A 55,222-nucleotide genomic window follows, 5' to 3' on the forward strand; every position below is an offset into this window, starting at 1 on the left:
CTGCGCAAGGCTTCGGCGTTTTTTGCCCAGGCGGAGCTCGACCGCCACGAGAAGTGATGCTGGCGTTCATCGACGCCCATCGCGAGGCCTACGGGGTCGAGCCGATCGTCCGGGTACTGCCGATCGCCCCGTCGACCTACTACGCGCACAAGGCCCGCGAGCGGGACCCCGCTCGCGGGCCCGTGCGCGCCCGTCAGGACGCCTACCTGGATCGGGTGATCCGCTCGATCTGGGAAGCCAACTTCAAGGCCTACGGCATCCGCAAGGTCTGGCATGCCTTGCGGCGTGAAGGGATGACGGTCGCCCGCTGCACGGTGGCGCGCCGGATGCGGGCACTGGGACTGCGCGGTGCCACGCGGGGCAAGGCCCCGCGCACCACGCGCCCGGCCGCACCCGCGGCCTGTCCACCGGATCAGGTGCACCGCCAGTTCCGGGCCGAGCGCCCCAACGCGCTGTGGGTGGCCGATATCACCTACGTCGCCACCCGCCGAGAAGGCTTCGTCTATGCCGCGTTCATCACCGATGCCTTCAGCCGTCGCATCGTCGGCTGGCGCGTCAGCCGCAGCCTGCGCACCGACCTGACCCTGGAGGCCCTGGAGCAGGCCCTGCACGCCCGGATCGGGCGGGATACCGCCCGCCCGATCCATCACAGCGACCGGGGTGTGCAGTACGTCTCGGTGCGCTACACCGAGCGGCTGGCGCAGGCCGGTCTGCGCCCCTCCGTCGGGCGCGTGGGCGACTCCTACGACAATGCCCTGGCCGAGACGATCAACGGACTGTACAAGACCGAGATGCGGGTCGGCTGGGGCCCGCCCCGGGATCGCCGCGATGCGGAGTGGGCAACCCTCCAGTGGGTGGACTGGTTCAACCAGCGGCGCCTGCTGGAAACCAACGACTACCGACCACCCGCCGAGGTGGAAACGCAGTACCATCAGGCCCTGCAGCGGTCCGCCCAGGTGGCATGACCCAAACCAATCAGTCTCCGGAAAACCCGGGGCGGTTCACGCTGCCGAGACAGCGCAGGCAGGCGGCGGACCGAAGCCACCGTAAACACCCGAGGTCGAACTAGACACAGCCTCGTAAAGGCATGGCGGCAGGAGAGGGGCTAGGCGTCCTCGCCGAAGCGGTTGGCGACGAGTTCGGTGAGGGCGTCGAGGGCCTCTTCGGCGTCCTCGCCGTCGGTGGTGATGGTGACCTCGGAGCCCTGCGCCGCCGCCAGCATCATCACCCCCATGATGCTCTTGCCGTTGACCTCCTGGGCGTTCCGGGAGACGGTCACATCAGACGCGTACTGGCTGGCCAGGCTCACGAACTTGGCTGCCGCACGCGCGTGCATCCCCAGACGATTAACGATGGGGACTTCGCGCTGCGGCATCCGAACACTCCTGGTCACAAAGAAGGATGCCATCGTGGCCGCCCGACAGCGCCTTGTTGACCAGCTCCGTCAGCGGCAGATGGCGGTAGTTCAGCACGCGGATCAGCATCGGCAGGTTGATCCCGGCAATGACACGGGCATTCGCCCCCCGCGCCACGCGGCTGGCCACATTGGAGGGGGTGGAGCCGAACATGTCGGTCAGGATCAGTACGCCGGAACCGGAGTCCAGCTCGCCCAGGCGTGCCCGTGCCCGGGCCAGCACCTCGTCGGGGTCGTCAGTCTGCGACATCGCCATGGACTCGCAATCCTCGGGCAGGTCGCCCAGCATGCTCTGAGCCGTCTGCAGCAGGGTGTCGCCGAGGTTTTGATGCGTGATCAGGATCAGACCAACGCCCATGGACTCACTCCGATTCGAGGGGCAGGGATAGCTCGCGGTGACGGGTGCTAACAGTAACATGTTCGCGCCCCCGCCACGCAGCCGCCAGCCGCTCCACCAGATAAACCGACCGGTGGCGCCCGCCGGTGCACCCGATCGAAACGGTCACATAGCTGCGGTGATCCTGCCGGATACGCGGCACCCACTGTTCCAGGAAGCCCTGGATCCCGTCATACATCTCCTCGACCTCGCCATGGCGCGCGAGAAACTCGCAAACAGCGGCGTCACGCCCGGTCAATGGTGCCAGGTCACGCTCGTAATGCGGGTTGGGCAGGCAGCGCACGTCGAACACGAAGTCGGAGTCCAGCGGGGCCCCGTGCTTGAACCCAAATGACTGGAACAGCAGGGAGAGGCGCTCCTCTCCCAGCAGCCCGACGCGATCCCGAAGGGTGCGCGCGAGGTCGTGCATGGACAGACGGGAGGTATCCACGGTCAGATCGGCCTCGGCCGCGACATGGCCGAGCCAGTCGCGTTCGCGCTCGATCGCGTCAACCAGGGGGACGCCGTCGCGCGCCAGCGGGTGTCGCCGCCGCGTCAGGTGGTAACGCCGCAGCAAGACCTCGCTGGAAGCCTGCAGGAACATCACCTCGACCTGCAGGCCCTTGCCCCGGAGTTCGCGCAGCAGGTCGGCAAAGCCCTCCAGCGCCGCCAGTCCACTGCGGACATCGACCCCGACCGCCAGATGCCGGTCTTCGTCGGCATCGTAGTCACCGCTGCGGACCTGCTCGATCAGCCCGGGCAACAGCGGCAGCGGCAGGTTGTCGACGCAGAAATAGCCGGCGTCCTCCAGGGTGTGCAGGGCAACCGTCTTGCCGGAACCCGACAGGCCACTGACCAGCAGGAGTCGCATTCAGCCCTCCGGGTCCGGGTTGGGGACGGTGGTTGCAGGGATCGCGCGGTGGTACGGCGGCTCCTCGGGCTCGCCGCTCATCTGCCTGCGCTGGCGCGCGCGCAAGTCGTCGCCGGCGACGTAGCCCTGCATGTGCAGCATGTGGTTGCGCACCGCCGCCTCGATCATGACCGCGATGTTGCGCCCCGGCGCGACCGGCAGGCTGATCAGCGGGATGCGCAGTCCGAGGATGTCGATCTCCCCGCGGCGGCCGTTCAGGCGATCGTCCGGCACCGGCGAGGGCTCGCTGTGGTCGCGCAGGTCAATGATCAGCCGCAGGTACTTGCCGCCCTTGATCGCGGAGTCCCCGTACATGGCTCGGACGTTCAGCACCCCCAGCCCGCGCACCTCGAGCAGGTCCTGCAACAGGGCCGGGCAGTGTCCGCGCACGATATCCGGGGCAATGCGGGCGAACTCCGGTGCGTCGTCGGCAATCAGCCGGTGCCCACGCGAAATCAGTTCCAGCGCCACCTCGCTCTTGCCCACGCTGGAGGCCCCGCTGATCAGCACGCCGATCCCCAGGATCTCCATGAACACGCCATGGCGCACCTCGAAATGGGCCAGCCGCTGCTGCAGGAAGTAGCGCAACAGGGAAATGATCTCGTGACTGCTGGTAGAGGAGCACAGGATCAGCGGCAATTGCTCCTCGGGGACATGGGGCATCTCCGAGAACGGGCAGGTATCCTCGGCGAAGATCACCGCGGTCGTGCCCGTACGAGCCATCTCCAGGATCAGCTGCTCGCGTTGTGCATCGCTCAGCCGCGCGATATAGCGCGCCTCGAAATCGCCGATGACCTGGATGCGGTTCGGCCTTATCAGGTTGAGGTGTCCGGCCAGGGGCAGGTCGTCGCCATCACCGCCGACCAGATTGCGGTCGGGAGCGGCCTGCTCGCCGTGCACATAGCGCAGATCCAGACGATTGCCCATCGCCTGGATCAGGGCCTCAACAGTGATATCGCGCGCGATGCCGCCCTCCCCCAGTGCCTCGTTCATCCGTGAACCTCCGGAAGAGGTTGCGTCAGCTGTCGGGACAGAACAGACACGGTGGGGCGCCCCATGTTCAGGCGTCGCCGAAGGCCCGGGTCAGTTCACGCTCCATGACCTCCGCGTCACCGGCTCGCCGCAGGGAAGCGATATTGTCGGGCTGAGAAAGTCCGCGAGCCAGCTGCGCCAGAAGATCCAGGTGCTCGCTGGTCGCCGCCTCGGGCACCAGCAGCGCGATCAGGATGTCCACCGGCTCGTGATCCATGGCGTCGAAATCGACGCCCTGATCCAGTCGCAGGACTGCGACCCGGGGGGCATCGAGCTCGGCCAGACGCCCATGGGGGATGGCCACGCCGTGTCCCAGACCGGTGGAGCCAAGCTTCTCGCGGGCAGACAGGGCCTCGAAGATGGCCCCACTGGCCGGGCCGGCGGATTCCTCGCCGCCGACAGCCAGCAACTCGCCCAGGGTCTCGAGCGCCCGCTTCTGACTGGAACACTCGGGCTCCAGGCGAATACGGTCGCGGGTGATCAGCTCGGCAACGGTCATTACGCTACAGGGCCTGCTCGCGGTTGCGCTGGGCACCCTCGGCACGGTGGTGGTCCTTGACCTTTTCCTTGTGCTTGATCAACTGACGATCCACCTTGTCGATCAGGCCGTCAATCGCGGCGTACATGTCCTCGTGACTGGCTTCGGCATGAATGTGATTGCCGCTGACCTGGAGGTTTGCCTCCGCCTTGTTGTGCAGGTTCTGGTTCTTCTCGTGGGTCAGCACCACGTGCACGTCGATCACCTTGTCGAAGTGACGCTCCAGCTTCGCGAACTTTTCGTTCACGTAGTCGCGCAGGGCGTCGGTGATATCCACATGATGGCCGGTCAGGTTGATCTGCATGGTCAGGCTCCTTTTTGCTTGTTTCCACTCGGCATGCTCGCCATCTGCCGGCGTTCGCTGGAAGACGGGATATGCATGGCCTCGCGGTACTTGGCCACGGTGCGTCGGGCCACATTGATGCCCCGATCCGACAGGATCTGGGCCAGTTTTGCGTCGCTTAGAGGCTTGTTCGGCGTTTCGTCACCGATCAATTCCCGAATCATGGCACGGATTGCGGTCGCCGAGCATTCGCCGCCATCGGCGGTGCCAACATGACTGGAAAAGAAGTACTTGAACTCAAATACCCCGCGCGGGGTATGCATATATTTCTGCGTGGTCACCCGCGAGATGGTCGATTCGTGCATCTCCAGGGCCTCGGCGATGTCGCGCAGGATCAACGGCTGCATCGCGACCTCTCCATGCTCCAGAAAGCCCTGCTGTCGTTCCACGATGGCCTGGGCCACTCGCAGGAGGGTGTCGTTACGACTGTGCAGGCTCTTCAGGAACCAGCGTGCCTCCTGCAACTGATCGCGCATGAACGCGCTGTCACGGGCATCGGAGACCTGCCGCACCATACCCGCATAGAGATCGTTGATGCGAATGCGCGGCGCAATCTCCGGATTCAGGTCCACACGCCAGCCATCGCGGTCATGGCGGACGTAGACATCCGGCACGACGTATTCCGAACTGGGCTCGCTGATCTGGGCACCCGGACGCGGGTTGAGGGTGCGGATCAGGTCCAGCGCCCGCGCCAGCTCGTCCGGGTCGCGCACCCCGGACTGACGCTGCAGGGCCCGGTAGTCCCGCTTGGCCAGGCTCTCCATGCCATTTTCCAGGATGGCTCGAGCCGCGTCGCGCGCCGGGGCATCCGGCGCCAGATGGCCCAACTGGATCTCCAGGCACTCGCGCAGGTCCCGCGCGCCTACGCCCAGGGGATCGCACTGCTGAATCCAGTGCAGTACCGCCTCGACCTCGTCGACCCCCACGGGTTCGTCTTCGCCCTGACTGATCATCTCCGCCAGCGCCTCGAGCTCACCGTCCAGATAACCATCCGGAGTGATCGCGTCGATCAACGCCGCGCCGATCCGCTGGTCGCGCGGGGTCAGGTGGCTCAGATGCAACTGCCAGAGCAAGTGGTCCTGCAGGCCCTCGTCCTCGCCGTCGGAGGTATTCTCCAGCGGATCGCGGTCGTCCAGGCCGCGCGGACTCGGGGCGGGCTCGTAGATGTCGTCCCAGCGGCTGTCGGTACTCAGCTCCTCGGGGATCACGTCATCGCCGGCCGTGTCGGCCTGCATGCGATCCCCCTCGACCAACTCGCCCCCTTCCTCCGGACGCTCGGTCGGGGCTTCCTCGCCCTCGTCTTCCACCTGCTCGAGCATGGGGTTGCTTTCCAGCGCCTGCTGGATCTCCGCCTGCAACTCCAGCGTGGAAAGCTGCAGCAGGCGGATGGCCTGTTGCAGCTGCGGGGTCATCGTCAACGTCTGCCCCAGCTGCAGATTGAGCCCGGGCTTCAGCATCGCGGTTTCAGGTCCAAGGTGACCATCAGAATCATCTTAAAAGGAGTCGTAGGTCCATGTGCACCAAGGCGGTTCACAGCCGAAAGTTATCGCCAAGATACACCCGGCGCACCTGGGGGTCGTCCAGCAGTTCCTGCGGGGTACCCGCGCTCAGCATGCGACCCTCACTGAGAATATAGGCCCTGTCGCAGATTCTCAGGGTCTCGCGCACATTGTGATCGGAAATCAGCACGCCGATTCCACGTTCAGCCAGGTGCCCGATCACGGCCTGGATGTCGCCCACGGAAATCGGGTCCACGCCGGCGAACGGCTCGTCCAGGCAGATAAAGCGCGGATCACCGGCCAGCGCCCGGGCAATCTCCGCACGGCGACGCTCGCCCCCGGACAGGGCAATCCCCGGGCTGTGGCGCACCGTCTCCAGCTGGAACTCCTCGATCAGGGCATCGCCGATGCGACGACGCTCGTGGCGATCGAGCTCGCGCCGCAGCTCCAGTACCGCCTGCAGGTTGTCCCACACACTCAGCCGCCGGAAGATCGAGGCCTCCTGCGGCAGGTAGCCCAACCCGGCCCGGGCCCGCGCGTGAATCGGCGCCCGGGTGATGTCCCGGTCACCCAGCGTAATACGACCACGATTCGGTCGGATCAGGCCCACCAGGCTATAGAAACAGGTCGTCTTGCCCGCCCCGTTCGGGCCCAGCAGCCCCACCACCTCTCCCGGGGCCAGGTCGACATCGACACGATCCAGCACTGTACGCTTGCCATAGCGCTTGGTCAGTTCGCGCCCGGCCAGATACCCGGCCATTGGAGCCGGTTGGCCGCCGGCCGCCGCTGACATGCTGGAGTCCACCTCGGTCATTCGTCGTCTTCGCGGGGCTGAATCCTGATCCGCACACGCTCGTCATCGGTCTCGCCCCGCTCGGCCTCGATGATGTCGGTCTCCAGGTCGTAGACAATGCGCTTGCCACGCGCCTCCTCGGCCGCCGTGACCACATGCGCCTGATCGGTCAGGATCACCCGGTCCTCGTTCAGGAGGTAATCAATCCGCAGTGCGGTGGCGATGCGCATCTCGCCCGTCTCCGGATCCGGCGACTCGAGCCGCGCGGGCTCGCCGTGGGCCTCCATCTCGTAGGGGCGCCGGTCGCGGCTGCGCACATAGACCTTGTCCGCCTCCAGCGTCATGTCCCCACGGACCACCACCACATCGCCGGTATAGGTACTCACCCCCCGGCGGTCGTCCATCTCTGCGTGATCCGCTGTGATCTCCACGGGGAGGGGCTGCTGCTGGGCGATGACCGGCGAGATCAGCATCAGCAAGGCACTTCCCATCAACACGGGCCACGCGAGCCGAGCGAGCGGCGACCCACCACGTTCAGTCATCAGCGGCTTCCTCCTCGCCTGACTCGCTGTAGAGTGTGTACACGTCATGGAACAGCTCTATGGTATCCCCTCGCGAGTCCACGCGCAGACCCGTGCCCCGCTGGAAAAAGCCGGGCTGATCAAGCGTCGAGAACGCATCGGACGTGGCGATCATGATGTCGGTCGCCACCGTCACGTCGGCGGACTCGATCACCGTGCGCACGCGTTCGGCACGCTCGGGCTGCACCCCTCGCGTGGGGCCGATCAGGTCCAGGGTCTCGTCCATGGGCCGGTGCAGCGCCTCGGGCGCGGTCCAGTGCCATTCGATACCGCCGGCGTCAAAGATATCCAGATCGGGGTCGTCGATCAGCTGCGGTCCATCACGGCCAAACTCGCGCAGCCGCGTTCCGCGCAGGCGGTGGCTCAGTTCGCCATCCTCGCCGGTCGCGTGCAGCGTGAAGCCCTCGATCTCCAGCGTCACCTCGCCCTCCGGCTCATGCTCGCTGGCAGCAGCGCCGGTCACCAGCGCCGCCATCGGCACCAGGATCAGCGCCGCCAGTCCGGCCGCCCATTTCATCCGTCAACATACTCCGCGAACAGTGCCTCCAGGCGCCCCTGGGCTGCCAGCAGGCCCTCGCAGACCTCGCGCACCGCGCCGCGCCCGCCAGGGGCCTGCGTGACCCAGTCGGCATGCCGCACTACCAGCGGGTGGGAATCCGCCACCGCGATGCCAAGGCCCACGCGGCGCATCGCCGGCAGATCGACGATGTCGTCGCCCACAAAGGCCGCCGCCTCGGGCGCATGCCCGGTCTGCTCCAGCAACTCGTGCAGTGCAGCCCCCTTGTCGCGCCGTCCCTGCACCAGATGCTGCACGCCGAGATCCCGCATGCGGTGCTCGACCACCCCGGAGGTGCGGCCGGTCAGGATCGCGACCTCCAGCCCCCCGTCCAGTGCCAGGCGGATGCCGTGCCCGTCGCGCGAGTGAAAGGCCTTGTACTGCTCGCCGGCATCCCCCATGAACAGGCTGCCATCGGTCAGCACGCCATCGACATCCAGGATCAGCAGGCGCACGGCCCCCTGGCGGTGGCGCAGCGTCTCGTCGTGACGGTCCATCAGGCCACCCCCGCGCGCAGCAGGTCGTGCATGTTCAAGACGCCAACCAGTCGCTGGTCGTCATCCACCACCGGCAGCGCGTTGATGCGCTTGCTCTCCATGGTCTCCAGCGCCTCCACCGCCAGCCACTGCGGGCGGGCGGCATGCCCACCCCGCGTCATCACTTGGCCGATGGTCAGGGCCTCCAGACTTTCGCCACGATCCAGCGTGCGCCGGAGGTCGCCATCGGTAAACACGCCCAGGATATGCGCCTCGGGATCGGCGACGATCACCAGCCCCAGCCCCTTGCGTGTAATCTCGAACAGGGCGTCCTTCAGCGGGGCCTCCGGCGCCACGCGGGGGATCGCATCACCCGTGTGCATGATGTCCGCGACATGCACCAGCAGGCGCCGCCCCAGTCGGCCACCGGGATGCGAACGGGCAAAATCGTCCGCGGTGAAGCCGCGCGCATCCAGCACCGCAATCGCAAGGGCATCGCTCATCGCCAGTGCGGCCGTGGTGCTGGAGGTCGGGGCCAGGCCCAGCGGGCAGGCCTCGCGCTCGACCGAGACATCCAGGTGCACGGTGGCGTCCTGCCCTAGGCGCGACCCCGAATTGCCAGTCAGCGCGATCAGCGGTACATCCAGCCGCCGGATCAGCGGCAGGATGGTCAGCAGCTCGTCGGTCTCGCCGGAATTGGACAGCGCGATCACCACGTCGTCGCGGGTGATCATGCCGAGATCGCCGTGGCTGGCCTCGCCGGGGTGGACGAAAAACGCCGGCGTCCCAGTGGAGGCCAGGGTCGCCGCCAGCTTGGAGCCGATATGGCCGGACTTGCCCATGCCGGTCACCACGACCCGGCCGCGGCACTCGAGGATGTGGCGACAGGCCTCCAGGAACGCATCGTCCACGCGGTCGGCCAGCCGCCGCACGGCCTCGGCCTCGTTGTTCAGGACCGCCAGGGCCAGCTTGCGGGTGGTATCAGGATTGAAATTCATGCGGTTGCCGTCATTCCGAGATGGACAAGGTAGCCCGCGAACACCGCGAGCAGAAGCCCCCCCTGCCAGCGCCGCAGCTGGCTGCCACGCGCCAGGGCAAATACGAACAGCGCGGCGGTCATGCCGAGCATGACCGGGTAGTCGCGTACCAGCACCTCGGGCTCGATCGCCAGCGGCGCGATCAGCGCGGGAACTGCCAGCACGGCCAGCAGGTTGAACAGATTGGAACCGATCACGTTGCCGATCGCCAATCCCGCCTCGCGGCGGAAGGCCGCCACCAGGGAAGTCGCCAGTTCCGGCAGGCTGGTCCCGATCGCCACGATGGTCAGGCCGATCACCAGGTCACTGATGTCCAGCTGCTCCGCGATTCCCACCGCACCCCAGACCACTAGCTGGCTGCTGGCAATCAGCAGCGCCAGGCCAAGGCTCAGCCAGGCCAGCGCGCGGCCGGTACTGGTGGTCGCCGGTATGGCCTCGACCATGCCGCGAACCTCCTCGGGTGCCTCGGCCGGGTCCAGCGCCTGTGCGCGCCGCGCGATATGGATCACCCAGGCGGTCACCAGCAGCAGCCCCGCAATCAGGATCCCGCCTTCCAGACGGCCGAGCTCGCCATCCAGCAGCAGAAACAGGACCGCCAGACTCACCACCATCAGGATCGGCAGCTCGCGGCGCACCAGGCCGCGCCCAATCGCCAGCGGCGCCACCAGCGCCGCCATCGCCAGCACCAGCCCGATGTTCGCGATATTCGAGCCGATTGCGTTACCCACTGCGAGGCCTGGGTTGCCCTGCAGGGTCGCCAGGACCGACACGACGATCTCCGGCGCCGAGGTCCCGAAGGCGACGATCGTCAGCCCGACCAGCAGCGCGCTCACCCCCACGCTGCGCGCGAACGCCGAGGCACCGAACACGAAGCGGTCGGCACTCCAGGTCAGCAGGACCAGACCGCCAAGGACCGCGACAACGGGGAGGAGCATCAGCGGGTGCCGGGACCGAAGGTGGGTGGCGCGGGGTGTCTTTTCACCCGCCCATTGTAGCCGATCGCTGCAAGCGACCGCCGGAGCCGACCCGCGCGCTATCAGCCCCCCGGAACCAGATACCCGGCGATGGCGAACCACAGCGGGAGGGTCAGCAGCGACAACGCCGTCGTCAGCGTGACCGCGGCCGCATACAGGCCGGTATCGAGCCGGAAGCGGTCACAGAACACGAGCCCCAGCACCATCGCCGGCATCGCCGCCTCGAGCACCGAACCGACCCCGGGCACACCCTCCAGCCCGACCCACCAGACCAGGCCCAGCGCGAACAGGGGTGCGATCAGCAACTGAATGACGGAGACCATCACCAGGGGTCGCAGATCGCGGCCGCGGAAACGATCGAACACCAGCGCCAGTCCCAGCGAGAACAGCATCAGGGGAGCCACCGAATCGGCCAGGAAGCCGAGCCAGGTATCCAGCCAGGTCACCAGCGGCAGACCGGACAGGTTCAGCGCCACGCCCAGGACCGCCGCCCAGATCGAAGGGACCGCGACCAACCCGCGAAGGGCCCCGCTGCCGCCATGCAGCCGGACCGCCTCCGGGTCCCCGTAACGCCTGGCCAGCAGGATCCCCAGCGTCAGCACCAGGGGCAGGCAGGCGAACAGGTCGTACTGGATCGCCACCGCCCGGCCAGCATCGCCGAACAGGCTGTCGAGTACGGGGAGCCCGAGGTAGGTGGCATTCGGCCAGGCCGCGGCCAGCAGCATCGCCCCGACCGCCGCGCGTTCCGCCAGGCAGAGCCGGCAGGCGAGCAGGGTCACGGCCACCATCGCCAGCACGGTCGTGCCGGCCACCAGGGCGATGCGCAGCGAGTCGAGCCCCAGAGGGGCGGTCCACAGCACCTGCAGCACCAGCGCGGGCAGCAGCAGGTAGTAGACCAGGGTGGTGAGCACCCGGCGGGCGGTGTCGGCGTCCAGCCCGCCGGGGCGCAACAGGCGCCAGACGACGCCCGCAACGATGAGCGCCCCCATCTGGGTCATGACCGTCAGCATGGGGGCGCTCGTTTAGGGCGACAGGTTTCGCGTCAGGGTAATCAGGCCTGGCCGGCCTGCTGCTCCTGCTGCTGGCGTTCGATGTCGGCACGCACCTGGTCCATGTCCAGCTCGCGCACCTTGCCCAGCACCTCGTCCAGCTGCCCGGCGGACAGCACGCCCGGCTGGGAGAAGACGATGATCTGCTCGCGGAAGATCATCAGGGTCGGGATGGAACGGATCTGGAACGCCCCGGCGATCCCCTGCTCCTCGTCGGTGTTCACCTTGGCGAAGACGACGTCGGAATGCTGCTCGGAGGCCGCCTCGAAGGTCGGGGCGAACTGCTGACACGGGCCGCACCAGGGGGCCCAGAAGTCCAGAATGACGATGTTGTTGCCGGTGATCGTGGATTCGAAAGTATCCTGCGTGAGTTCCTGAACGGCCATGATGGCGGGCTCCAATTCGAAGTGTGTGCCGAAACCTTAACAGCCCCGCCGCAGGGTTTCAGGATTTCGATGCCGCGAGCATGGCCGCTCGCAGGCGTTCCAGGCGCTCGATCGGGTCGTCCGCCTCCAGCAGCTGCTGCTTGACCTCGAGATCGATCGGCAGCAGCTCCGTCAGCCGCCCGACCACCCAGGAGGAGTCGTCGAAGCGTCGCTCCAGATGCGACCAGGGCGTACCGAGCTGGTCCAGCAGCCGCTCGAGCAGGTCCGCCAGCGAGGCATAGTCCACCGGCAGGCTGACGTCGGGGCGCTCCTGCAGCGGCTCGACCTCCGCCAGCCAGAGGCCGTCATCGGCCCGGCGCGGGTTGTGAAGCTGGTGGCGGCGCTCGCCCTTGACCAGGATCCCGAGCAGGCCGTCCGGCCGCTGGTCCCAGTCCACGATCGCGACCTCGGTCCCGATCGGATGGAAGCCGACCGAAGGATCCGTCTCGGCCTCCGGGCGGGGCGCACCGGACTCGGTATCGGGCTCGATCGCGACGATCACGAAGCGCCCGTCCTCGCGCAGGCAGCGGCGCACCATGTCGAGATAGCGCGTCTCGAAGATCCTCAGCGGCAGCAGCCCCTCCGGAAACAGCACGGTATTCAGCGGGAACAGAGGCAGGGTCGTCATGCCGGATCCTCCGGCGGCAACCACGCCTCGCCCCAACGCGGGCCCAGGGCATGCTCGATGCCCAGATGGTCCAGCACTCGCGCCACCATAAAGTCGACCAGATCGTCGATGGATTGCGGCCGATGATAAAAGGCCGGATTGGCCGGCATCACCACCGCACCCATGCGCGCCAGGCGCAGCATGTTCTCCAGGTGGATCTCGGAAAATGGCGTCTCGCGCACCACCAGCACCAGCCTGCGCCGCTCCTTGAGCACCACATCCGCCGCCCGCTCGATCAGCCCGCGCGAGGCCCCGGTCGCGATCGCCGAGACGGTCGCCGTGGTGCAGGGGCAGACCACCATCGCCTCCGGCACGGCCGAGCCGCTGGCCACCGGAGCAGTCCACTGCTCGGGCCCGTAGCAACGGATCTGTCCTTCGGCCACCCCATGGCGCTCGCCGAAAAATCGCGCGATCTCGGCCGGACGCCCGGGCACATCGAGATCGGTCTCCAGGCCCAGTACCACCTGTGCCGGCTTCGACAGCATCAGATGCACCTGCACCCCCGTCTGGACCAGGCACTCCAGCAGCCGCAGCCCGTAGGGCGCGCCGGAGGCACCAGTCAGGGCCAGGGCGATCGAGCGTGGCTGTCCACTCATGCGGGGGTCCCCGAGGATTCACGTGACTGCAAACCGGCGATCAGACGCTGGTGCAGGCCATCGAAACCACCATTGCTCATGATGACCAGCGTATCGCCCGCACGCACGTTCGACAGAATACCGCCCATCAGGGCCTCGATCTCGCGCGCGACCGACAGGCGCTCGCCGAGGCGGCGCTCGAGGTCCGTGGTGGACCAGTCGATCTCCGGGGCATGATAGAGATGCACCACATCCGCGCGCTCCAGGGCGGCCCCCAGGGCCTCGGCATGCACCCCCATGCGCATGGTGTTGGAACGCGGTTCCAGCACCGCGATCAACCGCCCACCGGCGGCAACGCGGCCCCGCAGGCCTTCCAGGGTCAGTCGGATCGCGGTCGGGTGATGGGCGAAGTCGTCGATCACCCGGATCCCGTCGATGTCGGCGCGCAGCTCCTGACGCCGGCGCACACCGCGGAAACCCGGCAGGGCCGCGATCCCCGCGGCCAGCGGTACCCCGGCATGGCGGGCCGCACCGAGCGCGGCCAGGGCATTGGACAGGTTGTGCTGCCCCGTCATCTCCCAGGCCACCCGCCCCTGAACCACCCCGTTGACCAGCACCTCGAACTCCGAGGCATCGTCATTCAAAGGCCGTGCCCCGAGGGCCTCGGTATCCCCGGTGTCCGGGTCGGTGGTGATGCGCTCCACCGGCGTCCAGCAACCCATCTCCAGCACACGCTCCAGCGCGGCATCGCCTGCGGGCGCCAGGATCAGGCCCTGGCCGGGGATGGTACGCACCAGGTGATGGAACTGACGTTCGATCGCGGCCAGGTCCGGGTAGATGTCCGCGTGGTCGAACTCGAGGTTGTTCAGCACCAGGGTGCGCGGCCGGTAGTGGACGAATTTGGCGCGCTTATCGAAGAACGCGGAGTCGTATTCGTCCGCCTCGATCACGAAGAACGGGGCCTCGCCCATCCGCGCGCTGACGCCGAAGTTGCCGGGCACGCCCCCGATCAGGAACCCCGGGCTCAGCCCGGCATATTCCAGGATCCAGGCCAGCAGGCTCGCGGTCGTGGTCTTGCCGTGGGTTCCGGCCACCGCCAGCACCCAGCGGTCATGCAGCACATGTTCGGCCAGCCACTGCGGACCGGAGGTGTAGGGCAGGCCGCGATCCAGCAGGGTCTCGATGACCGGCATGCCGCGGGTCATCACGTTGCCGACCACGACCGGCCCCGTATCCGGCAGGGTCGACGGGTCATGGCCCTCGTGATAGGGGATGCCGGCCTGCTCCAGCTGCTCGCTCATCGGCGGGTACAGCTTCTGATCGGAACCGGTGACCTGGTAGCCGCGCGCCCGGGCGAGCTGGGCCAGCCCGCCCATAAAGGTCCCGCCGATCCCGAGGATGTGCAGACGGTCCGTGTTCACTACAGTGCCCCCAGGGCCACCTGGGTAATCACGCTGGAGACCACCACATAGCCCAGCGCGATCAGCATGCCGATAAAGCGGCTGCCGAGCTCCAGGGCCTGCTGCAGGATGTGTCCGAACACCAGCAGCAGCCAGCCCACCAACGTCAGCAGGGCCAGCAGGGCCCCGGTGGAGACCTCCTCCGGGTCGGTCGGGGCATCGATCAGCATCAACAGGGCCATCAGCAGGCCCAGCAGGGCCCCGGTTCCGGCCATTGCGGTAAAGGTCTGCAGCCAGCGGTCGGGCACCCCTCCCATGCGCAGCACCACGGCAATGAACATATACAGGACGACCAGATCGAGCACATTCAGGACCAGGGCCTGCCCCGCGCCGTACATCGGGATGCCGACCGCCATGCCCGTGACCAGGGCGACCCCGAGCCAGAAGATCAGCGTACCGATATCAGGCGGAAGGTCCTGGGGCCCACGCCGCAGACGCAGGATGTCCAGCATGGTCCAGAGGCTGTTCAATCCATGTCCTCCTCGGCTTCCATCGCCTCCAGGGCCTCGAGTTCGTCAAGCTCGTCCAGCATCTCGGTGGCGCGCTCGTCCGAGGCCCCGCGCACCAGGAAATCACGGCGCTGCAGGTAGGCCTCGCGGATGGCGATGTAACGGTCGTCGGAGATCTGCTCCAGCATGCGCTCCGTCGGGATCAGCCCGGCGCGCATGTCGACCACGTCCAGGGCAACCACACCCGCCCACCAGCCGGTATGATCGGTGCGCAGGTTCGTGTGATAGAGGGGGCTGGTATAGCCATCGACCAGACGCGCCGGGGCGTCCCGGGCGGTACTGGGCCCCAGGAGCGGCAGTTGCAGATACGGCCCGCGCGCCACGCCCCAGGCCCCCAGGGTCTGACCGAAGTCCTCGTTGTTCTTCTCGAGCCCCATCGGCGAGGCCACGTCGATCAGGCCGAGCAGCCCGAAGGTCGTGTTGAACATGATGCGCCCGGTATCCGAGGCGGCATTCTCCAGGTTGCCCTGCAACAGGTTGTTAAACAGGACCGTGAAGTCATTGAGGTTGGAAAAGAAGTTTCCCACCCCGCTCTGGACCGGCTGCGGAAGGCGCCGGTACTGGACCGCTGCAGGGCGCAGCAGGGCCTGATCAAAGTCGTCGTTGATCTCGAACACCACCCGGTTGTACGACTCCCAGGGATCGTCCGGATGGCGGTCCTCACTGGGCACGCTGGCACAGCCTGAAAGGATCAGCACCACGAGGGCCGCGAACCCCATACGCAAATGGGCAACAACCGACATACGATTCCTTTTCCCGCGCCCGACGCTGGGCGTCAGGAACCGGTGATGGGATGAATATCCGCTTTGCGAGCCACGCCGACCTGGCCGCGACCCTCACTCTTGGCGGCATAGCAGGCCCGATCGGCGGCCACAAAGGCCGCCTCCACGTCCGGCAGGCCCGCCCCTAGCTGGACCACGCCCACCGAGGCCCCAATGGTGACGTCCCTCGCCTCCACCTGCAACGGCCGATCACCCAGGGCGCTGCAAATGCGCCGCCCCAGGACCTGGCCCTGTTCGGCATCCGTGTCGTAGGCGATCACCGCGAACTCGTCCCCACCGATTCGGGCGACGGCATCACGGGAACGCGTCAGTTGGCGCAGGATCGTCGCCACCCGTCGCAGCAGCTCGTCGCCCACCCGGTGGCCATGGCGGTCATTCACCGCCTTGAAATAGTCCAGATCCACCAGCAGCAGGCTCGCCACCGATGAGTATTCCCGCGCATTGTCCATCGCGCGCTGCATCTCGCGCTCGAATGCGCGCCGGTTCAACAAACCGGTTAGCGGATCGTGACTCGCTTCATGTACCAACCGGTCCACCAGCTCGCGTTCCTCGGAGATATCGGTCAGCACCAGCAACGTACGCACCGAGCTCCCCGCGACTGGATCCAGCGATGTACGGTCAATGCGCACGATCCGCTCCTGCCCGTCCGGGGTCACCAGGCGAGCCTCGGTCGAGTCCTCCGAGTCCGCGGCCAAGGGCTCGGACCGGTCCGCACCCAGCGGACGATCCGTACCCATCTCCCGCAGATCCAGTACCTGCTCGAGGCTGCAGCCCAATACCTGCAAGCGGCGCAGTCCCGCCATCTCCTCGGCCGCGGGATTCATGTAGGCGACCCCACCGCGGGCATCCAGGGTAATCACCGCGTTCGGGATCGCGCCCATCGCCCGACGCAAGTTGTGACCCGCGGTACGCATGCGGGAATGCACCCGCAGTACGTACAACAGAATGAGTGCGACACCCGCCACAAGCACGGCCAGCAACACCACCAGGTTGTCACGCGCCCACCGCCCCAGTGCAAACGGCTCCGGCGCATAGAGCCCGACACCCAGTTCGTACATCAGGCCATGCACGTCCTCGTAGGAGCGCGGCGCGGCCCAGCCCGCAATCCCGGCCGCCTGGCTCACCGGGTGCTCGACATCCAGCTCCAGAATGGTACGCAGAACAGCCTGGGCGATTTCGGCGTCGAGGTCCCCGCGCATCGCCAGCGGCCACTCCGGGTACAGGCGCGTGGAGGTCCGATAGGGGAAGCCAGGCACGGCCCGCTCGCCCACCAGGCGCAACTGGTCGACCCGCGGGTCACCCTGTTCGCGCAGGTCCTCAAGGATGCCGGTCCGGAAGGTCGCAGCATCCACATCGCCCGCCAGCACCCGGTCCACGCCCCTGGAAACCGGGAAGCCGGTGAACGCCACGCCCTCCAGATCCCTCTCGATGTCCAGTCCGGACGCCTGCAGTTCGCGCCAGGCCATCCACCAGCCGCCGAAGGCATCCGGGTGCACCGCGGAGATCCGCTGCCCTTCCAGGTCGCCGAGCTCGACCAGGTCCGTGCGATCCTCGTGCGCGACGACCACGGCCCCAAAGCGGTCTTCCTCGCGTCCGACCTCGGCCGGGAGCATGGTCGCGATACGGGAGATGCCGTGCCGTTGCTCCAGCATCACGTAGGAGCCGGAATTGGTCAGCACCAGGTCGAAACGGTCCTCGGCAGCCCCGGCCTGCAGGGAATCGTTATCGACCGGCACCAGGCGCACCTGAATGCCGTCCAGGGCCTGCTCCAGGTACTCGGCGAACGGCGTCCACTGCTCGCGCGCCACGTCCGCGCCGCGATGCGCCAGCACCCCGAACACCAGTTCGCGCTCGGCCGACTGGGGTTCGGCCCCCACCGGGGCCGCCAGCAGCGCACCAGACACCAGGCACCACAATAGAAGCACGCCGCCAAGGCTGGCCCTGCTTGCCTGCAACAGGCCCCCAAGTGACCGGCGGACATCCGCGCGCGGGCTCATCTCATGTGGGCTTCCGGTTGCGGCTGGCGGCAATGCGCAGGCGTAGCGCATTCAGGCGGATGAAGCCCTCGGCGTCCTTCTGGTCGTAGGCACCGGCATCATCCTCGAAGGTGGCGATCGCGTCGTCGAACAGGGTGTCTTCGGAGCGGCGGCCGGCGACGATCACGTTGCCCTTGTACAGGCGCAGGCGCACCTCGCCGTTGACCACGCCCTGGGTATCGTCGATCGCGGCCTGCAGCATGCGCCGCTCGGGGCTCCACCAGTAGCCGTTGTAGATCAGGCTGGCGTAGCGCGGCATCAGCTCGTCCTTCAGGTGCGCGGCCTCGCGATCCAGGGTGATCGACTCCAGCGCCCGGCGCGCCTTGAGCAGGATGGTGCCGCCCGGGGTCTCGTAGCAGCCACGCGACTTCATGCCGACATAGCGGTTCTCGACGATATCCAGACGGCCGACGCCGTGGGCCCCGCCGCGCTCGTTGAGCTTCGCGAGCAACTCCGCGGCGCTCATGCGTTCGCCGTTGATCGAGACCGGATCGCCCTTCTCGAAACCGATGGTCAGCGTCTCGGACTCGTCCGGTGCGGCCTCCGGGGAGACCGACCAGCGCCACATGTCCTCCTCGGCCTCGGTCCACGGGTCTTCCAGCGGGCCGCCCTCGTAGGAAATATGCAGCAGGTTGGCATCCATCGAGTACGGCGACTTCGTGCCCTTCTTGGCATAGTCCACCGGGATGTTGTGCTGCTCGGCGTAGGCCATCAGGCGCTCGCGCGAGTTCAGGTCCCACTCGCGCCAGGGCGCGATGACCTGGATGCCCGGCTTCAACGCATAGGCACCGAGCTCGAAGCGCACCTGGTCGTTGCCCTTGCCGGTCGCCCCGTGGGCAATCGCGTCGGCCCCGGTCTCCTCGGCGATCTCCACCATGCGACGCGCAATCAGCGGCCGTGCGATCGAGGTACCCAGCAGGTACTCGCCCTCGTAGATCGTGTTCGCGCGGAACATCGGGAACACGTAGTCGCGCACGAAGGTCTCGCGCAGATCCTCGATGTAGATCTGCTTGACGCCCAGGGCCTCGGCCTTGGCGCGGGCCGGCTCGACCTCCTCGCCCTGGCCCAGGTCGGCGGTGAAGGTGATCACCTCGCAGCCGTACTGGTCCTCCAGCCACTTGAGGATCACGGAGGTATCCAGGCCACCGGAATAGGCCAGCACGACACGGGAAATCTTCGAACTCATGGGAATGCCAATCCTTGTTTCGTCTTGAGAGTTATAGTCGGTTTTGTGACGGGCTTCACTACCAGCCCGCGGAGTCGGGGACGCCGACGGTCGAGTCGGGCACCGCCAGCGGTTCGGCCGGCGGCAACTCCTCGGGGCCGGTCTCGTCAGCCGTTTCCGCACCGGAGGATGGCTCGGCTGCGGCATCCGTCCCGCCCAGCCACCAGATGTCCACTCGGCGCGACCCCTCGCGCTCGCCGTCCGCCTCCGGGTCAACGCCGCCGGCCTCGACCGTCAATCCATCTTCCGGCACGCCCGCCTTGATCAGCGCCGCGCGCACTGCCTCCGCACGCTGGCGGCTCAGGCGCTCGTTCAGCCCGCGCGGGCCCTCGGCGTCGGTCAGCCCAACCAGGCGCACCCGCGGCCGTTCCACCGTACGCAGGGTATCGGCCGCGCGGGCCACCGTCTCGCGCCCCCTGGAATCCAGCTCGCGGCTGCCAGTTGCGAAATACACCGACCAGCGATCCAGCGCCCCGACATCCGGGCCCTCGGCACCGGTGTAGCAGGCCTCGAAGGCCTCGGCGCGCTGGGCAAAACGAATGCCACGAAAATGCACCGCGTCCTCGGCACCGGGGAAATCGACGCGCACGTCATGCCCCACCAGAAGGCGGGCCTTGAGCGCCTGAACCTGCGCATCCGGCACCCGGAAGCGATCCGGCCGCTCGGCACGCAACTCCAGATCCAGGGGCGACTTCGGACTCGCCCCCAGCCACTCCGGGGCCCCGGTGCGCAGCCGCGCGGAGGCATCCTCGGGCATCGCGTAGGGGGCACGCCAGAAGGCGCGAAGGGCCAGCCCCGGCCGGGTCTCGAAGCGCAGCGTCCCGCCGTGACGAACGCCCTGCTCGATGCGGCAGGCATCGTCCAGCTCGATCACCTGCCAGTCGCTGCGTTCCAGCGACTCGCGGTGAGGCATCACCCCTGCCTGAGCGACTCCGTACGCCAGCCACAGCCCCCCGGCGAACAGGAGAGGAAGGTGGCGCAGTACCGACACGGGAACTAGCGCTTCTTGGGCGGCAGGATATCGGTGATTGAACCGTGCGCGACCTCGGCGGCGAAGGCCACCGTCTCGCTGAGGGTCGGGTGCGGATGCACGGTCAGACCGATGTCTTCCATCTCCGCTCCCATCTCCAGCGCCAGCATCGCCTCGCCGATCAGATCACCGGCGGAGGGCCCGACCAGGCCCGCGCCGATCACCCGGCCATCGGCGTCGAACAGCAGCTTGGTCATGCCGTCCTCGGCGCCCAGCGCGATCGCCCGGCCGGAGGCGGCCCAGGGAAACACGCCCTTGGTGTACTCGATGCCGTCGGCCTTCGCCTGTTCCTCGGTCACGCCCATCCAGGCGACCTCCGGATGGGTGTAGGCCACCGACGGGATCGCGCGGGCGTCGAAGTGCACCTTGTGCCCGGCGATCACCTCGGCCGCGACCTTGCCCTCGTGGGTCGCCTTGTGCGCCAGCATCGGCTGGCCGACCACGTCGCCGATGGCGAAGATGTGCTCGACGTTGGTGCGCTGCTGGCTGTCGACCTCGATGAAGCCGCGCTCGCTGACCTGCACACCCGCCGCCTCCGCGTTGATCTTCGCGCCGTTCGGGCTGCGCCCCACGGCGACCAGCACGCGGTCGAAGGTGTCCTCTTCCGGCAGGCCCTTCGCCTCGCCCTGGAAGCGGCAGACGATCCCGGCCTTGGTGGCCTTGGCTTCGGCGACCTTGCTCTTGAGGAAGATGTTCTCGAAGCGCTTCTTCGCGCGCTTCTCGAACGGGCGGACGATGTCGCGGTCCGCGCCCGGCATCAGGGTATCGGACAGCTCGACCACCGTGACCTTGCTGCCCAGTGACTCGTACACGCAGGCCATTTCCAGGCCGATAATGCCGCCGCCGACCACCAGCATGCGCTCGGGGATCTCGGCGAGATCGAGGGCATCGGTCGAGTCCATCACCCGCTCGTCGTCCCAGGGGAAGCCGGGCAGCTTGATCGCCTGCGAACCGACCGCGATGATCGCGTGCTCGAAGCCGATCACCTCGCGGCCGTCGTCACCTTCCACGGCGATGCTGTTGGCGCCGACGAACTCGCCCGTGCCCTGCACCACGCGCACCTTGCGCTGCTTGCACAGCTGCTTGAGCCCGCCGGTCAGCTTCTTGACCGCGTTGCCCTTGTAGCCGCGCAGGCCGTCGAGATCGATCTCCGGCTCGCCGAACTTGATGCCCAGCGCGGCAAAGCGCTCGGCCTCGTGCAGGACCTCTCCGGCGTGCAGCAGCGCCTTGGACGGGATACATCCGACGTTCAGGCAGACCCCGCCGATCTGCGGGTAGCGCTCGACCATTACCACGTCCAGCCCCAGATCCGCCGCGCGGAAGGCGGCGGTGTAGCCACCGGGGCCGGAGCCCAGCACCAGCACCTGGCACTGGCTGTCGGTATTCGGATCGGCGGCGGCCTTGGGCGCCGCCTGCTTCGACTCGCTCGAGGCGGCCGATTCCGGTTGCGCGGATTCGGCCTTGGCGTCACCGCCGGCTGCCCCCGCATCCTCGCCACCCGCGGCATCGCCACTGGCTTCGAGGTCCAGGAGCTTGCTGCCCTTGGATACCTTGTCCCCGACCTTCACGTGCATCTTCTTGACCGTGCCAGCCTCGGGGGCGGGCACGTCGATAGTCGCCTTGTCGGACTCCAGCGTGATCAGCGGGTCCTCCGGCGCGATCTCGCTGCCCGGCTGTACCAGGACCTCGATGATCTCGACGTCCTTGAAATCCCCGATGTCCGGGACCTCGATGGTCTTCGTCTGGCTCATCCAGTCACTCCGGTTGCGATTACAGAAGCATGCGGCGCATGTCGGACAGCAGCGCGCTCAGCGTGGTGGCGAAGCGGGCACCCAGGGCGCCGTCGATCACCCGGTGATCGTACGACAGCGCCAGCGGCAGGATCAGGCGCGGCTCGAACTCCTGGCCGTTCCAGACCGGCTTCATGCTGGAACGCGACACGCCCAGGATCGCCACCTCGGGGGCATTCACGATCGGGGTGAACTGGGTCCCGCCGATCCCGCCGAGGCTGGAGATGGTCAGGCAGCCGCCCTGCATGTCCGCGGGCTTGAGCTTCTTGTCGCGGGCGCGCTGAGACAGGTCCATCAGTTCGGAGGCGATGTCGACCAGGCTCTTGCGATCCACATCGCGCACCACCGGGACGACCAGGCCGTCCGGCGTGTCCACCGCGATGCCGAGGTTGTAGTACTGCTTCAGGATCAGGTTCTCGCCGGTCGCATCCAGCGAGGCATTGAAGCGCGGGTACTGCTTGAGCGCGGAGACCACCGCCTTCATCAGGAACGGCAGGAAGGTGACCTTCACGCCCTTCTTCTCGTACTCGGCCTTCAGCGACTTGCGGAAGTCCTCGAGCTCGGTGATATCCGCCTCGTCGAACTGGGTCACGTGCGGGACGCTGACCCAGTTGCGATGCAGGTTCTTGCCGGTGAGCTTGTTGATCTTCGACAGCGGCTGGGTCTCGATCGGGCCGAACTCGGAGAAGTCGATCTCCGGCATCGGCTCGATTCCCAGACCACCACCGGCGCCCTGGCTCAGCGCACGCTTGACGAAGCCCTGCACGTCCTCGCGCAGGATACGGCCCTTGCGCCCGGAGCCCTCGACCTTGGTCAAGTCCACGCCCAGTTCGCGCGCGAACTTGCGCACCACCGGCGAGGCATGAGCCTTGCGGAAGGCCGATTCGTCGCGGATGTGTTCGGTGGGCGACGGGCGCGGATCGGCCCGGTCAGCGGCCTTCGGTGCCGGGGACGGCTGCGGCTTCTCGTCCTCGGGGGCCGGCTCGGCCTGCGCGTCCGAGGGAGACGATGTCTCCTCTTTCGACGCGTCTTCCTTGCCAGAGGCCTCCTCGCCGCCACCCTCGTCGGAGGGCTCCAGTTCCAGGATCGGGTCGCCCTCGCTGACGCGGTCGCCGGCCTTCACCTTCAGCGCCTTCACGGTGCCGCCCTGCGGGGCCGGGATCTCGATGGAGGCCTTGTCGGACTCCAGCGTGATCAGCGGGTCCTCGGGGGAAACGGTATCCCCGGGGCTGACGATCACCTCGATGATCTCGACATCCTTGAAATCACCGATGTCCGGCACGTGCACGGTAGTCGTGTTGCTCATGTCTGCTCCTGCCTCGGTACCGGCGGCCTCAGGCCTGCAAGGGGTTGGGCCGTTCGACGTCGATCTTGTACTTCTTGATCGCGTCGGAGACGGTCTTGACCTCGACGGTCCCGTTATCGGCCAGGGCCTTCAGGGCCGTGACCGCGATGTGGTAACGATCGACCTCGAAGTGCCGGCGCAGCGCCGCACGGGTGTCCGAGCGACCAAAGCCGTCGGTCCCCAGCACGCGATACTCGGCCGGCACGAAGGCGCGGATCTGATCGGCGTAGGCCTTGACGTAGTCGGTCGCGGCGACCACCGGGGCATCCGAGCCACCCAGGCATTCCTCCACCCAGGACTTGCGCGGCCTGGCCGCCGGGTGCAGGCGCGCGTGGCGCTCGACATCGCGACCGTCGCGGGCCAGCTCGTTGAAGCTGGTGGCACTCCAGACCTCGGCGGCCACGCCGAAGTCCTTGTCCAGCAGTTCGGCGGCCTCCATGGCCTCGCGCAGGATGGTGCCGGAGCCCAGCAGACGCACCTTCTTTTTCTTGCGCCCGCCGGCCTGCAGCCGGTACAGGCCGCGGCGGATGCCTTCCTCGGCACCCTTCGGCATGGCCGGCTGCGGGTAGTTCTCGTTCATCACGGTGATGTAGTAGAAGACACTCTCCTGCTCCGCATACATGCGGCGCATGCCGTCCTGCACGATCACCGCCAGCTCAAAGGCAAACGTCGGGTCGTAGGCGATGCAGTTGGGCACGTTGGCGGCCATCATCAGGCTGTGGCCGTCGTCGTGCTGCAGGCCCTCGCCGGCCAGCGTGGTGCGCCCGGCGGTCGCCCCCATCAGGAAACCGCGGGCGCGCATGTCGCCGGCGGCCCAGATCAGGTCGCCGACGCGCTGGAAGCCGAACATCGAGTAGAAGATGTAGAACGGCACCATCGCGACGCCATGGGTGGAATAGGACGTGGCGGCGGCGATCCAGGAGGACATGGAACCGGCCTCGTTGATCCCCTCCTCGAGGATCTGGCCCTTCTTGTCCTCCTTGTAATACATCACCTGGTCCTTGTCCTGCGGCTCGTAGAGCTGGCCGACCGAGGAGTAGATCCCCAGCTGGCGGAACAGGCCCTCCATGCCGAAGGTACGCGCCTCGTCGGGCACGATCGGGACGATGTTCTTGCCGATCTTCTTGTCGCGCGCGAGCAGGGTCAGCATGCGCACAAAGGCCATGGTGGTGGACATCTCGCGCTCGCCGGAGGACTCCAGCAGGCCGTTGAAGGCATCCAGCCCCGGGATCTCCAGCGGGGTGGCCAGCGGGCGGCGCACCGGCAGGTAGCCGCCCAGCGCCTTGCGCCGCTCGTGCATGTACTTCATTTCTTCAGAGTCGGGGTCCGGCTTGATGTACTCGGCCTTCTCCACCTGCTCGTCGGACAGCGGGATGTTGAAGCGGTCGCGGAACTGCTTCATGTCGTCCGCGTCCATCTTCTTCTGGCTGTGGGTACGGTTCTGCGCCTCGCCCGCCGCGCCCATGCCGTAGCCCTTCACCGTATGCGCGAGGATCACGGTCGGCTGGCCCTTGTGCTCGGCCGCTGCCTTGTAGGCCGCATAGACCTTGACCGGGTCATGGCCGCCGCGGTTCAGGCGCCAGATGTCCTCGTCGGACATGTTGGCCACCATGCGCTTGAGTTCGGGGTACTTGCCGAAGAAGTGCTCGCGCACATAGGCGCCATCACGCGCCTTGTAGTTCTGATAGTCGCCGTCGACCGCCTCCATCATGCGTTTTTGCAGCAACCCGTCGGTGTCCTTCGCCAGCAGCGGATCCCAGTAGCGCCCCCACAGGACCTTGACCACGTTCCAGCCGGCGCCACGGAAGATCGCCTCCAGCTCCTGCACGATCTTGCCGTTGCCGCGCACCGGGCCGTCCAGGCGCTGCAGGTTGCAGTTCACCACCCAGGTCAGGTTGTCCAGCTTCTCGCGCGAGGCCAGGGTAATCGCCCCCAGGGTCTCCGGCTCGTCCACCTCGCCGTCGCCGACAAAGCTCCAGACGCGGCGATTCTCGGTCTGCGCCAGGCCCCGGTCCTGCAGATAGCGCATGAACCGCGCCTGGTAGATGCTCATGATCGGGCCCAGGCCCATGGACACGGTCGGGAACTGCCAGAAGTCCGGCATCAGCCAGGGGTGCGGGTAGGAGGACAGACCCTTGCCGTCCACCTCGCGGCGGAAGTGATCCAGCTGCTCCTCGGTCAGGCGGCCCTCCATGAACGCGCGGGCGTAGATGCCCGGCGAGGAGTGCCCCTGGGCGAACAGCAGGTCGCCGCCGTGATCGTGCGACGGGGCATGCCAGAAGTGATTAAAGCCGACATCATAGAGCGTAGCGGCAGATGCGAAGGTCGCGATATGCCCGCCCAGCTCGGCCGATACGCGGTTGGCCTTGACCACCATCGCCATCGCGTTCCAGCGGATATAGGAGCGGATGCGGTGCTCCACCGCGCCGTCGCCCGGATACTCCGGCTCCAGGTGCGTGGGGATGGTGTTCACGTAGGCGGTATTGGCCGAATACGGGAGGTAGGCCCCGCTGCGGCGCGCCTTGTCGACCAGGCGCTCCAGCAGGGCGTGTGCCCGTTCGGGGCCGTCGGTCTCCAGCACGGAGGCCAGGGCGTCAATCCACTCCTGGGTCTCCTGCGGGTCGATATCGTGTTCGGTCGCGTTCGGGTCCATGCGTCTACCCCTGAAAACGGGTTGGGAATCAGGATGCCATCACGGCTCCAGGCCACCGGGCGGGCGGGCATTTGCTACCATGCGCCGGTGTTGGGCGGGCATAAAAGGCGCAAGTATCCCGACTGAGCCGCCAACAGGTCAAGCGAAAGCCGCCTATGGCGCCGATCTTCGGGAAAATCTGCGGGAAAAGCCGCAAACATCACGAAAGCCCGCCCTCTTGCCGCCAACACCCTCGAATACCGTCCGCCGCCCCCATTCAGGACCGAGCACACCGATGGCCGAACCCGTCCAGCTGGACCCGCAACACCGCCCCATGGCAAACCGATTTCGCGGCTTTCTACCCGTTGTGGTGGACGTCGAGACCGGAGGCTTCGATTGTCGGCGACATGCCCTTTTGCAGGTCGCGGCCGTGTTCCTGCGTCGCGACCATAACGATCACCTGGTGCGCGACCGCACCGTGAGCCTGCATGTACGCCCCTATGAAGGATCCGAGATGGACCCGAAGTCGCTGGAGGTCAACGGGATCGACCCATACCACCCGCTACGCGCGGCTTATCCTGAAGACCAGGCCATGGGACGGCTTTTCAGCGAAGTCCGGCGGGAGGTAAAGATCAACCACTGCAAGCGTGCGATCCTGGTAGGCCACAATGCCCATTTCGACCTTGGCTTCGTACATACTGCGGCGGAGCGCTGCGGGATCAAGCGCAATCCGTTTCACCCGTTCTCCAGCCTGGACACCGTGTCGCTGTCGGCCCTGGCCTTCGGCCAGACGGTTCTGGCGCGGGCGGCCGATGCCGCGGGATTGGGCTGGGACGCCGAGTCGGCCCACAGCGCAGCGTTCGATGCGGAGAAGACCGCAGATATCTTCTGTCAGATCGCAAACCGCTGGCAGGACGGGGTCGGCGTACCGAAGAGCGCCCTGCGCCTGCCCGAACCGGAAGAGCTGCCGCCGGGGCACTGACCCCGGCCCGGGGTAACACCCGCAGATCGCCACGCCCCTGCGCGGCTCTCGATGACACAACCGCAGCCCCGTCATTGCGAACCCCGCAGGGGTGAAGCAATCTCCCGGCGCGGGCACGAAGCGGGATCAGGTGGTCACATCAGGAGATCGCCACGGCCCCGGGCGGGGCCTCGCGATGGCGGGCGTGGGGTGCGCGGCAGCCCCTCGGGCCGCCGCGCCAAGGGTTCTAACTCGCGGCGCGCTTGGCGTGGGCCTCGTCGACCGCCTTCTTGAGCTCGCCGTTCTCGAACATCTCGAGGGTGATGTCGCAGCCACCGATCAACTCACCATCCACATAGACCTGCGGGAAGGTCGGCCAGTCGGCGAAGCGCGGCAGGTTCTGCATGACCTCCTGGTCGGCGATCACGTTCACGTAGGCGAATTCCTGCTCGCAGCGCTTGAGCGCCTCGACCGCGCGACTGGAGAAGCCGCACATCGGAAACTGCGGCGTGCCCTTCATGAAGATCACCACCGGATTGTCTTCCACCTGCTGGCGGATGCGGTCCATTACGTCCATCGAAAGTACTCCCGAAATTTGATGCCAGATCGGGGCGACGGCTACACGCGCCGCCCCAAGTTCATTTCCCAGTATAGCGCTCAGACATTGAAGCGGAAATGTACCACGTCGCCCTCGTGCATGACGTATTCCTTGCCCTCGAGGCGCCATTTCCCGGCGTCCTTCGCACCCTGCTCGCCATTGTTCGCGACAAAGTCGTCATAGCCCACCACCTCGGCACGAATGAAGCCGCGCTCGAAATCGGTATGGATCACCCCCGCGGCCTGTGGCGCGGTGGAACCCCGACGCACGGTCCAGGCGCGGACTTCTTTTTCACCGGCGGTAAAGAAGGTTTGCAGGTCCAGCAGCCGGTAGGCGGTACGGATCACCCGGTCCAGCCCCGGCTCCTTGAGCCCGAGGTCCGCCAGGAACTCGGCCCGCTCCTCCGGGTCCAGCACGGCAATCTCGGCCTCGATGGCCGCGCAGACGCTGACCACCTCGGCACCCTCCTCGGCGGCCCTGGCCTGCACGGCCTCGACCATCGCGTTGCCGCCAGCCAGCGAGGCCTCGTCGACGTTGGCAATGTACATCAGCGGCTTGATCGTTAGCAGGTGCAGATCGTAGAGCAGCCGACGCTCGTCCTCGTCCAGGTCCTGGGCCCGCGCCGGGATCCCCTGGTCCAGTCCGGCCGCCACCTTCTCGGCCGCCTTCAGTTGCGCAATCGCGGTCTTGTCCTGCGACTTCGCCGCGCGCGTCAGGCGGGTCAGCGCCTTGTTGGTGGTCTCGAGGTCCGCCAGCATCAACTCGGTGCTGATGGTCTCGATATCGTCCAGCGGGTCGACCTTGCCGGCCACGTGCACGATGTCGTCGTCCTCGAAACAGCGCACCACCTGGGCAATCGCATCGGTCTCGCGGATGTGGGCGAGGAACTGATTGCCCAGTCCCTCGCCCTGCGCGGCACCCGCCACCAGGCCCGCGATATCGACGAACTCCACCGTCGTGGCCAGCGTACGCTCGGGCTTCACGATCTCGGTGAGCCGCGCCAGGCGCGGATCCGGCACCTCCACCACGCCCACGTTCGGGTCGATGGTGCAGAACGGGTAGTTCTCCGCGGCGATCTCCGCGCGGGTCAGGGCATTGAACAGGGTGGACTTGCCGACATTCGGCAGACCCACGATCCCGCATTTCAGACTCATCGGGCTTCCTCGTCCTCGGATTTCTGGCGACCGGGCGCCTTTGGCCCGCCGCCATGCAGATTGCGTACAGCCTCGTCCCAGCGTCCCGCGATCAGCGCCGGCACCTGGTCCAGCGCGGCATCGATGGCATCCTCGATGGCGTGCGCATCATCCTTGCCGGGACGGTCCAGCACGAACGGGACGACCTCGTCGCGGTGCCCTGGGTGGCCGATACCGAGACGCAGCCGCGCATAGTTCGGCCCGCCCATGTGGCGATGCAGGTCGCGCAGACCGTTGTGACCGCCGTGCCCGCCACCCATCTTCAGGCGCGCCACACCGGGCTCCAGGTCCAGTTCGTCATGCGCGACCAGGATCTCCTCCGGCGGGATGCGGTAGAAATCCGCACACTTGCGCACCGACAGGCCACTCTTGTTCATGAAGCTCATGGGTTTGAGCAGCCAGCAGTCGGCTTCGGGCAGGGTCAGCCGCGCCGCCTCGCCATCGAAGCGGCTCTCGCTGCGAAACTCGGTGGAGTGACGGCGGGCCAGGGCATCCACAAACCAGAAGCCCGCGTTATGCCGGGTCTCGGCATAACGCGGGCCCGGATTGCCCAGCCCGACGATCAAACGAATCGCCATGGGTCAGAAAGGCACAGGAACGGCCGTGAGGCTTATTCCTTGTCCTCGGACTCGCCTTCGTCGCCGGAGGCGGCTTCTTCGCCACCCTCGTCCGCGGCACCCTCGGCCTCGGCGGCTTCGACTTCCTCGCCCTCTTCCTCTTCGGTCTTCGCGGCACGCGGGAGCAGGACACTGACCACGGCGTAGTCGTAGTCCTCGCCATGCATCAGGGCCACACTCTCCACACCCTTCGGCAGTTTCAGCTCGGAGATGTGGATGGTGTCACCGACGTCCATCTCGACCACATCGATATCGATGGCCTCCGGCAGATCGCCCGGCAGGCACTCGACCTCGATGTCGTTCAGCATGCGGCTGATCATGCCGCCGCCCAGCTTCACGCCCTTGCACTCTTCCTCGTTGTGGAAGTGCAGCGGCACGCTGACGCGGATCGGCTGATTCGCGCTCACGCGCATCAGGTCCACGTGATAGATGGTCGGCTTGAACGGGTGGCGCTGCACATCGCGCAGGATCGCCTTCTCGCTCTTGCCATCCAGCTTGACCGTCAGGATGTGCGAGTAGAACGCATCATGCTTCAGGTTGTGCACCATCGCGTTGTGGTCGAGGGTGATCGGCTGCGCGTCATTCTCGCCCCCGTACAGGATGGCGGGCAGCCTGCCGGCGCGACGCAGGCGGCGGCTCGCACTCGATCCCTGTTCGTCCCGCTTCTCGGCTTCAATGGTAAAACTCATGCTCATCGTTGCTCTCTCCAAATAAACACGCCCCATCCGCGACCAGATGAGGCGTGAGGCTGGGGGACAATCCCCCGAAATCGTGGCGCCAGAACGCCCTGCGCCCGGACCGTCAGTCCACGAACAGCGAGCTGACCGACTCCTCGCGGTTGATCCGGCGAATCGTCTCGGCCAGCATCTCCGCCACCGACAGCTGCCGGATCTTCGCACAGGCCTGGGCATTCGGCTGCAGCGCCAGGGTGTCGGTCACGACCAGCTCGTCCAGCGCCGAACCGTTAATATTATCAATTGCCGCACCAGAAAGCACGGGGTGCGTGGCATACGCACTCACCGAGGCCGCACCGTGCGCCTTCAGGGCCTTGGCCGCCTGACACAGCGTGCCGGCGGTATCCACCAGGTCGTCGATGATGATGCAGGACTTGTCGCGCACGTCGCCGATGATATGCATCACCTCGGATTCATTCGCGCGCGGCCGACGCTTGTCGATAATCGCGAGATCGGCGTCGTCCAGGCGCTTGGCAATCGCGCGGGCGCGCACCACGCCACCGACATCCGGCGACACCACCGTCAAGTCGCCGGAGACATGCCGCCAGACGTCGCCCAGCAGCACCGGCGAGGCATAGATGTTGTCGACCGGGACGTTGAAGAAGCCCTGCACCTGGTCCGCGTGCACATCGATGGTCAGCACACGATCGGCACCGACCGCCTCGATCATGTTCGCGACCACCTTGGCCGAAATCGGCACCCGCGCCGAGCGCACCCGACGATCCTGACGGGCATAGCCGAAATAGGGGATCACGGTGGTGATGCGGCCGGCGGAGGCGCGGCGCAGCGCATCCACCATAATCACCAGCTCCATGATGTTCTCGTTGGTCGGCTGCCCGGTCGGCTGGATCAGAAACACGTCGCGACCGCGTACGTTCTCGAGGATCTCGACCTGCACCTCGCCATCGCTGAAGCGCCCCACAATCGCCTTGCCCATCGGCAGGCCCAGGTGCTCGGCAACGCTCTGTGCCAGGCGGGGATTCGCGTTCCCCGCGAAGACCATCATTCGGCTCTTGTCGACCACGGTTTTTTCCGGTCTGGGTGGTGCGGAGCCGGCGGCCAGGCCGCCTGACTCCAAATATAGACCCCGGCGTGGCGCAGGGGCCTTTGGTGTATGGCGCAGTAGCGATATCCAGCATCACCACCCGCGTTGTATGGCTGGGCCGGCAGGATTACGGCGCTGCGCGCCGCCCTTCGGGCCGCCGCCAGTGGCGGCGTTCTCTCGCGGCCACACCGCTCGAGTCGAACCCGGTTCTCATCCTGCCGGCCCTTTGGCCGGTGCCGCGGCCGCAAGCGCCGCGGGTCTCGTTGTATGGCTGGGCCGGCAGGATTCGAACCTGCGCATGACGGGATCAAAACCCGTTGCCTTACCGCTTGGCTACGGCCCAATTGCTCGTTGTTGCCTGCCCCGACCCTGCCCGGGTTCCACTTCCGGAACCGATGGCGGATCGGCTGCCGCCGATCCGGGCCGGCAGGATGATGGCGCTGCGCGCCACCCTTCGGGCGCCACCTGCGATGGCGTGCTCTCGCGGCTGCGCCGCTCGGGTCGAACCTGGCGCTTAACGGGATCAAAACCCGTTGCCTAACCGCTTGGCTACGGCCCAACTACTCGTTGCTCGGCACCATCATCCTCGGCCGCGCTGCGCGGAAGCCACTGCCGCAGGGGCGAAACATTCGCCAGCGGCGTCACCCAGCTCCGCCAGGGACGGGGCTGTGCGGTCTGCGCCTGGCGCGCGGCCGCCTCGTTCGGGAACATCCCAAAGATGCAGCCCCCGGTGCCACTCAAACGCGCGCGCTCCGTTTGCCCGCCCATCCAGTCCAGTGCCTCGCCAATAGCGGGATACTGCTGGCGAACCAGCGGCTCGAACACATTACGAAAGCGCGCGACATCGATTTCGGGCGAAATTGTCTCGGCGGGACAGTCGCGTGTCAATTCCGCCGCGCCAAACATGGAGCCGGTGGCCACTGAAACGCCGGGGTCCAGCAGCAGCAACCAGGCGATATCCGGCTCCACCGGCACCAGGCGATCCCCGACACCTTCGGCCCAGGCCGCCCGGCCGCGCACAAACACCGGCACATCGGCCCCCAGGCCCAACCCGATCGCAGCCAGCTCATCCTCCGACAGCCCGAGGTCGAATAGATGGTTCAGCGCCACCAGCGTGGTCGCGGCATCGGAACTGCCCCCGCCCAGACCGCCCCCGATCGGGATGCATTTGTCGAGGTGTATCCGCACGCCGAACGGTGAACCGCTGGCATCCGCCAGCGCCCGCGCGGCCCGCAGGCACAGGTTGTTGTCCCCGTCGACGGCCCCGGCCGCCATTTCGATCCGACCGCACTCCAGCGGTTCAAAGCGCAGCGTATCCGCCAGGCCAACAAACTGAAACACGGTTTGCAGCTCGTGATAGCCATCGGCACGGCGGCCCGTGATATGCAAGAACCGGTTGATCTTGGCCGGAGCGAGAAAGGCCGCATCGAAACGGCCGCTCATGGCGTTGCCAAATGCCAGTTCGCGATGCGCACGCGCAGCTCCACGCCCTCGCGCTCGAGGTCCATACGTACGGGAAGCGCCACGCCGTCAACATCCTCGAACTCGCCGAACTCGATCACCCAGCCGGACTGTTCGATACGCAGGGGCAGGCCATCCTCGTCCGTCTCCAGCTCGTACTCGGCATCGGGCGCGAGCAAACCCCGCACCCAGTAGCGCATGCCGGAAACCGGGATCGACTCGTTCGCCAGGTAGGCGACCAGGGCATCGGGGTCCTCGGCCTGGTAATGCTCGCCGGCCCGCGTGATCAGCACCGCGGGTTGGTCCGGGGCCAGCGTCAGGCGCCCACCCCCACGCCCCATCGGGCCGGAAAGGTCGAGGACATGGCGCTCCTGCTGCACGCGCCAGTTCAGCTGCGCGGACCAGTATTCCACCTCGGTAGAAAGCCCCAGACGTGCCGCCAGGCGCCACTCGTCAAATGCCTTCACGACCTCGGCACGCTCGTCGAAGGCCTCCCGCGCGGCGGGATCGTCGGTGCGCGGCATCGGCGCGGCACAGCCCACGAGTATCAGCGCGACGACCGTGGTCGATGCCCAGCGGGTCATGCCCGCCCACGAGGGTGCGCGGGACTCTGGGGATCCAGGCGACATCACTCGAGAAGTTCGTCACGCACCCGCAACAGGCGCTCGTGATCCGGTTCGCGCTCCAGCGCCGCTTCCAGAATGGCGCGCGCCTCGTCCCGCTCGCCGCGCTCCCAGAGCACCACGGCGAGGTTGCTCGCGATCTCGCCATCGTCGGAGAGATCGTAGGCGCGACGCAGGAAGTCCTCGGCCTCGTCGAGACGCCCGAGGCGATAGAGCACCCAGCCATAGCTGTCGATGATCGCCGCGTCGTCGGGCTCCTGCGCGTAGGCCCGCTCGATCAGGTCCAGCGCCTCCTCGTAGCGGTCGGTGCGGTCTGCCAGCGTGTAGCCCAGGGCGTTCAGCGCCGCGACATTATCCGGATCGTTATCCAGGATCGTCCGGAAGTCCGCCTCGGCGGCCTCGATGTCGTCCTCGCGCTCATGCATCAGCCCCCGCATATACAGCAACCGAGCATCCCCCGAGAACTGCACCAGCCCGCGATTGAGGCGCTCGCGCGCAGCGGCGTACTCCCCCTTTTCGCGCAGCAGGTTCGCCTCACCGAGGTAGGCGCGTCGCGCCAGCTCGACATCCGGGCCCTGCTGCATCTGCTCGAAACGCTCGCGCGCGGCCGCATCGCCCTCGATCTCCAGCGTCATGCGCGCCGCGCGCAGACGAGCGTCATCGGCGTGATTGCCACCCTCGACCCGCTCGTAGGCCTGGCGTGCACCCTCCGGGTCCTCTTCCAGTTCATGCAACCGGCCGAGGTAATAGGCGACGTCGCCCTCGCGCTCGCCCAGGGCATCAAGACGCTCCAGATAGGTCCGGGCCGGCCCCAGCTGCTCGGCCTCGAGGTTCATCAGCGCCAGGGCCAGCAACAGCTGCGCATCCTCCGGGTCCTGCTCGACCAGGCGATCCATCTCCTCGCGCGCCATTTCGCGATCATCGTGCTCCGCCAGCATGCGGGCATAGCCAAAACGGGCCTCGCGGCTCTCGGGGTGATCAGCCACCGTCGTGCGCAGCACCTCCAGGGCCTCGTCGGACTCTCCCGCCTCGTCCAGCGCTCGGGCATGCAGCAGCCGCAGCGGCACAGCCTCCGGGAATCGCTCCACGCCATGCGCAGCCGCCTCCAGTGCCGGCTCGCCAGGGGCGAATCGCAGTGCGGCCTCGGCATACACGCGATGTACGCCCACATCGTCCTGACGCTGATCCGTCAACTTCCGCAGGGCCTCGAGCGCGGCCTCGCGGTTGCGGGTCTGCCCCACTACGGCCCCGAGCGCCGCATAAGGATCACCGCCCTGCACGGCCTGCAGGTCGATGACCTCGCCCATCTGCTGGGCGGCCGGATCAGGCTGGCCCAGGTCCAGCCGCAGCACTGTCGACAACTGCAGGGCATCCAGGCTTTCCGGGGCCAGCTGGCGCCAGCGCTCGGAGGACTGCAAGGCCTGGTTGCGGTCCTGGGCAAACAACGCAATGCGGGTCGCCCGTTCGGCGATTGCCGGGTCGTCGCTGAGCAGGGCTGCGGCACCGTAGTAGCGTGCGGCCTCCTCGTACTGCCCGGAGCGCACGGCCATCTCGCCCACCAGCACACCCAGCATCAACGCCGCTTCCGGATCCTGCGCCGGCATAATCGGGAGGATCGCGGGGCGATCGGTCTCTGCGGCGTTGGTCTCCGCTGCGTTGCTCTCCGAAGCACCCAGGGGCATATGGGCGCAGCCCGCCAGCAATACTGCGGCCAGTGCCGCGAACAGGGGACGAATCATTTCGGGTCCGATCGGATTACTCCATTGCATGTCTGGGCAACTCGGATGAGTGCACTTTGAATACGTCACTAGTGGGACGCCCATCCAGCGCCACGGTTCCGAACCGCACTGCGCGCGGCATTCAGAGAACCACTGTAACGGACGGCACAGGTCAGTACACTACGTACTTGACCCTTTGGGGGCACGCCTCTCCCCCGGCGACGAGTATGTCTTGGGGCCTTTTCCGGCCATTTGCGGCACAATAGCGTCAGCATGCTGTTCACTCTTGGCATTAACCACAAGACCGCTCCGGTCGCGATCCGCGAACGGCTGTCGGTGAATGAAAGCCAGCTCGGCGAGGCCCTGCACTCGCTGCGCTCGGGTGTCCTGTTGCCGGAAACCGCGATCCTGTCGACCTGCAACCGCACCGAGGTGTACTTCCGCGAGGGCGGCAAGCAGTCGGAACACCGCGTGCTGGACTGGCTGGGCGGCTACCACGGCATCGACCGTGACGAACTCAGGCCCTACCTCTACCTGCACCACGATGGCTCCGCCGTGCGCCACACCCTGCGCGTGGCGAGCGGCCTGGACTCGCTGGTCCTCGGCGAGCCCCAGATCCTCGGGCAGATGAAGACGGCCTACCAGCATGCCCACGACGCCGGCACGCTGGGCCGCTCGCTGGAGCGCCTGTTCCAGCATGCCTTCGCCACCGCGAAGGACGTGCGCACCCAGACCGCGATCGGGCAGAGCGCCGTCTCGGTGGCCTTTGCCGCGGTCTCGCTGGCGCGCCAGATCTTTGGCGACCTGAAGCCGCTGACCGCGCTGGTGATCGGCGCCGGGGAGACGATCGAACTGGCGCTGCAGCACCTGTCCGGCCACGGGATCGGCCAGGTGATCGTGGCCAACCGAACCGAGGAGCGCGCCCAGGCCGTGGCCGAACGCTTCGATGCCCAGGCGATCAGCCTGAACCAGTTGCCGGATCGTCTGGCCGAGGCCGACATCGTTATCTCGTCGACCGCCGCGCCGCTGCCGATCCTCGGCAAGGGGGCGGTGGAACGCGCCCTGCGCAAGCGCCGGCACAAGCCGATCTTCATGGTCGACATCGCCGTCCCGCGCGACATCGAACCCGAGGTCGGCCAGCTCGAGGACGTCTACCTCTATACGGTGGACGACCTCCAGGAAGTGATCGACGAGAACATGGCCTCGCGCCAGGCCGCCGCCGCCCAGGCCGAGGAGATCATTACCCAGCGCGCCAGCGAATTCATGCGCTGGCTGCGCGCCCGCGACTCCGTCGACAGCATCCGCCAGCTGCGTCAGCGCGCCGAGGCCGTCAAGGCCGAATCCCTGGCCAAGGCCGAGGCGATGCTGCGCGCCGGAAAGTCGCCGGAAGAGGCCATGCAGCTGCTGGCCCACAGCCTGACCAACAAGCTGATGCACGCCCCCTGCAAGTCGCTGAACACCGCCGCCCACGAGGGCGACGCGCGCCTGCTCGATGCCGCCCATCGGCTGTTCCAGCTGCCCAGCCCGGAAGACGACCCCGGCCACGACCCCGAGTCCGGCACCCGTTCGTGAAGGCCTCGTTCCGCACCAAGCTCGAGGGCCTGGCCGAGCGCCATGCCGAGATCGCGCAGCTGCTGGCCACGCCGGACGCCGCCGAGGACGCCGACCAGCTGCGCCGCCTGTCGCAGGAATACAGCCAGCTGGAACCGGTCGCCGAGGCCTGGAAGGCCTGGCACGACAACCAGGGCGCACTGGAAGAGGCCCGCGCGATGCTGGAGGAGGACGACCCCGAGCTGCGCGCAATGGCCGAGGCCGAGATCGAAACCCTGACGGAACAGACCGAGGCACTGGAGGCCGAGCTCCATCGCCATCTGATCCCGAAGGACCCGCACGACAACGCCAACGTGTTCCTCGAGATTCGCGCCGGCACCGGCGGCGACGAGGCCGCGATCTTTGCCGGCGATCTGCTGCGCATGTACACCCGCTATGCCGAACAAAAGGGCTGGAGGCTGGAGATCCTTAGCGCCAGCGAGGGCGAACACGGCGGCTACCGCGAGGTGATCGCCCGCCTGGCCGGCCAGGGCGCCTTCTCGCGACTCAAGTTCGAATCCGGCGCCCACCGCGTGCAGCGCGTCCCGGAGACCGAATCCCAGGGCCGCATCCACACCTCCGCGGCCACCGTCGCCATCCTGCCGGAGCTGGACGAGGTCGAGATGCCGGAGATCAACCCGGCCGACCTGCGCGTGGACACCTTCCGCGCCTCCGGGGCCGGCGGTCAGCACGTCAACAAGACCGACTCCGCGATCCGCCTGACCCACCTGCCCACCGGCATCGTGGTCGAGTGCCAGGAAGAACGCTCGCAGCACAAGAACCGCGCCAAGGCCATGACCTACCTCGCCGCCCGCCTGTTCGAGGCCGAGCGCGAGGCGCAGGCCGCCGCGCAGAGCGCCGAGCGCAAGAGCCTGGTCGGCAGCGGCGACCGCTCCGAGCGCATCCGCACCTACAACTTCCCGCAGGGCCGAGTGACCGACCACCGCATCAACCTGACCCTGTACAAGCTGGAACAGGTGATGGCCGGCGACCTCGACTCGGTGATCGACCCGCTGATCCACGAATACCAGGCCGAACAGCTCGCCACCCTCGCGGAGGCGTAATGGAAACGCCCGCGACGCTGGATGCCCTGCTGCGCGAACTTCGCCGCCGCCTGCAGGCGGCCGGATTGGAAGAGCCGGGGCTCGAGGCCCGCCTGCTGCTTGGCGCGGCGACCGGGCTCGACACCAGCACCCTGATCGCCCGCGGGCTCGACGCCCCCACCGCGTCGCAGCGCGAACGTGCCGACGCCCTGTGCCAGCGCCGCGAGGCGGGCGAGCCGATCGCCCACATCCTCGGCCGGCGTGCCTTCTGGACCCTTGATCTCGAGGTCTCCGCCGCCTGCCTGATCCCGCGCCCGGAGACCGAACTGCTGGTGGAACGGGCAATCGCGGCCATCGACGCCTGCGAGCGCGCGCATCCCCGGGTACTGGACCTGGGCACCGGCAGCGGCGCGATCATCCTCGCGCTGAAGGCGGAACGCCCGGCCATCGAGGCCGTCGCCACCGACCGCAGCCCGGACGCCCTGCGCCAGGCCCGCGCCAACGCCGACGCCCTGGGACTCGACGTGACCTTCCTGCAAGGGACGTGGCTCTCCCCTTTTACGCCCGGCGAAGCCTTCGACGTGATCGTCAGCAACCCGCCCTACATTGCCCCCAACGACCCCCACCTGAACCGCGGCGACCTGCGTTTCGAGCCACGGGAGGCGCTGGCCGCGCCGGAAGGCGGGCTCGGCGACCTGTACACCATCATCGATACCACACCCGCCCACCTGCTCCCGGGTGCCCCGCTGCTACTGGAACACGGGTTCGATCAGGCCCGCGACGTTCGGGCCCGCATGGCCCAGGTGGGTTATCGCGAGGTGCGGAGCCTTTGTGACCCCGCCGGGCACGAGCGCGTCACGATCGGCACCCGCGCGTAAAAAAAGCCCCGGCGCGAACGCCGGGGCCAACAGTGTGGTGCGGATGCTGCCTAGAACGGCAGATGCAGGTGCAAGTTCATCGAGCCGCTGGGCGAGCGATGCCGCGGGCGGCTGTAGTAATGGTGATGATGGTGCTCCTGGTAGCTGTGGTAATGGCGATGCTGGTGGCCCCGCCCACGTTTATACGAGCGCTTGGAGTGCTTGTAGCCGCGATAGCCGGGATGGCTGCGGGCATGCGGCGGGCCGCCATAATGGCCCGGGCGGTGATGCACATGTTGCAGGGCCTCAGGGTCGAATGCGGCGGCGCTGGTGTGCACAAAGCCGGAGACCGGCTGGGCCGCATGCACCGGGGCTGCCAGGGCAAACGCCAGCAACGCCGCCGGCGCCAGGGCGATCATCAAGCCTTTCATCGTGTACCTCCTTGGACTGCGCAACTGGCAGAATTGCCACGGTCCAAATTACGGGGTCTTCCTGAACGGTTCCTAACCGCGGCGCCGGAGGAGCGTGACGCCGGTTACACTTTGCCGTACTACGTCACTAACCCTTGACCTAATTCACACTGGAGAACGCCCCGTGGATGACGCGGAACTGCTGCGCTACAGCCGCCAGATCATGCTGCCCGGTGTCGGGGTCGAGGGACAGCAGCGCCTGCAGGAGGCCCACGCGGTCATCATGGGCCTGGGCGGGCTGGGTTCGCCGGTAGCCGCCTACCTCGCAGCCGCCGGGGTCGGACGACTCACGCTGGTCGACCCGGACCATGTCGAGGTGACGAACCTGCAGCGGCAGATCCTGCATACGGACGCGGATATCGGCCGCGACAAAGTGGAGTCCGCCGCGCGGCGCATCGCGGCGATGAATCCGAACTGCCGGGTCGAGACCCGTGCCGAACGCCTGGACGTGGCTGCGATGACCACCCTGTTCGCGGAGGCCGACGTGGTCCTGGACGGCACCGACAACTTCGCCAGCCGGGGCGCAATCAACCGCGCGGCTGTTGCCAGCGGTACCCCCCTGGTCTCCGGCGCGGTAATCCGCTTCGAAGGGCAGCTCACCACCTTCGACTACCGCGACCCCGAGGCCGCCTGCTACCACTGCCTGTATGGCGAGGGCGGCGGGGACGAGGACACCTGCGCGGCCAATGGCGTGCTGGCCAGTCTCCCGGGGGTGATCGGCAGCCTGCAGGCCACCGAGGCGCTCAAATTGCTAATCGGACTCCCGACGCTGAACGGGCGGCTGCTGATCGTGGATGCGACCCGCATGCAGTTTCGCGAAATTCGTCTGCGCCGCGACCCGGGTTGCCCGGTCTGCGCACAGCGTCCGGCCTGAGTCAGGCGCTGGAGCGGGGCCGGAAGGCGACCACCTGACCACGGGGGATGCGCTGATCCTCCTCGGCCAAGGCAGCGGTCAGGCGATCGGCCATGCAGGCCAGGGCACGATTGGTGACCATGGTTGCCATGGAGTGGTAGAGGCGCAACTCGCAGGCCACCGGGCGATGCAGATTGTGCCGGTGGGCGGCGCGGAACGAGGTCCAGGCCACCACCGGCATGTCGTTGAGCACGCGATCCACCACGACCCAGGCATCCGGCTGCAGGATCAGGTCCAGGTGCTTCAGGATTGGCAGGGGCAGACGGATCTCGGGGCCCAGCCGCCGCAGGGCCAGGGCCACCTGGTTGTAATAGCGGGCCTCGACCTGCCATCCGGGCCGGGTATCCAGAGTGGGAATCTCGGTATGCCGGGAATACATGACCAGCCCCCCGCCAGGAAAACACTGCTGCCTTTGCTATCTCTATAGCAAAGACCGCCGCTCGGCGGGAAGATTCCGCGCCCGATTGTTTCGCGAGCGGTTACTGACGCGTATCGGGGGTCGGTGGCTGGACCGTCCGGGTGGCGCAGAGGGCCTCGGCATCCACCGGGTCGAAGTGGTACTGCGCATTGCAGAACTCGCAGGTCACCTCGATGCGACCCTGCTCCTCGATGATGCTGCGGATCTCGTCCTGCCCGAGGCCGCGCAGGGTCTCGGCCACCCGCTCGCGCGAGCAGGGGCAGTGAAACTGGACCGGGGTCCCGTCGAACAGACGCACACGCTCCTCGGCGAACAGCCGGCCGAGCAGCGTGCCGGCATCCAGCTCCAGCATCTCCTCGGGGGTAGTGGTATCGGCCAGGATGTTCGCGCGGCTCCAGTCCTCGGAGTCACGCGTGACCGCATGACCGCCCTCGCCCGGCACGGCCTGCAGGAGCATCCCGGCGGCCGACCGGTCATTGGCCGCCAGCCACAGCCGGGTAGGCAGCTGCTCGGAACGCTCGAAGTACACGTTCATCGCATCCGCCAGGGTCTCGCCCTCGAGCTCGACCACGCCCTGGTAGCGCTCGCCGCCATCGCCCGGGTCCAGCGTCAGCATCAACCGGGCGTTGTCGCCGGCACACTGGGCCAGCGTCGCATCGTCGGGGGGCGTCTCGCGGAAGCGCGCCAGGCCACGCAGCCGACCCTGGCCATCGGCCTGGGCCACGATCATGTGCACGGGACCGGTGCCGGTCACCTGCAGGATCAGCGAGCCGTCGAACTTGAGCGTGGCGGCCGTCAGTGCAACGGCCGCGTAGGCCTGGCCCAGGAGGTCGCGCACCACCGGCGGATAGTCGTGGCGCTCCAGCAGGGCCTGCCAGGCGGCATCCAGGTGCACCCACTCGCCACGCACCCCGGCCTCCTCCAGCATGAAGCGGTGGAGGGTGTCGGTTTCACGCATGGAGTCCGCAGCCCTGCATCATCCGTCCAGCTTGGCCTTCAGGCGCTCATTCACCTGGGCCGGGTTCGCCTTGCCCTGGGTCGCCTTCATCACTTGGCCGACAAAGAAACCAAACAGCTTGTCCTTGCCACCACGGTACTGCTCCAGCTGCTGCGGATTGTTGGCCATCACCTCGTCGATGATCGCGTCAATCGCGCCGGTATCGGTGATCTGCTTGAGCCCCTTGGCCTCGATCACGGTGTCGGCATCGCCCTCGCCGTTCCACATCGCCTCGAAGACCTCCTTGGCGATCTTGCCGGAGATGGTCTCGTCCTGGATGCGGGCCAGCAGCCCGGCCAGCCCCTCGGCATTCACCGGGGCCTCGGCCAGCTCGACCTCGGAGCGGTTCAGCGCCGCGGAGAACTCGCCCATCACCCAGTTGGCGGCGAGCTTGGGCGCGCCACAGCCGGCGGCCACGGCCTCGTAGAAGTCGCCCATCTCGCGCGCCGCGGTCAGCACACCGGCGTCGTAGTCGGACAGGCCGTACTGCTCGACAAAGCGGGCGCGCTTGGCATCCGGCAGCTCCGGGAGTCGCTCCCGCATCTGGTTCACGAACGCCGTGTCCACCACCACCGGCAGCAGGTCCGGATCGGGGAAATAGCGGTAGTCGTTGGCCTCTTCCTTGGTGCGCATGGAGCGCGTCTCGTCGCGATCCGGGTCGTACAGGCGGGTCTCCTGGACCACGCTGCCGCCACCTTCGATCACGTCGATCTGGCGCTCGATCTCGTGATTGATCGCGCGCTCGACGAAGCGGAAGGAGTTCAGGTTCTTCAGCTCCGCGCGGGTGCCGAACTCGGTCTGTCCCTTCGGCCGGATCGAGACGTTCGCATCACAGCGGAAGCTGCCCTCCTGCATGTTGCCGTCGCAGATATCGAGATAGCGCACCAGCGAGTGCAGCTTCTTCATGTAGGCAACGGCCTCTTTCGCCGAGCGCAGTTCCGGCTCGGAGACGATCTCGATCAGCGGGGTACCGGCACGGTTGAGGTCGATGCCGGTCATCAGCTCGAAGCCCTCGTGCAGGCTCTTGCCGGCGTCTTCCTCGAGGTGTGCGCGGGTCACCCCGATGCGCTTGATCGTGCCGTCCTCCAGCTCGATATCCAGGTGCCCGCGGGCGACGATTGGCAGCTCGTACTGCGAGATCTGGTAGCCCTTGGGGAGATCCGGGTAGAAGTAGTTCTTGCGCGCGAACACCGAACGCGGGGTGATCTCGGCGTCGATCGCCAGCCCCAGCATCACGGCCTTCTCCACCGCACCCTGGTTCAGCACCGGCAGCACGCCGGGCATGCCCAGGTCCACCGCGCAGGCCTGGCGGTTGGGCTCGGCACCGTAGGCGGTCGGCGCCCCGGAGAAGATCTTGGAGACGGTGTTGAGCTGGGCGTGAATCTCCAGCCCGATGACGGTTTCCCATTCCATGCGGCGATCCTCAGGCGAAGGCCGCCGGCACACGGGTGTGCCAGTCGGTTTCTTGCTGGTACTGGTGGGCGACGCCGAGCAGGCGCGCCTCGTCGAAGTAGTTGCCGATCAGCTGCAGCCCCACCGGCAGGCCGTCGATCGCACCGGCCGGCAGCGACATCGCCGGCAGGCCCGCGAGGTTCGCGGCGATGGTGTAGATGTCCGACAGGTACATGCTGACCGGATCGGCCTTGGCGCCCAGTGCGAACGGCAGCTCCGGCGTGGTCGGGGCGAGCAGGACGTCGACATCCTCGAAGACGCTCCGGAAGTCGTCGGCGATGATGCGACGGACCTTCTGCGCCTTCAGGTAGTAGGCGTCGTAGTAGCCGGCGGACAGCACGTAGGTCCCGACCATGATGCGGCGCTTCACCTCGTCGCCGAACCCCTCCCCGCGCGAACGGGTGTAGAGGTCCATCAGGTCCTCGGGGTTGTCGCAGCGATGGCCGTAACGCACGCCGTCGAAACGCGCGAGGTTGGAGGAACACTCGGCCGGGGCGACCACATAGTAGGCCGGCACCGACAGGTGGCTGTTCGGCAGGCTGACCTCGCGGATCTCGGCCCCGCGCCCCTTGAGCACCTCGACGGCCGCGTCGATCACGCCGCGCACTTTCTCGTCCAGGCCCTCGCCGAAGAACTCCTTCGGCAGGCCAATGCGCAGCCCCTTCAGGTCCTGGTCCAGACCGGCGGTGAAATCCTCGGCCGGGCGCTCGACGCTGGTGGAGTCGCGCTGGTCGAAACCGGCCATGGCGTTCAGCATCAGGCCGCAGTCCTCGGCGGTCGCGGCCATCGGGCCGCCCTGGTCGAGGCTGGAGGCGAAGGCGATCATGCCGTAGCGCGACACGCGCCCGTAGGTCGGCTTGAGCCCGGTAATGCCGCAGAACGCGGCCGGCTGGCGGATCGAGCCGCCGGTATCGGTACCGGTCGCCCCAGGCACCAGGCGCGCGCCGACTGCCGCGGCGGAACCGCCGGAGGAACCGCCCGGGACGCGCTCGGTATCCCAGGGGTTGCGCACCGGGCCGTAGAAACTGGTCTCGTTGGACGAGCCCATCGCGAACTCGTCCATGTTGGTCTTGCCCAGCATCACCGCGCCGGCAGCATTCATCCGCTCGACGACGGTGGCGTCGTAGGGCGAGACGAACGGATCGAGCATGCGCGACCCGCAGGAGGTACGTACGCCCTCGGTGCAGAAGATGTCCTTCTGCGCGACCGGCACGCCCAGCAGCGGCGTCTGTTCACCATCGGCCAGGCGCGCATCGGCGGCATCGGCCTGCGCCAGCGCGGACTCGGCGGTCACGGTAATAAAGCTGTTGAGCTGCGGATCGAGGCGCTCGATCCGGTCCAGATACAGCTGGGTCAGCTCGCGCGAGCTGATCTCGCGGGCCCGGAGCTTGCGCGCCCAGCCGGACAGGGTTTCCTGGGACATGGTTTCGGGAACTCTTGTGGAAAAAAGCGTGATGAAATCGGCGAAATCGGCCAGCGGTGCCCGCGGCTTACTCGATCACGCGAGGCACCAGATAAAGTCCGCCCTCGACGGCCGGTGCAATCGCCTGAAAACCCTCGCGATTATCGGGCTCGGTGACCGCGTCCGGGCGCAGGCGCTGCTCGGCATCCAGCGGGTGGGCCATGGGTTCCACGCCCTCGATGGGGGCGCCGTCGAGCTGCTCGACAAAATCGAAGATATCGCTCAGACCGCGGGCAAATTCGCGGGCCTTTTCGTCGTCCATGGCCAGACGAGCGAGGTGCGCGATGCGCTGAACTTCGGAGGCTTCTACAGACATGATCGGCAACGGCCCCTGTATCAGTCGATGATGATGCGGAATGCGGCCGGCAAAGTTACCACAAAGCCGTTATTGCCCAAACCCCGGGCAGTTGCTAGAGTCTCGGGCTTTCCCGCCCGCCCACCAACGCAGGTTTCTTGTTCATGTTCAAACGCCTCCTGGGGTTGTTTTCCAACGACATCTCCATCGACCTCGGCACTGCCAACACGCTTATTTATATGCGCGGCCAGGGCATCGTCCTGAACGAGCCATCCGTGGTCGCGATCCGGCAGGACCGGGGACCGGGAGGCCCGCGCTCCATCGAGGCCGTGGGGATCGAGGCGAAGAAGATGCTCGGGCGCACGCCGGAGCACGTGGTGACCATCCGCCCGATGAAGGACGGCGTGATCGCCGACTTCACCACCACCGAGAAGATGCTGCAGTACTTCATCAAGAAGGTGCACGAGCGGCGCATCTTCCGCCCCAGCCCGCGCGTGCTGGTCTGCGTGCCCTGCGGCGCCACCCAGGTGGAGCGCCGCGCGATCCGCGAATCCGCCTTCGGCGCCGGGGCGCGCAAGGTCTATCTGCTGCAGGAGCCGGTGGCCGCGGCGATCGGCGCCGGCATCCCGCTGGACGAGGCGGTCGGCTCCATGGTGCTGGACATCGGCGGCGGCACCTCCGAGGTGGCCGTGCTGTCGATGAACGGCATCGTCTACTCCGAGTCCGTGCGCATCGGCGGTGACACCTTCGACGAGGCGATCATGTCGTATGTGCGCCGCAACTACGGCGTGCTGATCGGCGAGGCCACCGCCGAGCGCATCAAGCATGCGGTCGGCTCCGCCTATCCGGGCAAGGAGCTGCTGGAGATCGAGGTCAAGGGCCGCAACCTGGCCGAGGGCGTGCCGCGCTCGTTCACCCTGAACTCCAACGAGATCCTCGAGGCCCTGCAGGACCCGCTGTACGGGATCGTCTCCGCCGTGCGCACCGCGCTGGAGCAGACCCCGCCGGAGCTGGGCGCGGACGTGGCCGAACGCGGCATCGTGCTCACCGGCGGCTCCGCCCTGCTGCAGCAGCTGGACCGACTGTTGATGGAAGAGACCGGGATCCCGGTGGTGATCGCCGACGATCCGCTGACCTGTGTGGCCCGTGGCGGCGGCCGCGTGCTGGAGATGCTCGACGAGAAGCAGGTGGACTTCCTGTCCATGGAGTAGACTCCGGGCTGGATCGGGGGAAGGGGGCGCCGCCCCGGATCCTGGGCACTTGGTGGGGTCCATAACCATCTCGCCCACGTAACCGTGGTGCGCCCCAGACCCAATCACGACCCGCAACCGGAGGTTGAGCCATCAGCAAGCCGCTGTTCAGACTGGGTGTATCACCCACTCTGCGCCTGCTCGCGGTGATCCTGCTGGGTGTGGCGCTGATGGCGCTGGATCATCGGCTGAACGAGCTGCAGACGGTGCGCAACGCGCTGTCGACGGTGGCCTACCCCCTGCAGGTCGCGGTCGATGCCCCGATCCGGGCGGGCAGTCGGCTGCTCGAGTCCTTCACCAGCCGCGAAGACCTGATCACCGAAAACCGCATCCTGCGCGATGAGAACGCGGAACTGCGGGCGCGCCAGCTGCGCTTCGACGCACTGCAGATGGAGAACGACCGCCTGCGCGCCCTTCTGAGCACCGCCGAGCGCGCGGAAGAGCGCGTCGAGACCGCCAAGCTCCTGGCCGTGGACCTGGACCCCTTCCGCCAGCAGATCGTGCTGAGCAAGGGCAGCCGACAGGATGTCTACCCGGGGCAGCCCGTGATCCACCCCGACGGCGTAATCGGCCAGGTCCTGTCGACCCAGCTGACCAGCTCCACCGCTCTGCTGATCTCCGACCCCGGTCATGCCCTGCCCGTGCTCAGTGCCCGCACCGGCCTGCGCGGCATTGTCGTCGGCACCGGCAACCCGCGGCGCCTGGAGATGCGGCATGTACCGCCGCAGGAGGACATCGAGGAGGGCGATCTCCTGCTGACCTCCGGCCTGGGCGGACGCTTCCCCCCGGACTACCCGGTCGCTCGGGTGACCTCGGTCGAACGCCAGCCCGGTCAGCCGTTCCTCGACATACAGGCCGAACCGCTGGCCGCCCTCGATCGCTCGCGGGAAGTCCTCCTGCTGTGGACCGACGAGGTCCCGGATGCGGATGCATCGGAACCGGAAGAGGACGACCCGACCGACAGCGGATCCGTGGAGGATGCCGAGAACCACGGCCCGGAGGCGGATGAAGCCTCATGAATCCCGCGCTGGGCATCCCCTGGCTGGTCATCCTGACCCTGGTGGTCGCGCTAGCCCTCTCCATCGTGCCTATACCGGATACGCTGGCCCCGGCCCGGCCCGAATGGCCGCTGCTGGCGCTGGTGTACTGGATCATGGCCTTCCCTCAGCGCATCGGGGTGCTGACCGCCTTTGTCACAGGCCTGCTGCTGGACACCCTGCACGGGCAGCTGCTCGGACAAAACGCCATCGCCCTGGCAGTGATGGCGTACATCGTGATCCAGATCCACCCACGCCTGCGCGTCTACCCCGTATGGCAACAGGCGATCGTGGTGGCCGTCCTTACGGCGCTGTACAAGCTCCTGGCCCTGTGGCCACAGGGCGCGATCGGAGTACCCCCCGGCAGCGCCTGGTACTGGGCCCCGGTGGCGACCAGCGCGCTGGTCTGGCCCCTGATCTTTCTGCTGCTAAGGGACATGCGTCGGCGCTGGCTGCTCCATCTGAGCTGAACACCAGCCGCCCGTTCCGGTCGAACGGCCCCAAAAGCTGTTTCATACTGTGCGCACTGAGGGAAACACTGATCAATGTAAACACTCGCGTTGGTACCCCAGGTTTTCCGAGACAAGGCGCGCCGTGCAGCGGGTAGTGGTTCTACCCACAAGCGGCGCAACGCAGGATCGGGGAACCTGGGGTGCCAACCCCGAAGGGGCTCGGCCGCCCGTTGTTATCAAAAACGGGCGCGGGAACGGCGTTGCGGCTCCCTTGTGCAGAATGACTGCACGGCGGTCACCGCGCCTTGTTCGCACGCAAAAGCGATTCGAGCGCGAGCGTGTACATTGATCAGTATTTCCCTAACCAATGGAGATATCCACCATGGACCCGAAGACCCGCACCGAAATCGAGGCCGCCGTATTCCAGCGCCTGCTGCAGCATCTCGACGAGCGCAAGGATGTGCAGAACATCGACCTGATGAATCTCGCGGGCTTCTGCCGCAACTGCCTGTCCAAATGGTACGTCGCGGCCGCCGAGGAGCGCGGCGAGTCGATCGACTACGAGGGGGCCCGCGAGATCGTCTACGGGATGCCCTACAGCGAATGGAAGGAGCGCTACCAGAAGGAGGCGACCGCCGAGCAGAAGGCGGCTTTCGAGGCGAGCCAGAAATCGAGTCATGCATGACCACGGGCTGATCGAGACGCCCGAAGACCTGCAGGCGTTTCTCGATTCCATCGCCGGGACGGACTGGATCGCGCTGGACACGGAGTTCCTGCGCGAGAAGACCTATTACCCGCAGCTTTGTCTGGTGCAGGCCGCCACGCTGGATCAGCTCGCCTGCATCGACCCGCTGCGTCTCGACATCCAGCAGCTCGCACCCCTGTTCCGGGACCCGGGCATCACCAAGGTATTCCACGCCGCCTCGCAGGACATGGAGCTGCTGTATCGCGAGCTGGGGTTTGTACCCAGCCCGGTGTTCGACACCCAGATCGCGGCCAGCATGCTCGGCTACGGTGAGCAGGTCGGCTACGCCAATCTGGTCAAGAACGTGCTCGACCGCGAGCTCGACAAGAGCCAGACCCGGACCGACTGGTCCCGACGCCCCCTGAGCGCAGACCAGATCCGCTATGCCGCCGACGACGTCCGCCACCTCGCGACACTGTTCAACCGCCTGCTGCACGAGCTGGACAGCCATGACCGCATGCACTGGCTGCGCCCGGAGATGGAGGCCCTGAGCGACCCTGCCCTGTACGAACCGGACCCGGAACAAAGCTGGCAGCGGGTGTCGGGCGTGAAACGGCTGAAACCAAAGGAACGCGCCGTTCTGAAGTGCGTGGCGGCCTGGCGCGAACGTACCGCGCAAAGCAGCAACCGCCCTCGGCGCTGGGTACTGTCCGATGACCTCCTGCTGGACATCGCGCGCCGCACACCGGGTGACGCCAAAGCCTTGCGCAAACTGCGCCAGTTCCCCGCCGGCATGAAGCCGGAACATATCGAATCGCTTCTGGTGGCCATCCGGGAAGGCCAGGCCCTGCCGCGCGAACAATGGCCGCAGTTGCCGGAGAAGCCGCGCCTGGGCGAGCGTGACGAGGTGCTGGTTGATATCGGCATGGCGCTGCTGCGCGAATGTGCACGCGAGCACCAGATCAGCGCCGCGGCGATCGCGCAACGCAAGGATGTGATCGAACTACTGAAGAGCGACGGCAGGCATGGCCGCCTGGCGAGCGGCTGGCGCCGGGAGATTGCGGGTCAGACCATACAGCGCTGGTTCAACGGCGAGAGCCGCCTGGCCTGCAGCCCCAGCGGCGAGCTTGAAATGGAAGCCACCAGCGACGCGATTGCGGCGGAATAACCACCGCAATCGTCGCCAGACGCAACCCGCTCAGGCCGCGGATTTGTACACGCCACGGCGCGGGGACTTCAGACGGCCCTGGCGCTTCAGGTAGGCGAGCGTCTGAGAGATGTTCTTGGTATCCAGGCCTGCCTTCTCGGCACGTTCCTTGATCTCCTTGGTGGCCATCTCGGACTTCTCCGCCACGATCTCAACCAGCTGCTGACTGACCGAGCTGCCGCCCCGGCCACCACGCCGGCCACCACCAGTACGGCCCACACGGCCGCCCAGTTCACGGATCTGGCGCTCAAGTTCGTTGAGTTCCTTGCGATGACGCGCGATCATCTCCTTGCGCTTCTCCATCAACTTTTCGCGCTTCTTGCGACGCTCGGCTTCCTGGCGCTCAGCCTCTTCCTTTTCCCGCTGACGGGCCAGTGCATACAGCTCTTCGGCAGAAAGTTCGGAGGCCTTCTTGCTATCCAGACTCATTACACGACTCCTCGTTCGGAAATTTTCATTGACCAGAACGGCTTCCAACCCTTGGCTCGCCCTGGACGGGACATATGGCACGGCTGAATATGATAAAAACGGAAGTAAATTGCAAGACCACCGAACTAAATTGACGAAAGAACAGAAAGCGGCCATCCAAAAAAAGGTGTGTGACCTTTACATAAAGGCCCGCCCCGGCCAGCCGGGATCGGCACCCGAGGTTCTTTTTAACCTGACGGGAAGAGCCGCCGGGCAATGGCGGTTGCGCAACGGGCATGAGCAGCTTCGATTCAATCCGCAGGCATTCTGTCAGGACTGGGATGCACACTTCCCGGATACCGTTGTCCACGAGGTAGCGCACTCGCTCGTTTACCGAACGTTCGGGGCGCGCCGCGTGCGCCCTCACGGCCCGGAATGGCGGGCCTGGATGGAGACCTTCGGCTGCCAGCCACGAATCACGCACAACACGCCCCTGCAGGGCAGAAGGCTCAAGACCTATGCGTATCGTTGTGCCTGCCAGACTCACGCACTGAGCGCCCGGCGACATTACTTGATTCAGCGGCGTCGATACCGCTATGAGTGCCGGGAGTGCGGACAGCGGCTAAGGCAGGAGAAATAAAGCCCCATACAAAGTCTGGCGGGGCGGTCAATGCGCATCATGCAAGATGGGTTTCCACCTCGGCCAGCACGCGCTCCACCGCGCCACGCTCGTCCTCGATCACAGCGCGAGCTCCATCACCCATCGTTTTCCGACAAGCAGGATCTCCCAGCAAGTCCGCGACGGCGCGGCCCAGCGCCTCGGCATTCTGCACACAACACAACGCACCTCGCCCCTCGAGGCGTTCAACCGCAAATGTAAAGTGCTCGGTACTGGGCCCTACAAGCACCGGTAGTCCGAGTGCGGCGGGCTCGAGTACGTTCTGCCCCCCCAGGGGAACCAGGCTGCCACCTACAAAAGCGGAGTCCGCCGCACCAAGATAGGCTCCGATCTCGCCGATCGTATCGCCCACCAGCACATCCAGCGGCGGCCCCGGGCATTGCGTGCGTCTCCCGACAGAAAACCCGGCTTGCCTGGCCGCCTCGAAAGCCATATCAAAGCGATCGCGGTGGCGCGGCACCCAGAGCAGTACGGCGTCGGGATGGGACTCGCGTACCACGCGATGGGCCTCGAGCACGGCCTCTTCTTCGCCTTCCCGCGTACTGACCGCCACCCAGACCGGCGCCCCCTCGGGCGCAACGGACGCACGCAGCTCGCCCGCCTGTTCATACCCAGGCGGCAATGCGCGATCGAACTTCAGATTCCCCATCACCTGGACGTGCGCGTTCGGCGCCCCCAGCTCGCGAAAGCCCCGGGCGGCCGACTCGTCCTGCGCCAGGACCTTCTCGACACGCGCAAGGGTTTCCCGCACCAGTGGCTGCAGCCGCCGGTACCGCTGCAGCGATCGTGGCGACAGCCGCGCACTGACCACGTAGAGCGGGATTCCGGCCTGTTCGCAGGCACGATAGAGATTGGGCCATAGTTCGGTCTCGACGATCAGCGCGACGGCTGGACGGGTCCGTCGCAAGAAGCGGCGAACCGCCCCGGGCAGGTCCAGGGGCAGATAGGCGTGCTGGACATCCTTCCCGAAAGCCGCTTCCACCCGGGCCGCCCCCTCCGGCGTCGTGGTCGTCATCAGGAGCGCACGTTCCGGATAGCGGCTACGCAAGGCGCGTGCGAGCGGTACCGCCGCCTCCACCTCTCCCACCGACGCGGCATGGAGCCAAATGGCGCCGGGTGCCAGCGACTCCCCGGCCCCCAGCCATTCACGCCAGCGGGCCACCGGCACCGCGTTCGCCCGCGCGCGGCGCACCAGCCGCGCCAGCAAGGCCGGAGAAGCCAGTCGCAGCAAGGTCGAATAAGAGATGTGGCGCATCGCGGCTAGCAGCTCAGTCGAGCCACGCAATGGCCTCGGGCAGGGTGCGAATGCGGACGACCCCGCCTTCAGCGGGCAGGGACTCCGTGCCCGACGGATCAAACAACAACCGGGCTCCGACGCCGGCGCGCCGCGCGGCCTCGAGATCGGACGCGCGATCCCCGACAAGGACCGAACCGGGGAGGTCCAGATCCAGATCATCCCGCGCCCGCAGCAGCATGCCCGGCTCCGGCTTGCGATCCGGACAGGCCCGCCGATAGTCGGGCTGTGCATCATGGGGATGATGCGGGCAGTGGTAGACGCCCTCGATGCGGCCGCCGCGCTCGGCAAAGCGCTCGCGCATCCAGTCCGTCAGCTGCCGGAATTCGCGGTCACCGTAGTAGCCGCGGCCAATCCCGGACTGGTTGGTGACGACCACCACCGGCCAGTGCCGGGCAGTGGCGGCCGCCACCAGCTCGAAGATGCCGGGGACAAACTCGACCTGATCGGGACGATGCACGTAGCCATGGTCGACATTGATCACCCCGTCGCGGTCGAGAAACAGGGCGCGCGCACTCACGCCGACCCCGAACGTTCCTGATCGGCCACCAGCGCATCCTCGACGATCCCGCACAGCAGATGCCCGATCAGCCCGTGGACTTCCTGCACCCGTGCGGTCGCGGCGTCCGGCACCCGCAGTACATGATCCGCGGGATGCGTCTCCGGCAGTCCCTTCTCGCCGGTCAGGGCCACGGTGACCAGCCCGCGCTGACGCGCCATCTCGAAGGCCTCGAGCACGTTGGGCGAATGCCCGGATGTACTGATCCCGACGAACACATCACCCAGCTGCCCCAGCGCCTCCACCTGACGCGAGAACACATGCTCGTATCCAAAATCGTTGCCGATCGCCGTCAGCACCGAAGTATCGGTGGTCAACGCGATCGCCGCCGCGCCCGGACGCACCGCCCGATAACGACAGACAATCTCCGCCGCAATGTGCTGCGCATCCGCCGCACTGCCACCGTTGCCGGCCAGCAGCACCTTGCCGCCCTCGCGGATGCACTGCAGCCAGCGCTGCGCAACCGTCTCGACCTCGGCAACAAACGCCCGGTCCTCCGCCAGCCGCCCGAGCAGCCGACTAGCCGCCGCGAGCTCCTCGATGATTCCTTCCCGCACTTGCGCTCTCCGCCAGGGAAACACTGAACAATATAGATGGTCAGCGGGGCCCACCCGCCGATGCCGGGCAAAGTACACCGCACATCCTCGAGGCCACAAGCAACCGCACGTCGCGGTATCGCAGGGCCATGTACAATTTGGGAATGCTTCTCAGCGCCAGTCCGAGTTTCGTGCCACCTGCAGGCCACATGCCGGGCAGTCTTGCCCCATGTTCCGCGGCCCCTGCCGCCCAGCAAGCCCCGGGCGCGATCGGGTGTGCTCTCGTGCTGCTCGGGAGATCGTGTTGAGTTCAAGCGGCACCCACATCCCGGCTGTCTTGGTCGTCGGCCCTGCCTGGGTGGGTGACATGGTGATGGCCCAAAGCCTGTTCATGACACTCAAGCAACGCAAACCCGCACCCGCTGTGGACGTGATTGCGCCCGAGTGGAGCCTGCCGATTCTGGAGCGCATGCCCGAGGTGCGCCGCCCCATTCCGCTGCCTGTAGGCCACGGGCAGCTCGCACTCGGCCGGCGCTGGCATCTAGGGCGGTCACTACGGGACGCGAACTATCAGCAGGCGATCGTACTGCCGCGTTCAGCAAAGGCCGCGTTACCGGCCTTCGCCAGCCGGATACCCCGACGGACCGGTTACCGCGGCGAGTTCCGCTATGGCCTGATCAACGACATCCGCCCACTGGACCGTCAGCGCCTGTATCGCACGGTCGATCGGTTCGTCGCGCTCGGGCACGCACCGGATGCACCACAACCGCCCCCGATTCCGGAACCCAGGCTGGTGATCTCCGAACATGGACGGGACGAGGCACGCATTGCACTGGGACTGGGCAACCAGGACGCGCCGGTTCTGGCACTCTGCCCCGGCGCGGAGTATGGCCCCTCCAAGCGCTGGCCCGCCGAGCACTATGCAGAAGTTGCTCGGGCCCGCCTGACAGCAGGCTGGCAGGTCTGGCTGTTCGGCTCGCCGAAGGACCGCCCAGTAACCCAGGCGATTGCCGAGGCCGCCCCGGGCTGCACGGACCTGGCCGGGCGCACACAGCTGGGCCAGGCGATTGACCTGCTTGCCTGCGCAGACCTGGTCATCACCAATGACTCGGGGCTCATGCACATTGCGGCCGCCACCGGCCGCCCGGTGATCGCTGTCTACGGGTCCTCCGACCCTGGGTACACGCCGCCGCTAACCTCCCGCCGGCGCATCCTGCATCTAGGTCTGGAATGCAGCCCCTGCTTTCAGCGGGAGTGCCCCCTGGGGCATTTGAACTGCCTGCGCAAGCTGGCGCCCGAGCAGGTACTGGAGGCCGCCGACGCCTTGCATGCGGAGAGGCACTGATGCGTCTGGCATTCGTGTTATTCAAGTACTTCCCGCATGGCGGGCTGCAGCGCAACTTCCGCCGCATCACCGAGCTCGCCCTGGAGCGCGGCCATCAGATCGACGTATTCACACTCGCATGGGAGGGCTGGGCCCCGGAGCACCCGCACCTGAAGCTGCATGTACTGCGGGTGCCTGGCTGGCGCAACCACACCCGCTATCGCCATTTCGCCCGCCGCGTTCAATCGGAGGTCCAGGCACTACAGCCCGATCGCGTCGTCGGGTTCAACAAGCTGCCCGGGCTGGATGTCTACTACAACGCAGACCCCTGCTTCATCGAACGGGCGCAGGCTCGCAACCGATTTTATCGCCTGTCCGGACGCTACCGCGTACATGCGGCCTTTGAACGGGCGGTCTTTCGCACCGAGGCGAACAACCACATCCTGCTGCTTTCCGAGGCCGAGAAACCCCTGTTCCAGCGCTGGTACGCGACTCCCGAGGATCGCTTCCACCTGATGCCACCGTATGTCTCGGCTGACCGCTTCGCCAATGCCGACACCCCGCAACGAAGGCGCGCTCTTCGCAAACAGCTCGGACTTGGGGACGACTCGCTCATGCTTCTGATGGTTGGGTCGGACTTCCGACGCAAGGGTGTGGACCGCAGCATCCGGGCGCTGGCCGCCCTGCCGGGCGGCTTGCGGGAACAGGCATCGCTATACGTACTGGGCAAGGGGCGTGCGGCCCCACTGATGCGACTGGCCCGAAGTCTCGGTGTCTCGAGGCAGGTGCATTTCCTGCAGGGCCGCGACGACGTGGCCGACTTCCTGTTTGCAGCCGACCTGCTTCTGCACCCCGCCTACCAGGAGAACACCGGGACCGCGATCGTCGAGGCGATCGCGGCCGGTCTGCCCGCCCTGGTTACAGCCAATTGCGGATACGCCTTCCACATCGAGCGCGCCGACTGTGGTGAGGTGCTGACCACGCCGTTCGAGCAGCCCATGATGGACGCTGCCCTGGCCCGCATGCTGAGCCAGCCCAAACTGCAGTCCTGGCGTAATGCGGCCCTGCGCTACAGCGAGCGCACCGAACTCGGCGCACGCGCCGAGCACGCGCTGCGGGTCATCGAAGGCCCCCGCTATGGCGAGGTGGCGGCATGAGTGTGCTCCGGCGCAATGAACTGGTGATGGACGATGCCTTCCACGCGGCGTTAACCGCACGCTACGGCCCGGGAGACCCTTTCGAGCAGGCCATGGCGCTGGATGGCGAGGTCGTCCGCAACGTCGACGGGCG

At 67.0% G+C, this 55,222-nt stretch carries 58 protein-coding genes, 2 tRNA genes, 1 other RNA gene, 1 pseudogene and 1 other annotated feature (1 of these 63 cut by a window edge); of the genes and pseudogenes, 15 read left to right on the forward strand and 47 right to left on the reverse strand.

Annotated elements, in window-relative coordinates; genetic code table 11:
- Positions 1-965 (forward strand): annotated as a pseudogene (locus tag C995_RS0100005) (IS3 family transposase); the annotation flags it as partial.
- Positions 15-131, forward strand: a sequence feature (AL1L pseudoknot). Its footprint overlaps the pseudogene before it by 117 nt.
- A gap of 140 nt (positions 966-1,105) precedes the next feature.
- Here C995_RS0100005 and C995_RS0100010 read toward each other — a convergent pair.
- From C995_RS0100010 to aceE, 26 genes are all read right to left on the reverse strand, one after another.
- The gene (locus C995_RS0100010) at positions 1,106-1,375 is read right to left on the reverse strand and encodes an HPr family phosphocarrier protein (protein ID WP_012981789.1); all 270 of its coding nucleotides are present in this window, start codon (positions 1,373-1,375) and stop codon (positions 1,106-1,108) included.
- Entirely contained in the window at positions 1,347-1,772 is a 426-nt protein-coding gene (locus C995_RS0100015; protein WP_018862969.1) for a PTS sugar transporter subunit IIA, read from the reverse strand. Before C995_RS0100015 ends, C995_RS0100010 begins: the two co-directional genes overlap by 29 nt.
- A gap of 4 nt (positions 1,773-1,776) precedes the next feature.
- Positions 1,777-2,661, reverse strand: a complete 885-nt coding sequence (gene rapZ, locus C995_RS0100020; protein WP_018862970.1) for an RNase adapter RapZ — start codon at positions 2,659-2,661, stop codon at positions 1,777-1,779.
- Positions 2,662-3,693, reverse strand: coding sequence for an HPr(Ser) kinase/phosphatase (hprK, locus tag C995_RS0100025; protein WP_018862971.1), 1,032 nt, complete (start codon positions 3,691-3,693; stop codon positions 2,662-2,664). It abuts the gene before it with no gap.
- Positions 3,694-3,760: 67 nt separating this feature from the next.
- Positions 3,761-4,231 carry a PTS sugar transporter subunit IIA gene (locus tag C995_RS0100030; RefSeq protein ID WP_018862972.1) on the reverse strand — a complete coding sequence of 157 codons (471 nt, stop codon included), beginning with the start codon at positions 4,229-4,231 and terminating at the stop codon, positions 3,761-3,763.
- A gap of 4 nt (positions 4,232-4,235) precedes the next feature.
- Positions 4,236-4,574, reverse strand: coding sequence for a ribosome hibernation-promoting factor, HPF/YfiA family (hpf, locus tag C995_RS0100035; RefSeq protein WP_018862973.1), 339 nt, complete (start codon positions 4,572-4,574; stop codon positions 4,236-4,238).
- Positions 4,575-4,576: 2 nt separating this feature from the next.
- On the reverse strand, positions 4,577-6,070 hold the full coding sequence (locus C995_RS0100040; RefSeq protein ID WP_018862974.1) for an RNA polymerase factor sigma-54: 1,494 nt from the start codon (positions 6,068-6,070) through the stop codon (positions 4,577-4,579).
- Between the two features lie 73 nt (positions 6,071-6,143).
- Positions 6,144-6,905: an LPS export ABC transporter ATP-binding protein gene (lptB, locus tag C995_RS0100045; RefSeq protein WP_026278852.1), complete on the reverse strand. Its 762-nt coding sequence runs from the start codon at positions 6,903-6,905 to the stop codon at positions 6,144-6,146.
- 17 nt (positions 6,906-6,922) lie between these two features.
- The gene (lptA, locus tag C995_RS0100050) at positions 6,923-7,447 is read right to left on the reverse strand and encodes a lipopolysaccharide transport periplasmic protein LptA (RefSeq protein WP_038080492.1); all 525 of its coding nucleotides are present in this window, start codon (positions 7,445-7,447) and stop codon (positions 6,923-6,925) included.
- Positions 7,440-8,003: an LPS export ABC transporter periplasmic protein LptC gene (gene lptC / locus C995_RS0100055; protein ID WP_018862977.1), complete on the reverse strand. Its 564-nt coding sequence runs from the start codon at positions 8,001-8,003 to the stop codon at positions 7,440-7,442. The genes lptA and lptC overlap by 8 nt, the downstream gene beginning before the upstream one ends.
- Positions 8,000-8,539: a 3-deoxy-manno-octulosonate-8-phosphatase KdsC gene (gene kdsC / locus C995_RS0100060; RefSeq protein ID WP_018862978.1), complete on the reverse strand. Its 540-nt coding sequence runs from the start codon at positions 8,537-8,539 to the stop codon at positions 8,000-8,002. Before kdsC ends, lptC begins: the two co-directional genes overlap by 4 nt.
- Complete coding sequence (locus C995_RS0100065; RefSeq protein WP_018862979.1) at positions 8,539-9,516, reverse strand: KpsF/GutQ family sugar-phosphate isomerase; 978 nt, start codon at positions 9,514-9,516, stop codon at positions 8,539-8,541. Before C995_RS0100065 ends, kdsC begins: the two co-directional genes overlap by 1 nt.
- A complete protein-coding gene (locus tag C995_RS0100070) occupies positions 9,513-10,490 on the reverse strand; it encodes a calcium/sodium antiporter (RefSeq protein ID WP_018862980.1) in 978 nt (325 codons plus the stop codon). The genes C995_RS0100065 and C995_RS0100070 overlap by 4 nt, the downstream gene beginning before the upstream one ends.
- A gap of 101 nt (positions 10,491-10,591) precedes the next feature.
- Positions 10,592-11,539, reverse strand: a complete 948-nt coding sequence (locus C995_RS0100075) for an AEC family transporter (protein WP_018862981.1) — start codon at positions 11,537-11,539, stop codon at positions 10,592-10,594.
- A gap of 41 nt (positions 11,540-11,580) precedes the next feature.
- On the reverse strand, positions 11,581-11,964 hold the full coding sequence (gene trxA / locus C995_RS0100080) for a thioredoxin (RefSeq protein ID WP_017926005.1): 384 nt from the start codon (positions 11,962-11,964) through the stop codon (positions 11,581-11,583).
- A gap of 58 nt (positions 11,965-12,022) precedes the next feature.
- Positions 12,023-12,631 (reverse strand): LON peptidase substrate-binding domain-containing protein, encoded by a 609-nt coding sequence (locus C995_RS0100085; protein ID WP_018862982.1) that lies wholly within the window; start codon positions 12,629-12,631, stop codon positions 12,023-12,025.
- Entirely contained in the window at positions 12,628-13,266 is a 639-nt protein-coding gene (locus C995_RS0100090) for a flavin prenyltransferase UbiX (protein ID WP_018862983.1), read from the reverse strand. Before C995_RS0100090 ends, C995_RS0100085 begins: the two co-directional genes overlap by 4 nt.
- Positions 13,263-14,666, reverse strand: coding sequence for a UDP-N-acetylmuramate:L-alanyl-gamma-D-glutamyl-meso-diaminopimelate ligase (gene mpl / locus C995_RS0100095; protein ID WP_018862984.1), 1,404 nt, complete (start codon positions 14,664-14,666; stop codon positions 13,263-13,265). The genes C995_RS0100090 and mpl overlap by 4 nt, the downstream gene beginning before the upstream one ends.
- Positions 14,666-15,175, reverse strand: coding sequence for a hypothetical protein (locus C995_RS0100100; RefSeq protein WP_018862985.1), 510 nt, complete (start codon positions 15,173-15,175; stop codon positions 14,666-14,668). Before C995_RS0100100 ends, mpl begins: the two co-directional genes overlap by 1 nt.
- Positions 15,172-15,957: a VacJ family lipoprotein gene (locus C995_RS0100105; RefSeq protein WP_038070700.1), complete on the reverse strand. Its 786-nt coding sequence runs from the start codon at positions 15,955-15,957 to the stop codon at positions 15,172-15,174. The genes C995_RS0100100 and C995_RS0100105 overlap by 4 nt, the downstream gene beginning before the upstream one ends.
- A gap of 32 nt (positions 15,958-15,989) precedes the next feature.
- Positions 15,990-17,993 carry a diguanylate cyclase gene (locus C995_RS0100110; protein ID WP_026278854.1) on the reverse strand — a complete coding sequence of 668 codons (2,004 nt, stop codon included), beginning with the start codon at positions 17,991-17,993 and terminating at the stop codon, positions 15,990-15,992.
- 1 nt (position 17,994) lies between these two features.
- On the reverse strand, positions 17,995-19,218 hold the full coding sequence (locus C995_RS0100115; RefSeq protein WP_018137621.1) for an argininosuccinate synthase: 1,224 nt from the start codon (positions 19,216-19,218) through the stop codon (positions 17,995-17,997).
- Between the two features lie 58 nt (positions 19,219-19,276).
- Positions 19,277-20,248 carry an OmpA family protein gene (locus C995_RS0100120; RefSeq protein WP_026278855.1) on the reverse strand — a complete coding sequence of 324 codons (972 nt, stop codon included), beginning with the start codon at positions 20,246-20,248 and terminating at the stop codon, positions 19,277-19,279.
- 5 nt (positions 20,249-20,253) lie between these two features.
- Positions 20,254-22,038 (reverse strand): dihydrolipoyl dehydrogenase, encoded by a 1,785-nt coding sequence (gene lpdA / locus C995_RS0100125; RefSeq protein ID WP_018862989.1) that lies wholly within the window; start codon positions 22,036-22,038, stop codon positions 20,254-20,256.
- Between the two features lie 19 nt (positions 22,039-22,057).
- Positions 22,058-23,500: a dihydrolipoyllysine-residue acetyltransferase gene (gene aceF, locus C995_RS0100130; RefSeq protein WP_081618850.1), complete on the reverse strand. Its 1,443-nt coding sequence runs from the start codon at positions 23,498-23,500 to the stop codon at positions 22,058-22,060.
- Positions 23,412-26,075, reverse strand: a complete 2,664-nt coding sequence (aceE, locus tag C995_RS0100135; protein ID WP_018862991.1) for a pyruvate dehydrogenase (acetyl-transferring), homodimeric type — start codon at positions 26,073-26,075, stop codon at positions 23,412-23,414. Before aceE ends, aceF begins: the two co-directional genes overlap by 89 nt.
- Before the next feature lie 274 nt (positions 26,076-26,349).
- On the opposite strand from aceE, the gene rnt reads away from it, so the two are divergent.
- On the forward strand, positions 26,350-27,036 hold the full coding sequence (gene rnt, locus C995_RS0100140; protein WP_018862992.1) for a ribonuclease T: 687 nt from the start codon (positions 26,350-26,352) through the stop codon (positions 27,034-27,036).
- 226 nt (positions 27,037-27,262) lie between these two features.
- Here rnt and grxD read toward each other — a convergent pair whose 3' ends face one another.
- From grxD to C995_RS0100190, 11 genes are all read right to left on the reverse strand, one after another.
- Positions 27,263-27,592 carry a Grx4 family monothiol glutaredoxin gene (grxD, locus tag C995_RS0100145; RefSeq protein ID WP_018860744.1) on the reverse strand — a complete coding sequence of 110 codons (330 nt, stop codon included), beginning with the start codon at positions 27,590-27,592 and terminating at the stop codon, positions 27,263-27,265.
- 80 nt (positions 27,593-27,672) lie between these two features.
- Positions 27,673-28,767, reverse strand: coding sequence for a redox-regulated ATPase YchF (ychF, locus tag C995_RS0100150; RefSeq protein ID WP_018862993.1), 1,095 nt, complete (start codon positions 28,765-28,767; stop codon positions 27,673-27,675).
- Positions 28,764-29,384: an aminoacyl-tRNA hydrolase gene (gene pth, locus C995_RS0100155; protein WP_018862994.1), complete on the reverse strand. Its 621-nt coding sequence runs from the start codon at positions 29,382-29,384 to the stop codon at positions 28,764-28,766. Before pth ends, ychF begins: the two co-directional genes overlap by 4 nt.
- Before the next feature lie 32 nt (positions 29,385-29,416).
- Entirely contained in the window at positions 29,417-30,118 is a 702-nt protein-coding gene (locus C995_RS0100160; RefSeq protein WP_018862995.1) for a 50S ribosomal protein L25/general stress protein Ctc, read from the reverse strand.
- A 106-nt stretch (positions 30,119-30,224) separates the two neighbouring features.
- Complete coding sequence (locus C995_RS0100165) at positions 30,225-31,181, reverse strand: ribose-phosphate diphosphokinase (protein WP_026278856.1); 957 nt, start codon at positions 31,179-31,181, stop codon at positions 30,225-30,227.
- A gap of 131 nt (positions 31,182-31,312) precedes the next feature.
- Positions 31,313-31,437, reverse strand: a non-coding RNA gene (locus C995_RS13690) — RtT sRNA.
- 33 nt (positions 31,438-31,470) lie between these two features.
- Positions 31,471-31,545 (reverse strand) — tRNA-Gln (locus C995_RS0100170).
- Positions 31,546-31,689: 144 nt separating this feature from the next.
- Positions 31,690-31,761: transfer RNA gene (locus tag C995_RS0100175), tRNA-Gln, on the reverse strand.
- Entirely contained in the window at positions 31,752-32,645 is an 894-nt protein-coding gene (gene ispE / locus C995_RS13695; RefSeq protein ID WP_026278857.1) for a 4-(cytidine 5'-diphospho)-2-C-methyl-D-erythritol kinase, read from the reverse strand. The genes C995_RS0100175 and ispE overlap by 10 nt, the downstream gene beginning before the upstream one ends.
- Positions 32,642-33,247 (reverse strand): lipoprotein insertase outer membrane protein LolB, encoded by a 606-nt coding sequence (gene lolB, locus C995_RS0100185; protein ID WP_018862997.1) that lies wholly within the window; start codon positions 33,245-33,247, stop codon positions 32,642-32,644. The genes ispE and lolB overlap by 4 nt, the downstream gene beginning before the upstream one ends.
- A 44-nt stretch (positions 33,248-33,291) precedes the next feature.
- Entirely contained in the window at positions 33,292-35,025 is a 1,734-nt protein-coding gene (locus C995_RS0100190) for a tetratricopeptide repeat protein (RefSeq protein ID WP_018862998.1), read from the reverse strand.
- Between the two features lie 252 nt (positions 35,026-35,277).
- Between C995_RS0100190 and hemA the strand changes: the two genes are divergently transcribed.
- Genes hemA through prmC form a run of 3 tightly spaced genes read left to right on the forward strand, consistent with a single transcriptional unit; the run spans position 35,278 to position 38,515 of the window.
- Positions 35,278-36,576 carry a glutamyl-tRNA reductase gene (hemA, locus tag C995_RS0100195; protein ID WP_018862999.1) on the forward strand — a complete coding sequence of 433 codons (1,299 nt, stop codon included), beginning with the start codon at positions 35,278-35,280 and terminating at the stop codon, positions 36,574-36,576.
- On the forward strand, positions 36,573-37,658 hold the full coding sequence (gene prfA, locus C995_RS0100200; protein ID WP_018863000.1) for a peptide chain release factor 1: 1,086 nt from the start codon (positions 36,573-36,575) through the stop codon (positions 37,656-37,658). The genes hemA and prfA overlap by 4 nt, the downstream gene beginning before the upstream one ends.
- Positions 37,658-38,515: a peptide chain release factor N(5)-glutamine methyltransferase gene (gene prmC / locus C995_RS0100205; RefSeq protein ID WP_018863001.1), complete on the forward strand. Its 858-nt coding sequence runs from the start codon at positions 37,658-37,660 to the stop codon at positions 38,513-38,515. The genes prfA and prmC overlap by 1 nt, the downstream gene beginning before the upstream one ends.
- A gap of 50 nt (positions 38,516-38,565) precedes the next feature.
- Here the strand turns inward: prmC and C995_RS0100210 are convergent, their stop codons facing one another.
- On the reverse strand, positions 38,566-38,925 hold the full coding sequence (locus C995_RS0100210; RefSeq protein WP_018863002.1) for a hypothetical protein: 360 nt from the start codon (positions 38,923-38,925) through the stop codon (positions 38,566-38,568).
- Positions 38,926-39,088: 163 nt separating this feature from the next.
- Between C995_RS0100210 and C995_RS0100215 the strand changes: the two genes are divergently transcribed.
- Positions 39,089-39,838: a molybdopterin-synthase adenylyltransferase MoeB gene (locus C995_RS0100215; protein WP_018863003.1), complete on the forward strand. Its 750-nt coding sequence runs from the start codon at positions 39,089-39,091 to the stop codon at positions 39,836-39,838.
- 1 nt (position 39,839) lies between these two features.
- Here C995_RS0100215 and C995_RS0100220 read toward each other — a convergent pair whose 3' ends face one another.
- The 5 genes from C995_RS0100220 to gatC all read right to left on the reverse strand — a co-directional run bounded on the left by C995_RS0100220 (position 39,840) and on the right by gatC (position 44,522).
- Positions 39,840-40,256 carry a hypothetical protein gene (locus C995_RS0100220; protein WP_018863004.1) on the reverse strand — a complete coding sequence of 139 codons (417 nt, stop codon included), beginning with the start codon at positions 40,254-40,256 and terminating at the stop codon, positions 39,840-39,842.
- Positions 40,257-40,356: 100 nt separating this feature from the next.
- On the reverse strand, positions 40,357-41,253 hold the full coding sequence (hslO, locus tag C995_RS0100225; protein WP_018863005.1) for an Hsp33 family molecular chaperone HslO: 897 nt from the start codon (positions 41,251-41,253) through the stop codon (positions 40,357-40,359).
- A gap of 18 nt (positions 41,254-41,271) precedes the next feature.
- Positions 41,272-42,705, reverse strand: coding sequence for an Asp-tRNA(Asn)/Glu-tRNA(Gln) amidotransferase subunit GatB (gene gatB / locus C995_RS0100230; RefSeq protein WP_018863006.1), 1,434 nt, complete (start codon positions 42,703-42,705; stop codon positions 41,272-41,274).
- Positions 42,706-42,715: 10 nt separating this feature from the next.
- Positions 42,716-44,167 carry an Asp-tRNA(Asn)/Glu-tRNA(Gln) amidotransferase subunit GatA gene (gene gatA / locus C995_RS0100235; protein WP_018863007.1) on the reverse strand — a complete coding sequence of 484 codons (1,452 nt, stop codon included), beginning with the start codon at positions 44,165-44,167 and terminating at the stop codon, positions 42,716-42,718.
- Positions 44,168-44,234: 67 nt separating this feature from the next.
- The gene (gene gatC / locus C995_RS0100240; RefSeq protein WP_018863008.1) at positions 44,235-44,522 is read right to left on the reverse strand and encodes an Asp-tRNA(Asn)/Glu-tRNA(Gln) amidotransferase subunit GatC; all 288 of its coding nucleotides are present in this window, start codon (positions 44,520-44,522) and stop codon (positions 44,235-44,237) included.
- A 143-nt stretch (positions 44,523-44,665) separates the two neighbouring features.
- On the opposite strand from gatC, the gene C995_RS0100245 reads away from it, so the two are divergent.
- The 5 genes from C995_RS0100245 to rnd all read left to right on the forward strand — a co-directional run bounded on the left by C995_RS0100245 (position 44,666) and on the right by rnd (position 49,093).
- Positions 44,666-45,712 carry a rod shape-determining protein gene (locus C995_RS0100245; protein ID WP_018863009.1) on the forward strand — a complete coding sequence of 349 codons (1,047 nt, stop codon included), beginning with the start codon at positions 44,666-44,668 and terminating at the stop codon, positions 45,710-45,712.
- Between the two features lie 131 nt (positions 45,713-45,843).
- Positions 45,844-46,770: a rod shape-determining protein MreC gene (gene mreC, locus C995_RS0100250; protein ID WP_156015461.1), complete on the forward strand. Its 927-nt coding sequence runs from the start codon at positions 45,844-45,846 to the stop codon at positions 46,768-46,770.
- On the forward strand, positions 46,767-47,258 hold the full coding sequence (gene mreD, locus C995_RS0100255) for a rod shape-determining protein MreD (protein ID WP_018863011.1): 492 nt from the start codon (positions 46,767-46,769) through the stop codon (positions 47,256-47,258). Before mreC ends, mreD begins: the two co-directional genes overlap by 4 nt.
- A 364-nt stretch (positions 47,259-47,622) precedes the next feature.
- A complete protein-coding gene (locus C995_RS0100260; RefSeq protein WP_012981741.1) occupies positions 47,623-47,925 on the forward strand; it encodes a DUF1244 domain-containing protein in 303 nt (100 codons plus the stop codon).
- Entirely contained in the window at positions 47,918-49,093 is a 1,176-nt protein-coding gene (rnd, locus tag C995_RS0100265; protein ID WP_018863012.1) for a ribonuclease D, read from the forward strand. The genes C995_RS0100260 and rnd overlap by 8 nt, the downstream gene beginning before the upstream one ends.
- Before the next feature lie 30 nt (positions 49,094-49,123).
- Here the strand turns inward: rnd and C995_RS0100270 are convergent, their stop codons facing one another.
- Complete coding sequence (locus C995_RS0100270) at positions 49,124-49,561, reverse strand: hypothetical protein (RefSeq protein WP_018863013.1); 438 nt, start codon at positions 49,559-49,561, stop codon at positions 49,124-49,126.
- 166 nt (positions 49,562-49,727) lie between these two features.
- On the opposite strand from C995_RS0100270, the gene C995_RS13700 reads away from it, so the two are divergent.
- Complete coding sequence (locus C995_RS13700; RefSeq protein ID WP_231362401.1) at positions 49,728-50,180, forward strand: SprT-like domain-containing protein; 453 nt, start codon at positions 49,728-49,730, stop codon at positions 50,178-50,180.
- Positions 50,181-50,217: 37 nt separating this feature from the next.
- Here the strand turns inward: C995_RS13700 and waaA are convergent, their stop codons facing one another.
- The 3 genes from waaA to C995_RS0100285 are packed head-to-tail and all read right to left on the reverse strand — an operon-like array spanning position 50,218 to position 52,629.
- Entirely contained in the window at positions 50,218-51,474 is a 1,257-nt protein-coding gene (waaA, locus tag C995_RS0100275) for a lipid IV(A) 3-deoxy-D-manno-octulosonic acid transferase (RefSeq protein WP_018863014.1), read from the reverse strand.
- Between the two features lie 13 nt (positions 51,475-51,487).
- Positions 51,488-52,033, reverse strand: a complete 546-nt coding sequence (locus tag C995_RS0100280; protein ID WP_018863015.1) for a D-glycero-beta-D-manno-heptose 1,7-bisphosphate 7-phosphatase — start codon at positions 52,031-52,033, stop codon at positions 51,488-51,490.
- Complete coding sequence (locus C995_RS0100285; RefSeq protein WP_018863016.1) at positions 52,030-52,629, reverse strand: D-sedoheptulose 7-phosphate isomerase; 600 nt, start codon at positions 52,627-52,629, stop codon at positions 52,030-52,032. Before C995_RS0100285 ends, C995_RS0100280 begins: the two co-directional genes overlap by 4 nt.
- A 280-nt stretch (positions 52,630-52,909) precedes the next feature.
- Here C995_RS0100285 and waaF point away from each other — a divergent pair, with 280 nt between their 5' ends.
- The 3 genes in view from waaF to rfaP are tightly spaced (each overlapping or abutting the next) and all read left to right on the forward strand, a layout consistent with a single transcriptional unit that may run on beyond the window.
- Positions 52,910-53,953 (forward strand): lipopolysaccharide heptosyltransferase II, encoded by a 1,044-nt coding sequence (waaF, locus tag C995_RS0100290; protein ID WP_026278858.1) that lies wholly within the window; start codon positions 52,910-52,912, stop codon positions 53,951-53,953.
- Positions 53,953-55,089 carry a glycosyltransferase family 4 protein gene (locus C995_RS0100295; protein WP_018863018.1) on the forward strand — a complete coding sequence of 379 codons (1,137 nt, stop codon included), beginning with the start codon at positions 53,953-53,955 and terminating at the stop codon, positions 55,087-55,089. The genes waaF and C995_RS0100295 overlap by 1 nt, the downstream gene beginning before the upstream one ends.
- Positions 55,086-55,222, forward strand: the 5' portion of a protein-coding gene (rfaP, locus tag C995_RS0100300) for a lipopolysaccharide core heptose(I) kinase RfaP (protein WP_018863019.1). Its footprint extends 721 nt past the window's final position; only the first 137 of its 858 coding nucleotides appear in the window; its start codon is at positions 55,086-55,088; its stop codon lies beyond the right edge, outside the window. Before C995_RS0100295 ends, rfaP begins: the two co-directional genes overlap by 4 nt.

Source organism: Thioalkalivibrio sp. ARh3 (genome assembly GCF_000377265.1).
In the GTDB taxonomy this organism is placed as follows: Bacteria; Pseudomonadota; Gammaproteobacteria; order Ectothiorhodospirales; family Ectothiorhodospiraceae; genus Thioalkalivibrio; species Thioalkalivibrio thiocyanoxidans.

What these genes read in the sequence shown, in the direction of transcription:
- C995_RS0100010 (WP_012981789.1), bottom strand. Translation starts at nt 1,375, where the DNA reads ATGCCGCAGCGCGAAGTCCCCATCGTTAATCGTCTGGGGATGCACGCG.
- C995_RS0100015 (WP_018862969.1), bottom strand. Translation starts at nt 1,772, where the DNA reads ATGGGCGTTGGTCTGATCCTGATCACGCATCAAAACCTCGGCGACACC.
- rapZ (WP_018862970.1), bottom strand. Translation starts at nt 2,661, where the DNA reads ATGCGACTCCTGCTGGTCAGTGGCCTGTCGGGTTCCGGCAAGACGGTT.
- hprK (WP_018862971.1), bottom strand. Translation starts at nt 3,693, where the DNA reads ATGAACGAGGCACTGGGGGAGGGCGGCATCGCGCGCGATATCACTGTT.
- C995_RS0100030 (WP_018862972.1), bottom strand. Translation starts at nt 4,231, where the DNA reads ATGACCGTTGCCGAGCTGATCACCCGCGACCGTATTCGCCTGGAGCCC.
- hpf (WP_018862973.1), bottom strand. Translation starts at nt 4,574, where the DNA reads ATGCAGATCAACCTGACCGGCCATCATGTGGATATCACCGACGCCCTG.
- C995_RS0100040 (WP_018862974.1), bottom strand. Translation starts at nt 6,070, where the DNA reads ATGCTGAAGCCCGGGCTCAATCTGCAGCTGGGGCAGACGTTGACGATG.
- lptB (WP_026278852.1), bottom strand. Translation starts at nt 6,905, where the DNA reads ATGTCAGCGGCGGCCGGCGGCCAACCGGCTCCAATGGCCGGGTATCTG.
- lptA (WP_038080492.1), bottom strand. Translation starts at nt 7,447, where the DNA reads ATGACTGAACGTGGTGGGTCGCCGCTCGCTCGGCTCGCGTGGCCCGTG.
- lptC (WP_018862977.1), bottom strand. Translation starts at nt 8,003, where the DNA reads ATGAAATGGGCGGCCGGACTGGCGGCGCTGATCCTGGTGCCGATGGCG.
- kdsC (WP_018862978.1), bottom strand. Translation starts at nt 8,539, where the DNA reads ATGGACCGTCACGACGAGACGCTGCGCCACCGCCAGGGGGCCGTGCGC.
- C995_RS0100065 (WP_018862979.1), bottom strand. Translation starts at nt 9,516, where the DNA reads ATGAATTTCAATCCTGATACCACCCGCAAGCTGGCCCTGGCGGTCCTG.
- C995_RS0100070 (WP_018862980.1), bottom strand. Translation starts at nt 10,490, where the DNA reads ATGCTCCTCCCCGTTGTCGCGGTCCTTGGCGGTCTGGTCCTGCTGACC.
- C995_RS0100075 (WP_018862981.1), bottom strand. Translation starts at nt 11,539, where the DNA reads ATGCTGACGGTCATGACCCAGATGGGGGCGCTCATCGTTGCGGGCGTC.
- trxA (WP_017926005.1), bottom strand. Translation starts at nt 11,964, where the DNA reads ATGGCCGTTCAGGAACTCACGCAGGATACTTTCGAATCCACGATCACC.
- C995_RS0100085 (WP_018862982.1), bottom strand. Translation starts at nt 12,631, where the DNA reads ATGACGACCCTGCCTCTGTTCCCGCTGAATACCGTGCTGTTTCCGGAG.
- C995_RS0100090 (WP_018862983.1), bottom strand. Translation starts at nt 13,266, where the DNA reads ATGAGTGGACAGCCACGCTCGATCGCCCTGGCCCTGACTGGTGCCTCC.
- C995_RS0100105 (WP_038070700.1), bottom strand. Translation starts at nt 15,957, where the DNA reads ATGTCGGTTGTTGCCCATTTGCGTATGGGGTTCGCGGCCCTCGTGGTG.
- C995_RS0100110 (WP_026278854.1), bottom strand. Translation starts at nt 17,993, where the DNA reads ATGAGCCCGCGCGCGGATGTCCGCCGGTCACTTGGGGGCCTGTTGCAG.
- C995_RS0100115 (WP_018137621.1), bottom strand. Translation starts at nt 19,218, where the DNA reads ATGAGTTCGAAGATTTCCCGTGTCGTGCTGGCCTATTCCGGTGGCCTG.
- lpdA (WP_018862989.1), bottom strand. Translation starts at nt 22,038, where the DNA reads ATGAGCCAGACGAAGACCATCGAGGTCCCGGACATCGGGGATTTCAAG.
- aceE (WP_018862991.1), bottom strand. Translation starts at nt 26,075, where the DNA reads ATGGACCCGAACGCGACCGAACACGATATCGACCCGCAGGAGACCCAG.
- rnt (WP_018862992.1), top strand. Translation starts at nt 26,350, where the DNA reads ATGGCCGAACCCGTCCAGCTGGACCCGCAACACCGCCCCATGGCAAAC.
- grxD (WP_018860744.1), bottom strand. Translation starts at nt 27,592, where the DNA reads ATGGACGTAATGGACCGCATCCGCCAGCAGGTGGAAGACAATCCGGTG.
- ychF (WP_018862993.1), bottom strand. Translation starts at nt 28,767, where the DNA reads ATGAGTCTGAAATGCGGGATCGTGGGTCTGCCGAATGTCGGCAAGTCC.
- pth (WP_018862994.1), bottom strand. Translation starts at nt 29,384, where the DNA reads ATGGCGATTCGTTTGATCGTCGGGCTGGGCAATCCGGGCCCGCGTTAT.
- C995_RS0100160 (WP_018862995.1), bottom strand. Translation starts at nt 30,118, where the DNA reads ATGAGCATGAGTTTTACCATTGAAGCCGAGAAGCGGGACGAACAGGGA.
- ispE (WP_026278857.1), bottom strand. Translation starts at nt 32,645, where the DNA reads ATGAGCGGCCGTTTCGATGCGGCCTTTCTCGCTCCGGCCAAGATCAAC.
- lolB (WP_018862997.1), bottom strand. Translation starts at nt 33,247, where the DNA reads ATGACCCGCTGGGCATCGACCACGGTCGTCGCGCTGATACTCGTGGGC.
- C995_RS0100190 (WP_018862998.1), bottom strand. Translation starts at nt 35,025, where the DNA reads ATGATTCGTCCCCTGTTCGCGGCACTGGCCGCAGTATTGCTGGCGGGC.
- hemA (WP_018862999.1), top strand. Translation starts at nt 35,278, where the DNA reads ATGCTGTTCACTCTTGGCATTAACCACAAGACCGCTCCGGTCGCGATC.
- prmC (WP_018863001.1), top strand. Translation starts at nt 37,658, where the DNA reads ATGGAAACGCCCGCGACGCTGGATGCCCTGCTGCGCGAACTTCGCCGC.
- C995_RS0100210 (WP_018863002.1), bottom strand. Translation starts at nt 38,925, where the DNA reads ATGAAAGGCTTGATGATCGCCCTGGCGCCGGCGGCGTTGCTGGCGTTT.
- C995_RS0100220 (WP_018863004.1), bottom strand. Translation starts at nt 40,256, where the DNA reads ATGTATTCCCGGCATACCGAGATTCCCACTCTGGATACCCGGCCCGGA.
- hslO (WP_018863005.1), bottom strand. Translation starts at nt 41,253, where the DNA reads ATGCGTGAAACCGACACCCTCCACCGCTTCATGCTGGAGGAGGCCGGG.
- gatB (WP_018863006.1), bottom strand. Translation starts at nt 42,705, where the DNA reads ATGGAATGGGAAACCGTCATCGGGCTGGAGATTCACGCCCAGCTCAAC.
- gatA (WP_018863007.1), bottom strand. Translation starts at nt 44,167, where the DNA reads ATGTCCCAGGAAACCCTGTCCGGCTGGGCGCGCAAGCTCCGGGCCCGC.
- gatC (WP_018863008.1), bottom strand. Translation starts at nt 44,522, where the DNA reads ATGTCTGTAGAAGCCTCCGAAGTTCAGCGCATCGCGCACCTCGCTCGT.
- C995_RS0100245 (WP_018863009.1), top strand. Translation starts at nt 44,666, where the DNA reads ATGTTCAAACGCCTCCTGGGGTTGTTTTCCAACGACATCTCCATCGAC.
- mreD (WP_018863011.1), top strand. Translation starts at nt 46,767, where the DNA reads ATGAATCCCGCGCTGGGCATCCCCTGGCTGGTCATCCTGACCCTGGTG.
- C995_RS0100260 (WP_012981741.1), top strand. Translation starts at nt 47,623, where the DNA reads ATGGACCCGAAGACCCGCACCGAAATCGAGGCCGCCGTATTCCAGCGC.
- rnd (WP_018863012.1), top strand. Translation starts at nt 47,918, where the DNA reads ATGCATGACCACGGGCTGATCGAGACGCCCGAAGACCTGCAGGCGTTT.
- C995_RS0100270 (WP_018863013.1), bottom strand. Translation starts at nt 49,561, where the DNA reads ATGAGTCTGGATAGCAAGAAGGCCTCCGAACTTTCTGCCGAAGAGCTG.
- waaA (WP_018863014.1), bottom strand. Translation starts at nt 51,474, where the DNA reads ATGCGCCACATCTCTTATTCGACCTTGCTGCGACTGGCTTCTCCGGCC.
- C995_RS0100295 (WP_018863018.1), top strand. Translation starts at nt 53,953, where the DNA reads ATGCGTCTGGCATTCGTGTTATTCAAGTACTTCCCGCATGGCGGGCTG.